Annotated in this window: 52 protein-coding genes and 1 pseudogene (1 of these 53 cut by a window edge); 32 read left to right on the forward strand and 21 right to left on the reverse strand. The window is 73.0% G+C overall.

Annotated features, from left to right (window positions below):
• The 4 genes from ACWC94_RS30395 to ACWC94_RS30410 all read left to right on the forward strand — a co-directional run.
• On the forward strand, positions 1-322 hold a 322-nt coding region (locus tag ACWC94_RS30395), incomplete at its 5' end, for an alpha-glucosidase C-terminal domain-containing protein (RefSeq protein ID WP_450800419.1).
• Positions 323-350: 28 nt separating this feature from the next.
• Positions 351-1,715 (forward strand): maltokinase N-terminal cap-like domain-containing protein, encoded by a 1,365-nt coding sequence (locus ACWC94_RS30400; RefSeq protein WP_450800420.1) that lies wholly within the window; start codon positions 351-353, stop codon positions 1,713-1,715.
• A 4-nt stretch (positions 1,716-1,719) separates the two neighbouring features.
• Positions 1,720-3,960, forward strand: coding sequence for a 1,4-alpha-glucan branching enzyme (gene glgB / locus ACWC94_RS30405; RefSeq protein WP_450800421.1), 2,241 nt, complete (start codon positions 1,720-1,722; stop codon positions 3,958-3,960).
• A gap of 95 nt (positions 3,961-4,055) precedes the next feature.
• Positions 4,056-5,144, forward strand: coding sequence for a glutamate--cysteine ligase 2 (locus ACWC94_RS30410; protein WP_450800422.1), 1,089 nt, complete (start codon positions 4,056-4,058; stop codon positions 5,142-5,144).
• Between the two features lie 9 nt (positions 5,145-5,153).
• Here the strand turns inward: ACWC94_RS30410 and ACWC94_RS30415 are convergent, their stop codons facing one another.
• Entirely contained in the window at positions 5,154-5,387 is a 234-nt protein-coding gene (locus ACWC94_RS30415; protein ID WP_450800423.1) for a DUF6480 family protein, read from the reverse strand.
• Between the two features lie 150 nt (positions 5,388-5,537).
• Between ACWC94_RS30415 and ACWC94_RS30420 the strand changes: the two genes are divergently transcribed.
• The 5 genes from ACWC94_RS30420 to ACWC94_RS30440 all read left to right on the forward strand — a co-directional run bounded on the left by ACWC94_RS30420 (position 5,538) and on the right by ACWC94_RS30440 (position 12,220).
• The gene (locus tag ACWC94_RS30420; protein WP_450800425.1) at positions 5,538-7,436 is read left to right on the forward strand and encodes an AMP-dependent synthetase/ligase; all 1,899 of its coding nucleotides are present in this window, start codon (positions 5,538-5,540) and stop codon (positions 7,434-7,436) included.
• 150 nt (positions 7,437-7,586) lie between these two features.
• The gene (locus ACWC94_RS30425; protein WP_450800426.1) at positions 7,587-8,021 is read left to right on the forward strand and encodes an ATP-binding protein; all 435 of its coding nucleotides are present in this window, start codon (positions 7,587-7,589) and stop codon (positions 8,019-8,021) included.
• A 200-nt stretch (positions 8,022-8,221) separates the two neighbouring features.
• Positions 8,222-9,595 carry an NAD(P)/FAD-dependent oxidoreductase gene (locus tag ACWC94_RS30430; protein WP_450800542.1) on the forward strand — a complete coding sequence of 458 codons (1,374 nt, stop codon included), beginning with the start codon at positions 8,222-8,224 and terminating at the stop codon, positions 9,593-9,595.
• A gap of 96 nt (positions 9,596-9,691) precedes the next feature.
• Complete coding sequence (locus tag ACWC94_RS30435) at positions 9,692-9,901, forward strand: DUF4287 domain-containing protein (protein ID WP_450800543.1); 210 nt, start codon at positions 9,692-9,694, stop codon at positions 9,899-9,901.
• 96 nt (positions 9,902-9,997) lie between these two features.
• Positions 9,998-12,220, forward strand: a complete 2,223-nt coding sequence (locus tag ACWC94_RS30440) for an FUSC family protein (RefSeq protein WP_450800544.1) — start codon at positions 9,998-10,000, stop codon at positions 12,218-12,220.
• A 19-nt stretch (positions 12,221-12,239) separates the two neighbouring features.
• Here the strand turns inward: ACWC94_RS30440 and ACWC94_RS30445 are convergent, their stop codons facing one another.
• Positions 12,240-13,094, reverse strand: a complete 855-nt coding sequence (locus ACWC94_RS30445; RefSeq protein ID WP_450800427.1) for a SigB/SigF/SigG family RNA polymerase sigma factor — start codon at positions 13,092-13,094, stop codon at positions 12,240-12,242.
• A gap of 234 nt (positions 13,095-13,328) precedes the next feature.
• Entirely contained in the window at positions 13,329-13,763 is a 435-nt protein-coding gene (locus tag ACWC94_RS30450) for an ATP-binding protein (RefSeq protein WP_450800428.1), read from the reverse strand.
• Between the two features lie 122 nt (positions 13,764-13,885).
• Here ACWC94_RS30450 and ACWC94_RS30455 point away from each other — a divergent pair, with 122 nt between their 5' ends.
• Complete coding sequence (locus ACWC94_RS30455) at positions 13,886-14,128, forward strand: hypothetical protein (protein ID WP_450800429.1); 243 nt, start codon at positions 13,886-13,888, stop codon at positions 14,126-14,128.
• A 281-nt stretch (positions 14,129-14,409) separates the two neighbouring features.
• Entirely contained in the window at positions 14,410-14,868 is a 459-nt protein-coding gene (locus ACWC94_RS30460) for a cyclic nucleotide-binding domain-containing protein (protein WP_450800430.1), read from the forward strand.
• A 1-nt stretch (position 14,869) separates the two neighbouring features.
• On the opposite strand, the gene ACWC94_RS30465 is transcribed toward ACWC94_RS30460, so the two are convergent.
• A complete protein-coding gene (locus ACWC94_RS30465; RefSeq protein WP_450800432.1) occupies positions 14,870-16,177 on the reverse strand; it encodes an MFS transporter in 1,308 nt (435 codons plus the stop codon).
• 100 nt (positions 16,178-16,277) lie between these two features.
• Positions 16,278-16,895: a LysE/ArgO family amino acid transporter gene (locus ACWC94_RS30470; RefSeq protein ID WP_450800433.1), complete on the reverse strand. Its 618-nt coding sequence runs from the start codon at positions 16,893-16,895 to the stop codon at positions 16,278-16,280.
• A 67-nt stretch (positions 16,896-16,962) separates the two neighbouring features.
• Between ACWC94_RS30470 and ACWC94_RS30475 the strand changes: the two genes are divergently transcribed.
• Both ACWC94_RS30475 and ACWC94_RS30480 read left to right on the forward strand, forming a co-directional pair.
• Entirely contained in the window at positions 16,963-17,850 is an 888-nt protein-coding gene (locus ACWC94_RS30475) for a LysR family transcriptional regulator ArgP (RefSeq protein ID WP_450800434.1), read from the forward strand.
• 332 nt (positions 17,851-18,182) lie between these two features.
• The gene (locus ACWC94_RS30480) at positions 18,183-18,434 is read left to right on the forward strand and encodes a WhiB family transcriptional regulator (RefSeq protein ID WP_450800435.1); all 252 of its coding nucleotides are present in this window, start codon (positions 18,183-18,185) and stop codon (positions 18,432-18,434) included.
• A 57-nt stretch (positions 18,435-18,491) separates the two neighbouring features.
• On the opposite strand, the gene ACWC94_RS30485 is transcribed toward ACWC94_RS30480, so the two are convergent.
• The 5 genes from ACWC94_RS30485 to ACWC94_RS30505 all read right to left on the reverse strand — a co-directional run bounded on the left by ACWC94_RS30485 (position 18,492) and on the right by ACWC94_RS30505 (position 23,702).
• Positions 18,492-18,941: a DUF6098 family protein gene (locus ACWC94_RS30485; RefSeq protein ID WP_450800436.1), complete on the reverse strand. Its 450-nt coding sequence runs from the start codon at positions 18,939-18,941 to the stop codon at positions 18,492-18,494.
• 68 nt (positions 18,942-19,009) lie between these two features.
• A complete protein-coding gene (locus ACWC94_RS30490) occupies positions 19,010-20,872 on the reverse strand; it encodes a sensor histidine kinase (RefSeq protein ID WP_450800437.1) in 1,863 nt (620 codons plus the stop codon).
• Positions 20,869-21,573: a response regulator transcription factor gene (locus ACWC94_RS30495; RefSeq protein WP_450800438.1), complete on the reverse strand. Its 705-nt coding sequence runs from the start codon at positions 21,571-21,573 to the stop codon at positions 20,869-20,871. The genes ACWC94_RS30490 and ACWC94_RS30495 overlap by 4 nt, the downstream gene beginning before the upstream one ends.
• An 11-nt stretch (positions 21,574-21,584) precedes the next feature.
• Positions 21,585-22,235 carry a hypothetical protein gene (locus ACWC94_RS30500; RefSeq protein ID WP_450800439.1) on the reverse strand — a complete coding sequence of 217 codons (651 nt, stop codon included), beginning with the start codon at positions 22,233-22,235 and terminating at the stop codon, positions 21,585-21,587.
• 42 nt (positions 22,236-22,277) lie between these two features.
• Positions 22,278-23,702: a M1 family metallopeptidase gene (locus tag ACWC94_RS30505; RefSeq protein ID WP_450800441.1), complete on the reverse strand. Its 1,425-nt coding sequence runs from the start codon at positions 23,700-23,702 to the stop codon at positions 22,278-22,280.
• A gap of 171 nt (positions 23,703-23,873) precedes the next feature.
• Here ACWC94_RS30505 and ACWC94_RS30510 point away from each other — a divergent pair, with 171 nt between their 5' ends.
• A complete protein-coding gene (locus ACWC94_RS30510; RefSeq protein ID WP_450800442.1) occupies positions 23,874-24,221 on the forward strand; it encodes a DUF488 domain-containing protein in 348 nt (115 codons plus the stop codon).
• 3 nt (positions 24,222-24,224) lie between these two features.
• Here the strand turns inward: ACWC94_RS30510 and ACWC94_RS30515 are convergent, their stop codons facing one another.
• Both ACWC94_RS30515 and ACWC94_RS30520 read right to left on the reverse strand, forming a co-directional pair.
• Complete coding sequence (locus tag ACWC94_RS30515) at positions 24,225-25,898, reverse strand: FAD-binding dehydrogenase (RefSeq protein ID WP_450800443.1); 1,674 nt, start codon at positions 25,896-25,898, stop codon at positions 24,225-24,227.
• 17 nt (positions 25,899-25,915) lie between these two features.
• Positions 25,916-26,542, reverse strand: a complete 627-nt coding sequence (locus ACWC94_RS30520) for a TetR/AcrR family transcriptional regulator (protein WP_450800444.1) — start codon at positions 26,540-26,542, stop codon at positions 25,916-25,918.
• Positions 26,543-26,658: 116 nt separating this feature from the next.
• Between ACWC94_RS30520 and ACWC94_RS30525 the strand changes: the two genes are divergently transcribed.
• The 3 genes from ACWC94_RS30525 to ACWC94_RS30535 all read left to right on the forward strand — a co-directional run bounded on the left by ACWC94_RS30525 (position 26,659) and on the right by ACWC94_RS30535 (position 29,384).
• A complete protein-coding gene (locus ACWC94_RS30525; RefSeq protein ID WP_450800445.1) occupies positions 26,659-27,288 on the forward strand; it encodes an alpha-ketoglutarate-dependent dioxygenase AlkB in 630 nt (209 codons plus the stop codon).
• A gap of 78 nt (positions 27,289-27,366) precedes the next feature.
• Positions 27,367-28,113, forward strand: coding sequence for an MBL fold metallo-hydrolase (locus ACWC94_RS30530; RefSeq protein ID WP_450800447.1), 747 nt, complete (start codon positions 27,367-27,369; stop codon positions 28,111-28,113).
• A 50-nt stretch (positions 28,114-28,163) separates the two neighbouring features.
• Positions 28,164-29,384, forward strand: a complete 1,221-nt coding sequence (locus tag ACWC94_RS30535) for a DUF4032 domain-containing protein (protein WP_450800448.1) — start codon at positions 28,164-28,166, stop codon at positions 29,382-29,384.
• A gap of 1 nt (position 29,385) precedes the next feature.
• Here the strand turns inward: ACWC94_RS30535 and ACWC94_RS30540 are convergent, their stop codons facing one another.
• On the reverse strand, positions 29,386-30,252 hold the full coding sequence (locus ACWC94_RS30540) for a universal stress protein (RefSeq protein ID WP_450800449.1): 867 nt from the start codon (positions 30,250-30,252) through the stop codon (positions 29,386-29,388).
• A 293-nt stretch (positions 30,253-30,545) separates the two neighbouring features.
• On the opposite strand from ACWC94_RS30540, the gene ACWC94_RS30545 reads away from it, so the two are divergent.
• The 3 genes from ACWC94_RS30545 to ACWC94_RS30555 are packed head-to-tail and all read left to right on the forward strand — an operon-like array spanning position 30,546 to position 34,063.
• The gene (locus tag ACWC94_RS30545; protein WP_450800450.1) at positions 30,546-32,222 is read left to right on the forward strand and encodes an FAD-dependent oxidoreductase; all 1,677 of its coding nucleotides are present in this window, start codon (positions 30,546-30,548) and stop codon (positions 32,220-32,222) included.
• Positions 32,223-32,252: 30 nt separating this feature from the next.
• A complete protein-coding gene (locus ACWC94_RS30550) occupies positions 32,253-33,713 on the forward strand; it encodes an ATP-binding protein (RefSeq protein ID WP_450800452.1) in 1,461 nt (486 codons plus the stop codon).
• The gene (locus ACWC94_RS30555; RefSeq protein WP_450800453.1) at positions 33,710-34,063 is read left to right on the forward strand and encodes a UBP-type zinc finger domain-containing protein; all 354 of its coding nucleotides are present in this window, start codon (positions 33,710-33,712) and stop codon (positions 34,061-34,063) included. Before ACWC94_RS30550 ends, ACWC94_RS30555 begins: the two co-directional genes overlap by 4 nt.
• A 70-nt stretch (positions 34,064-34,133) precedes the next feature.
• Here the strand turns inward: ACWC94_RS30555 and ACWC94_RS30560 are convergent, their stop codons facing one another.
• The 3 genes and pseudogenes from ACWC94_RS30560 to ACWC94_RS30570 form a co-directional block, all read right to left on the reverse strand.
• Complete coding sequence (locus ACWC94_RS30560; protein ID WP_450800454.1) at positions 34,134-35,351, reverse strand: SGNH/GDSL hydrolase family protein; 1,218 nt, start codon at positions 35,349-35,351, stop codon at positions 34,134-34,136.
• Positions 35,348-35,891 (reverse strand): annotated as a pseudogene (locus tag ACWC94_RS30565) (glycosyl hydrolase family 95 catalytic domain-containing protein); the annotation flags it as partial. The pseudogene ACWC94_RS30565 and the gene ACWC94_RS30560, both read right to left, overlap by 4 nt.
• Before the next feature lie 259 nt (positions 35,892-36,150).
• Positions 36,151-37,926 (reverse strand): M4 family metallopeptidase, encoded by a 1,776-nt coding sequence (locus tag ACWC94_RS30570; RefSeq protein ID WP_450800455.1) that lies wholly within the window; start codon positions 37,924-37,926, stop codon positions 36,151-36,153.
• A gap of 319 nt (positions 37,927-38,245) precedes the next feature.
• Here ACWC94_RS30570 and ACWC94_RS30575 point away from each other — a divergent pair, with 319 nt between their 5' ends.
• The 10 genes from ACWC94_RS30575 to ACWC94_RS30620 all read left to right on the forward strand — a co-directional run bounded on the left by ACWC94_RS30575 (position 38,246) and on the right by ACWC94_RS30620 (position 49,282).
• Positions 38,246-39,409: a serine hydrolase domain-containing protein gene (locus ACWC94_RS30575; protein ID WP_450800456.1), complete on the forward strand. Its 1,164-nt coding sequence runs from the start codon at positions 38,246-38,248 to the stop codon at positions 39,407-39,409.
• Positions 39,410-39,539: 130 nt separating this feature from the next.
• On the forward strand, positions 39,540-40,886 hold the full coding sequence (locus ACWC94_RS30580; protein ID WP_450800458.1) for a CAP domain-containing protein: 1,347 nt from the start codon (positions 39,540-39,542) through the stop codon (positions 40,884-40,886).
• A 56-nt stretch (positions 40,887-40,942) separates the two neighbouring features.
• A complete protein-coding gene (locus ACWC94_RS30585) occupies positions 40,943-41,620 on the forward strand; it encodes an AIM24 family protein (protein ID WP_450800459.1) in 678 nt (225 codons plus the stop codon).
• Positions 41,621-41,775: 155 nt separating this feature from the next.
• A complete protein-coding gene (locus ACWC94_RS30590) occupies positions 41,776-42,816 on the forward strand; it encodes a tetratricopeptide repeat protein (protein ID WP_450800460.1) in 1,041 nt (346 codons plus the stop codon).
• Positions 42,813-43,832: a polyprenyl synthetase family protein gene (locus ACWC94_RS30595; RefSeq protein WP_450800461.1), complete on the forward strand. Its 1,020-nt coding sequence runs from the start codon at positions 42,813-42,815 to the stop codon at positions 43,830-43,832. Before ACWC94_RS30590 ends, ACWC94_RS30595 begins: the two co-directional genes overlap by 4 nt.
• Before the next feature lie 102 nt (positions 43,833-43,934).
• Positions 43,935-44,903: a pyridoxal-phosphate dependent enzyme gene (locus ACWC94_RS30600; protein ID WP_450800462.1), complete on the forward strand. Its 969-nt coding sequence runs from the start codon at positions 43,935-43,937 to the stop codon at positions 44,901-44,903.
• Between the two features lie 132 nt (positions 44,904-45,035).
• Positions 45,036-46,619 (forward strand): protein kinase domain-containing protein, encoded by a 1,584-nt coding sequence (locus ACWC94_RS30605; protein ID WP_450800463.1) that lies wholly within the window; start codon positions 45,036-45,038, stop codon positions 46,617-46,619.
• A gap of 50 nt (positions 46,620-46,669) precedes the next feature.
• Complete coding sequence (locus tag ACWC94_RS30610; protein ID WP_450800464.1) at positions 46,670-47,641, forward strand: LLM class F420-dependent oxidoreductase; 972 nt, start codon at positions 46,670-46,672, stop codon at positions 47,639-47,641.
• Positions 47,642-47,744: 103 nt separating this feature from the next.
• Positions 47,745-48,794 (forward strand): hypothetical protein, encoded by a 1,050-nt coding sequence (locus tag ACWC94_RS30615; protein WP_450800465.1) that lies wholly within the window; start codon positions 47,745-47,747, stop codon positions 48,792-48,794.
• Positions 48,795-48,856: 62 nt separating this feature from the next.
• Positions 48,857-49,282, forward strand: coding sequence for an SsgA family sporulation/cell division regulator (locus ACWC94_RS30620; RefSeq protein WP_450800466.1), 426 nt, complete (start codon positions 48,857-48,859; stop codon positions 49,280-49,282).
• A gap of 81 nt (positions 49,283-49,363) precedes the next feature.
• Here ACWC94_RS30620 and ACWC94_RS30625 read toward each other — a convergent pair whose 3' ends face one another.
• The 4 genes from ACWC94_RS30625 to ACWC94_RS30640 form a co-directional block, all read right to left on the reverse strand.
• Positions 49,364-49,912: a DUF6328 family protein gene (locus ACWC94_RS30625; RefSeq protein ID WP_450800467.1), complete on the reverse strand. Its 549-nt coding sequence runs from the start codon at positions 49,910-49,912 to the stop codon at positions 49,364-49,366.
• Between the two features lie 52 nt (positions 49,913-49,964).
• Complete coding sequence (locus ACWC94_RS30630; RefSeq protein WP_450800468.1) at positions 49,965-50,948, reverse strand: aldo/keto reductase; 984 nt, start codon at positions 50,946-50,948, stop codon at positions 49,965-49,967.
• A 1,053-nt stretch (positions 50,949-52,001) separates the two neighbouring features.
• Positions 52,002-52,592 carry a TetR/AcrR family transcriptional regulator gene (locus tag ACWC94_RS30635; RefSeq protein ID WP_450800469.1) on the reverse strand — a complete coding sequence of 197 codons (591 nt, stop codon included), beginning with the start codon at positions 52,590-52,592 and terminating at the stop codon, positions 52,002-52,004.
• Complete coding sequence (locus tag ACWC94_RS30640; protein WP_450800470.1) at positions 52,589-54,073, reverse strand: MFS transporter; 1,485 nt, start codon at positions 54,071-54,073, stop codon at positions 52,589-52,591. The genes ACWC94_RS30635 and ACWC94_RS30640 overlap by 4 nt, the downstream gene beginning before the upstream one ends.
• Before the next feature lie 588 nt (positions 54,074-54,661).
• On the opposite strand from ACWC94_RS30640, the gene melC1 reads away from it, so the two are divergent.
• Entirely contained in the window at positions 54,662-55,042 is a 381-nt protein-coding gene (gene melC1 / locus ACWC94_RS30645; RefSeq protein WP_450800472.1) for an apotyrosinase chaperone MelC1, read from the forward strand.
• A 35-nt stretch (positions 55,043-55,077) separates the two neighbouring features.
• Positions 55,078-55,899 carry a tyrosinase MelC2 gene (melC2, locus tag ACWC94_RS30650; protein WP_450800473.1) on the forward strand — a complete coding sequence of 274 codons (822 nt, stop codon included), beginning with the start codon at positions 55,078-55,080 and terminating at the stop codon, positions 55,897-55,899.
• 9 nt (positions 55,900-55,908) lie between these two features.
• Here the strand turns inward: melC2 and ACWC94_RS30655 are convergent, their stop codons facing one another.
• Positions 55,909-56,086, reverse strand: partial view of a ribonuclease H family protein gene (locus ACWC94_RS30655; protein ID WP_450800474.1) — the final stretch only. Its footprint extends 515 nt past the window's final position; the window shows 178 of its 693 coding nt (coding positions 516-693); its start codon lies off the right edge, out of view; the stop codon is at positions 55,909-55,911.

Raw genomic sequence — 56,086 nt, forward strand, 5'->3', positions numbered from 1 at the left:
CAAGCAGAACCCCGCCTTCGGACTGGGGTCCTACAACGAGCTGCAGTCCTCCAACCCGGCCGTCCTCGCCTTCCTGCGGGAGGCCCCCCTGTCAGAGGACGGAGGGGACGACCTGGTGCTGTGCGTCCACAACTTCTCCCGCTTCGCGCAGCCCACCGAACTCGATCTGCGGGCGTACGACGGACGGCACCCCGTCGAACTGATCGGCGGCGTGCGCTTCCCCGCCATCGGTGAGCTTCCCTACCTGCTGACCCTGCAAGGCCACGGCTTCTACTGGTTCCGGCTCACCCGAGTCGCATCCCGCATCGGCCGCCGTCGCTGAACGCCCGGCGCCGAGGAAAGGACGCGTCATGCCGAAGACCATCACCGCTCGACCGAGAAGCGCGGCCGGCCTCGAAGGACCCCTGGTGTCGCTGGGCGAGCTGCTGCGGCAATGGCTGCCGAGGCAACGCTGGTTCGCGGGCAAGGACCGGCCCGTCGCCGATCTGTCGGTGCTGTCCGTGACCGAGCTGTTCCCGGGGTGCATGCACCTGCTGGTGCACGCCTCGCACGCGCCCGTGCCCACGCCGGGCGGCACTCCCCCGCCCGGCGACTGCTACCAGCTGCTGCTCGGCCTGCGCGAGCACCTCGCCCCCCGGCTCGAGCGGGCGTACATCGGGCGGGCCGACCGGGGTCCGTTCGCCGGGCTCGCGGTGTACGACGCGCTGCACGATCCGCGCTCGGCGCATCTGCTCCTGGAGCGGCTGCGGCAGCCCGGTGCGGCCGGCCCGCTGCGGTTCGACGCGGCCCCGGGCGCCGAGCTGCCCGGCGGGCTGCCGCCGCGCCTGCTGGACGCCGAGCAGTCCAATTCGTCGATCGTGTACGGCGACGCGTACATCCTGAAGGTCTTCCGCCGGATCCAGCCGGGCGTCAACCCGGACCTGGAGGTGACGGCCGCGCTGGCCGCACAGGGCTGCACCCGGGTGCCCGCGCCGGTGGCGTGGTTCGGTACGACCGCCCCGCAGCCGGCCACCCTCGGCGTGTTGCAGCCGTTCCTGCCGGACGCCTCCGACGGCTGGACGCTGGCGCTGCGCGCGCTCGCCGCGGGCGACGACTTCACCGCCGAGGCCCATGAGCTGGGCCGGGCCATGGCCGAGGTGCACCTGGCGCTGGCCGAGGCGTTCGGTCCGGCGGGGCCGGGCGAGAACGGCCGTACGGCACAGGCGATGTGCGCACGGCTGGAGGCGGCCGCGCACGCCGTACCGGGGCTCAGGCCCTACGCGCCCGGGCTGCGGGCCGCGTTCGGGGCCCTCGCCACCTGCGACACCGGGCCGCCCGCCCAGCGCATCCACGGCGACATGCACCTCGGGCAGGTGCTGCGGGCCGGCCGCGACTGGTTCGTCATCGACTTCGAGGGCGAGCCGTCCCGGCCGCTCGCCGAGCGGTGCGCCCCGCACTCCCCGGTACGGGACGTGGCGGGGATGCTGCGTTCCTTCGACTACGCGGCCCGGCAGCGCCGCCCCTGGCGACCCGAGTGGGCGCGCCGCTGCCGGGAGGCGTTCTGCGCGGGCTACGCGGTCCGGGCGGGCTGGGATCCACGGAAGAAGCACGCGCTGCTGCGCGCGCACGAGACGGACAGGGCGGTGTACGAGGTGCTGTACGAGGCGAGACATCGGCCGGACTGGCTGCCGGTACCGATGGCGGCGATCAAGCGGCTCGCCGTGTGGGGAGGCTGACGACATGGCCCTGCGCGACACCGCACGCCCCGAGGCGGCCGGCCCCCGACCGGTCGCGGCCGTCCCCGCTCCGGAACCTGTCCGGGGGGACCCCCTTCCCGCTGCGCTCGACCCCGCCGACCGCGCCCGGCTGCTCGGCGGCGCCCACCACGATCCGCACGCCCTGCTGGGTGCCCACCCGGTCCCGGGCGGCGTCCTGTTCCGTGCGCTGCGCCCGAACGCGCGCTCGGTGAGCGTCGTGGTCGACGGGGCTCGGGACGCCCTCCGGTCGGAGGGCGACGGTCTGTTCGCGGCCGTTCTGCCGTACCCGGAGATCCCGTCGTACACGCTGCTGGTGGCGTACGACGACGCCGAACAGGAGGTGCACGATCCGTACCGGTTCCTGCCCGCTCTCGGTGAGCTGGATCTGCATCTGATCCGGGAGGGCCGGCACGAGCAGCTGTGGCAGGCGCTCGGTGCCGAGCCGATGACGCACCAGGGCGTGCCGGGCACCCGCTTCACCGTGTGGGCGCCCAACGCCCAGGGGGTGCGGGTGGCCGGGGACTTCACGTACTGGGACGGCACGCAGTACCCGATGCGGTCGCTGGGCGCGTCCGGGGTGTGGGAGCTGTTCCTGCCCGGGATCGGCGAGGGCGACCGGTACAAGTTCGAGATCACCTCGCGCCACGGCCACCGTTTCCTGAAGGCCGACCCGATGGCGCGGCGCACGGAGGTGCCGCCCGACACGGCGTCGGTCGTCGCGGTGTCGCGGTACGAGTGGGGCGACGCCGAGTGGATGGCCCACCGGGGCGACACGCCCGTGCACCAGGCGCCGTTCTCCGTGTACGAGGTGCATCTGCCGTCCTGGCGGCAGGGGCTGACCTACCGGCAGCTCGCGGCGGAACTGCCCGCCTACGTCAAGGAGATGGGGTTCACGCACGTCGAGCTGATGCCGGTCGCCGGGCATCCGTTCAGCGGCTCCTGGGGGTACCAGGTCACCTCCTACTACGCGCCGACGCCCCGCCTCGGCTCGCCGGACGACTTCAAGTACCTGGTGGACGCGCTGCACCGGGCCGGCATCGGCGTGATCATGGACTGGGTGCCGGCGCACTTCCCCAAGGACGACTGGGCGCTGGCCCGGTTCGACGGGGATCCGCTGTACGAACCCGGGAACGCGGCGCGCGCCGAGCACCCGGACTGGGGGACGTACGAGTTCGACTACGGCCGGACCGAGGTGCGCAACTTCCTCGTCGCCAACGCCGTGTACTGGTGCCAGGAGTTCCACATCGACGGGCTGCGGGTGGACGCCGTCGCCTCGATGCTCTACCTGGACTACTCACGGGACTCCGGCCAGTGGGAGCCGAACGTGTTCGGCGGGCGGGAGGACCTGGACGCGGTGGCCTTCCTGCAGGAGATGAACGCCACCGTCTACCGGCGCTGCCCGGGCGTGGTGACCATCGCCGAGGAGTCCACGGCCTGGGACGGGGTGACCCGGCCGACGGACAGCGGCGGGCTCGGCTTCGGGCTGAAGTGGAACATGGGCTGGATGCACGACTCGCTGCAGTACATCCAGAAGGAGCCGGTGCACCGCAAGTACCACCACCACGAGATGACCTTCTCGATGGTGTACGCCTACAGCGAGAACTACGTCCTGCCGATCTCCCACGACGAGGTGGTGCACGGCAAGCAGGCGCTGGTGTCGAAGATGCCGGGCGACTGGTGGCAGCGGCGGGCCAACCACCGTGCCTATCTTGGCTTCATGTGGGCCCATCCGGGCAAACAGCTGTTGTTCATGGGGCAGGAGTTCGCCCAGGGAGCGGAGTGGTCCGAGGCGCACGGCCCCGAGTGGTGGCTGCTGGACGACGACTACCACTCGGCCGGCGACCACCGGGGCGTCAAGGACCTGGTGCGGGAGCTGAACACCGTGTACCGGGCGACGCCCGCGCTGTGGCAGCGGGACACCGACCCGGGCGGCTTCCGGTGGGTGCTGTGCGACGCGGCGGACGACAACGTCTTCGCGTTCCTGCGGTTCGCCGCCGACGGCTCCCCCCTGCTCGCGGTGTCCCACTTCTCCCCTGTCGTCCGGCAGGACTACCGGCTGTGGGTCCCGGACGGGATCCGTGCATGGCAGGAGACGCTGAACACGGACGACGGCCGCTACGGCGGCAGCGGGGTCGGCACCGCGGAGCCGCTGAAGCCGGACGACGGCTTCCTGAGGCTCACGCTGCCGCCGCTCGCCACGGTCTGGCTGGCACCGGAGCGCTGAAGGGCGCAGGTGTCGGCGGCCCGCCGAGGGGCAGTCGGGGTCGTACAGACCCACGACTGCCCCTCGTGGCAGGGACACAGAAGGGTGGCACCACGTTGCGCACCGTCGGAGTGGAGGAGGAACTCCTTCTGGTCGACCCGGACACGGGCGAGCCGAAGGCGCTGGCGGCGGCCGTCCTCGCCCGTGTCGCTCATGACGATCCCGGGCAGCACGTGTTCGAGAAGGAGCTGTTCGGGCAGATGCTGGAGTTCGCCACGCATCCGCAGGCGGACATGGCGGCCCTCGGCGAGGAGATCGTGCGCTGGCGCAAGGAGGCGGCCCGCCACGCCGGCGAGATCGGCAGCGCGGTCGTCGCCCTCGCCACCTCTCCCCTGCCGGTCAGTCCCGCCCTCAGCGTGAACGAGCGCTACCAGTGGCTGGCCGAGCGGTACGGGATACCCACCTGGGAGCAGCTGGTGTGCGGCTGCCATGTGCATGTGTCGGTGGAGTCCGACGAGGAGGGCGTCGCGGTCCTCGACCGGATCCGCCCCTGGCTGCCGGTACTCCGCGCGATCAGCGCCAACTCCCCGTTCTGGCAGGGAAAGGACACCAGCTACGCCAGCTATCGCAGCCGGGTGTGGAACCGCTGGCCGTCGGCGGGGCCGACGGAGCTGTTCGAGTCGGCCGAGCGCTATCACCGGCGGGTGTCCGAGATGGTGGCCACCGGCGCCATTCTCGACGTGGGGATGGTCTACTTCGACGCGCGGCTGTCCGCCCGCTATCCGACCGTGGAGATCCGTGTCTCGGACGTCTGCCTCAGCGCGGAGACCGCCGCGCTGATCGCGACGCTCAGCCGCGCACTCGTGGAGACGGCCGCCCGGGACTGGCGGGCCGGCCGGCCCGCGTGCGGCCACAGCGTGAGCCTGCTCAGGCTCGCCGACTGGCAGGCCGCCCGGTTCGGTCTGGAGGAGAACCTGCTCGATCCGCCGACCATGCGGCCCGTACCCGCAGCGCAGGTGCTCCGCTCGCTGCTGGAGAACACCGGGGACGCGCTCACCGCCTGCGGCGACGCGGAGCGCGCCGAGCAGGGCGTCGCGGAGCTGCTCCGGCACGGCAACGGGGCCCGCCGGCAGCACCGGCTGCTGGAGCGGACCGGCAGCCTGCGGGACGTCGTCACCGAGTGCGTGCGGCACACCCAGGGCTGAGCGGGCCGGTCACAGGATCAGGGCGAGGGCGTAGGCCAGGAAGAAGGCGGCGATCAGCACGACGAGGACGATGATCAGCGTCATCGGCGCCTTCGCCCACCCTCTGCGCTGGACGTGCGGCTCCCGCGGGCCGGCCTCGGGCAGGCTGCTCTCGGCGGGCGGGGTCTCGCCCGGCGGTACCGAGCCCCCGGGCTCCAGTCCGGTGGTGCGTTCTGGTTCCGGATCGGGGTTCACATGACTCATGTCTGCCGAGTCCCCAGGACACGCCCACATCATCAACCGATCACGACTTCCCCGTTCCCGGTACCGAACACGCTCCGCTGGGCTAGATTCGAGCACCGCCGACACAGAGCCGATCGGCGGTGTGACCCTCCGTACACCCAGGAGCAGCGCATGCGCGACGTGGCCCTCGCTCCCGTCGTTTCCCCGCCGCTCACCGGCGGTCTCGCCGACAGCGTCTTCGCCACCGCGGAGCGCAGTCCGACCCTGCCGGTGCTCGCGTACCGCGTGGACACCGCCGCCACCGTGTGGCAGGAGGTGACGGCCGTCGAGCTGCGGGACGAGGTGGTGGAACTGGCCAAGGGGCTGGTCGCCGCCGGGATCTCGCCGGGCCACCGGGTGGCCCTGATGTCCCGCACCCGCTACGAGTGGACCGTCTTCGCCCACGCGCTGTGGGCCGTCGGCGCCGAGATCGTGCCGATCCATCCGGCCTCCTCACGCGACCAGGTCGAGTGGATCCTGCGGGACGCCGGCTGTGTGGCCATGGTCGTGGAGGACGATCAGGGCGTCATGACCGTCGGCACGGTGTGTGCCGGGCTGCCCCGGCTGCGCCATGTCTGGCAGCTGGACGCGGGCGCGGTGTCCGAACTCGTCCGGCAGGGCGCGGTCGTGCCGTACACCACGGTGGAGTCGCTGCGCCGGATCGTGCTGCCGGACGCCACGGCGGCGGTCGTCTACACCTCCGGTACCACCGCACGCCCCCAGGGCTGTGCGCTGAGCCACCGGGGTCTGGCCCACCCGTGCGACACCTACCTGGCCGGCTGGTTGCACACCGCCGCTCCGCCGGGCGTGCAGCCGTCCGTGCTGGCGTTCCTGCCGTTCTCCCATGTGTACGGCCTCATGATCATGCTGGTGTGCGTGCGCGGCGGTGCCCTGATGGCGCACGAGCCGGAGCTGACCGAGGCGTCACTGTCGTCGGCGCTGACCACCTTCCGGCCGACGTATCTGTACGGCGTGCCGTCGCTGTTCGAGAAGCTCTACAAGAAGTTCCTGCGGGCGGCCGGGCAGGTGGGCCGGGGTGCCCTGTTCGAGCGGGCCGCGCAGACCGCGCGGGACTTCGCCCAGGCCCAGGAGCGCCACCGGCTGGGCACCGGGCCGGGGCCGGGGCTCGAGCTGAGGCTGCAACACGCCCTGTACGAGCGCACGGTGTACCGCAGGCTGCGCGCGGCGCTCGGCGGGCGGGTGGTGCGCGGCACCTCCGGCGGTTCCCCGCTCAGCCGCGACCTGACCCTGTTCTACGAGGGCATCGGGGTGTTCGTGCACGACGGTTACGGCCTCACCGAGACCTCCGGCGGGATCACGATGCAGCCGCTCGGCCGGGAGAAGGCGGGTACGGTCGGCCGGCCGCTGCCGGGCACCGAGGTCCAGGTGGCCGACGACGGGGAGATCCTGGTGCGCGGGCCGTCGGTGTTCCAGGGCTATGTCGGCGACGAGGCGGCGACGCGGGCCGTGCTGCGCGGCGGCTGGCTGGCCACCGGGGACATCGGGCGGCTGGACTCCGAGGGCTATCTGACGATCACCGGGCGCAAGAAGGACGTCATCGTCACCAGCGGCGGCAAGAGTGTCGCCCCGGCCCCGCTGGAGCAGCGGCTGCGCATGCACCCGCTCGTCCACCAGGCCGTCGTGATCGGCGACAACCGGCCCTGCGTCGGCGCCCTGATCACCCTGGACCCGGAGTTCCTGGCCGACTGGCGGGCCACCCTGGCGCTCCAGAGCGACAGTCCGGGCCGGGAGGCCCGCGAGGAGAACGCGCTGCGGGAGGAGATCGCGCGGGCCGTCGCCTCGGCGAACGCCGCGGTGTCCCGCGCGGAGTCGATCAGGGTCTACCGTGTCCTGCAGGAGCCGTTCGCCGCGGACAACGGACTGCTCACGCCGTCGTTGAAGCTGCGCCGGGACGTGATCGTGCGGCACTACGCCGCCGAGATCGACGCGATGTACCTGGCGCGGTCCCGGGCGGCGCGCGGTCCGCAGGAGCCGGCGGACTGGGACGAGCCGGACGACGTCTTCCGCTGAGGGGGTGGAGCACAGGGACCGCGGGCCGGGGCGGACGGATAGCCCGCGCGGGGACGGGAACCCGCAAGCACAGAAGCAGACCAGCACCTACGACCGTCCTGGTCCGGGGATCCGCCAGGGCCCTGACCGGCCGGGACCGGGGAATGCGAGATGGCGACGGAGCCGCGTTGGGACGAGACACCGTCCGCGGAGGACAGGTACGAGCGCACCTTCTCCTTCGCGGGTGAGCTGCGCAATGTCACGGAGGCGCGGCTGGCCGCGGAGGACTTCCTGTGCGCGCTCGCCACACGGTCGCCGCCGGCCGCGCACGAGTACTGGGACGACATCCTGCTGGTGGTGACGGAGCTGGCCGCCAACGTGATCCAGTACGCGCCCGGGCCGTTCGGTCTGCGGATGCGCCGCACCTTCGACGGCGTGCACGTGACGATGCGCGACACGAGCACGACCAGGCCGGAGCCGCGGCCCTTCCACCCGCGCACGGGCGGCGGCGGCATCGGCTGGCATCTGGTGCAGACCCTGTGCACGCAGGTCAGCGTGGTCGTCCACGACGAGGGCAAGGACGTCCACGTGTTCCTGCCCTGGTGACCACATCACGTGTACGACGTGTACCTGTGCGACAACCGGTTACTCCCACCGGAGTGGGGGCATGCTGGTGCCCACGCGTTCGTGTGCCCGTCACGCCCAGCTGGCGGAACGGCTGGGCCACGGTGGGATCGAAGGTGCTGCGCATCGGTCCAGGGCACACCAACGGCGTCGAGTCGGACCGCCTGGAGCCGCAGAGAGGAATGAACACCGTGACACGACCCAGGATCCTGGTGGTTGGCGCAGGCTTCGCCGGCGTCGAGTGCGTCCGCCGCCTCGAACGGAAGCTCGCTCCCGCCGAGGCCGACGTCACCCTGGTGACGCCGTTCTCCTATCAGCTGTATCTGCCGTTGCTGCCCCAGGTCGCCTCCGGGGTGCTCACGCCGCAGTCGATCGCCCTCAGCCTGCGCCGCAGCAAGAAGTACCGCACCCGGATCCTGCCGGGCGGCGCCGTCGGGGTGGACCTGAAGGCGAAGGTGTGTGTCGTCCGCACCATCACCGACAAGATCGTCAACGAGCCGTACGACTACATCGTGCTGGCACCCGGCAGCGTGACCCGTACCTTCGACATCCCGGGGCTGACCGAGCACGCCTTCGGGATGAAGACCCTCGCCGAGGCGGCCTACATCCGCGACCACGTCATCACACAGCTCGACCTCGCGGACGCCAGCGACGATCCGGCCGAGCGGGCCGCGCGACTGCAGTTCGTGGTGGTCGGCGGCGGATACGCGGGCACCGAGACCGCCGCCTGTCTGCAACGGCTGACGCACGCCGCCGTCACCCGCTACCCGCGGCTGGACCCCGGCCTGATCAAGTGGCATCTGATCGACATCGCGCCCAAGCTGATGCCGGAGCTGGGCGACAAGCTCGGCCGCAGCGCCCAGGAGATCCTGGGGCGGCGCGGCATCGACGTGTCGCTCGGCGTGTCGATCGACAAGGCCGGGGCGGAGGAGGTCACCTTCACCGACGGCCGGGTGGTGCCGACGCACACGCTGATCTGGACGGCGGGGGTGGTGGCGAGCCCGCTGATGGCCACGCTCGGCGCGGAGACGGTCCGCGGCCGGCTGGCGGTCACCCCGCAGATGTGCCTGCCCGGCCACGACGGGGTGTTCGCGCTCGGCGACTCGGCCGCCGTACCGGACCTGGCCAAGGGCGACGACGCGGTCTGCCCGCCCACCGCGCAGCACGCCATGCGCCAGGGCAAGAAGGTCGCCGACAACGTCATCGCGACCCTGCGCGGCCAGTCGATGCAGCCGTATGTGCACAAGGACCTGGGTCTCGTCGTCGACCTCGGCGGCAAGGACGCCGTGTCCAAGCCGCTCGGCGTCGAACTGCGCGGGGTACCGGCCCAGGTGGTGGCCCGCGGCTACCACTGGTCGGCGCTGCGCACCAACGTCGCGAAGACCCGGGTGATGACCAACTGGCTGCTGAACTCGCTCGCGGGCGACGATTTCGTCCGCACCGGCTTCCAGGCCCGCAAGCCGGCCCGTCTGAAGGACTTCGAGTTCACCGACGCGTATCTGTCCCCGGAACAGGTGCGGGCACAGGTGGAGGGGGCGGCGGCGGAGAACCTCTGATGTGACGCGGATCACCGAAGGCCGCCGATCACTTCCCGGCGGATCGGCGGTCCTACCCGGTGATCAGCACACGTCACACGGATGGGACACACCACCATGGCCGAGAAGACCGCCAAGGGCCCGGCGAGCTACTTCCCCTCGATCGAGAAGAAGTACGGCCGGCCGGTCGCGGAGTGGCAGGAGCTGATCCGTTCCTCGCCGCTGACGAAGCACATGGCACTGGTGGGCTGGCTGAAGTCCGAGCACGGTCTCGGACACGGACACGCCAATGCCCTGGTGGCCGCCACGCTGGCCGGGGGCAAGTAGCCCGGGCCGTCGTGCGATGCTGGACCGTAGATCCATTTCGGGCACGGGAGAGAGCGCGGCGGCGTGGGCACAGCGGGACGGCCGGGGCGGGTACGGATGTGGGACCGGCTCGCGGCCTCCGATCCCGGTCTGCTCAGACTCACCGCCGGACTGCGCACGGTCACCGCGATCGCGCTCACCCTCGCCGTCCTGGCCGCCCTGCGGGTGCCGGTGCCGCAGCTGGTCGCCGGTGCCATGGCGGCGATGGTGTCGACCTTCGCCATCCGGGAGAAGCAGCGCGCCCCGCAGGCCGTGACGCTCGCGCTGGGGCTGCCGGTGGCGCTGGCCTCGGTGTCGCTGGGCGCGGTGCTGCACCAACTGGTCGTCGTCGGCGACCTGTTCTTCGTCGTCCTGATCTTCTGCGCGGTCTACGGCCGCAGGTTCGGCGACCGCGGTACCGCGCTGGGCCTGATCGGCTTTCAGGTCTACTTCCTGTCCCTGTTCGTGCGCGCGACCGCCACCGCGCTGCCCGCGCTGTACGGGGTCATCTGTGTGGCGTTCGCGTGCAGCGCCACCGCCCGGTTCGTGCTGCTGCCGCAGACCCCGGCGGGCACCCTGGACCGGCTGCGGCGGGCGTTCCGGGCCCGGCTCGCCCAACTGATCTCCGTGCAGGCCGAGCTGCTGGACGCCGGCCCCGACGACGTGGACAAGGTCCTGGACGACCTGCGCGCCGCCACCGCGCGGCTGCACGAGACGGCGCTGATGATCCAGGGACGGCTGGAGGACGGCACCTCCGACACGGCGGTGGCCCGGCTGCTGCAGCGCCGGGTCGCCGACGCCGAGATCGCCGCCGAGCGGCTCGGCCTGCTGCTGCTCACCGCGCGCAGCGCCGAGCGGACCGACACCCTCACCCTGCATCTGCCGGGCGCCGCGCTGCCCTCCGGCGGTGGGCTGCCCGTGCGGGACGAGGCGACGGAGGCGCTGCGCCGGGACCTGCAGGCGCTGCGGCTGCTGATGCTGCGGCCGGTAGGCGAGGCCAGGGGCACCGCGCTCGCCCAGGTGCGCAACCGGCTGCTCGGCTACCGCGACGAGGAGAACCTGCCCAAGGCAGCCCCGGCGGTGCAGGACGTCTTCCGCGGGCTCGGCGAGGCCGCCCGTGCCGCGCTGGGTCTGCGGCTGGCGCTGGACGGGCCGCAGGACGACTCCGACGACAGCCCGGCGACGACCCGCTCGCGCGAGGAGCTGGACGCGGAGGACGCCGCGATCGAGGCGGGCGAGGAGCGGGAGGCGGAGGAGCCGGAGCCGTCGGGGCTCCGGCGGCCCACGACACGGGCCGCGGTCCAGGTGGCCGTCGGCTCCGCGCTGGCCATCGCGGGCGGTGAGCTGCTGTCCAGTCAGCGCTGGTACTGGGCGGTGCTGACCTGCTGGATCGTCTTCATCAACACGGCATCGACCGGCGAGATCCTGGTGAAGGGCTACCGGCGGCTGCTGGGCACGGTCCTCGGCGTGGTGGCCGGAATCGGCCTGGCGGGCCTGGTCGGTCAGCACACCTGGACGGCGTTCGCACTCGTGCTGGTGTTCATCTTCGCGATGTTCTACACGGCGCCGCTGTCGTACACGCTGATGTCGTTCTTCGTCACGGCGATGCTGGGGCTGCTGTACACACTGCTGAACACCTACAGCACGGCGGTGCTGGTGCTGCGGGTGGAGGAGACGGCTCTCGGTGCGGCCTGCGGGGTGGTCGCGGCGGCGGTGGTGCTGCCGGTCCACACCGACCGCCGGACCAACGAACTCCTCGTCACGGTCCTGAACCGGCTCGCGGAGGTCACGCGGGCCGCCGTCGACCAGTTGAGCGGCGGAGCGGGCGCCGATCTGGTGGAGCAGGCGCGCGATCTGGACCAGGCGCTGGCCGATCTGCGGGCGGCCACCCAGCCGCTGACGCATCCGATCACCCCGCTGCGCTCACGCCGCGACACCGCCCGGTACGTGGTGGCACTGCTGGAGACGTGCGCCTACCACGGTCGCTCGCTCGCGGCCACGGCCGAGCTGCTGCCGACGCATCCGTCGATCGCGGCGGACCCCCGGCTGCGCGGGGCGTGCGGGCGGATCGTCCACAACATCGAGGCGATCGCCGCGCATGTGGAGGACTCCAGGGCCACGGCGGAGATGGAGACCGGCCCCAGCATCGCCTCGATGCTGGAGCCGGGAACCCTGCGCACCCCGCGCTACGGCCGGGTCACCGACCGGGTGCTGCGCCATCTGCAGCGGCTGGACGAGGCGGTGTCGGGCCTCGCCCGGCCGCTGGGCCTCGCCACGGGAACGGCCCGGCAGACGCGATGACGCCGCGCCGCCCGCGCGCTCAGACCGGGGTGGTCCCGCCGGGGCGCCGCCCCAGTGCCTCGTCGCGGACACGGGCGCAGCTGCGGCTGATCAGCCGGGAGACGTGCATCTGGGAGATGCCCAGCCGGTCGGCGATGCGGCTCTGCGTCATGTCCTCGAAGAAGCGCATGTAGAGGATGGCCCGCTCCCGCTCCGGCAGCCGGCGCAGCCCCTCCCGGGCCGCCTCGCGGTCCACCACGACGTCGTACGAGGCGTCCGCCGCGCCGAGGGTGTCGGCGAGGCTGTAGCCGTCCTCCCCGGTGGACAGTTCGGCGTCCAGGGACAGCGTGCTGAAGCTCTCCAGCGCCTCCAGGCCCGCGGTGACGTCCTCCTCGCTGAGGCCGGTGTGCCCGGCGATCTCGGCGACGCTGGGTTCGGGGCTGCCGGGGTTCTGGGTGAGTTCCCGGCGGGCCACCCGCACCCGGTTGCGCAGTTCCTGCACCCGGCGGGGCACCCTGAGGGCCCACATCCGGTCCCGGAAGTGCCGCTTGACCTCGCCGGTGATGGTCGGCACGGCGTAGCTCTCGAAGGCCCCCCGGGAGGGGTCGAAGCGGTCGATGGCCTTCACCAGCCCGAGCGCGGCCACCTGCCGCAGATCCTCGACGGACTCGCCCCGGTCGCGGAAGCGCCCGGCGATCCGGTGGGCCATGGGCAGCCAGGCGGTGACGAGTTCGTCGCGTACGGCGTCCCGCTCGGGGCCGTCGTCCAGTTCCGCCAGCCGGGCGAACAGCTTCACGGTGTCCGGGGCGTCGTCATGGGGCCGCCGGGCGGATGTCGCGGCGGCCGCGGTCGTGGTGGGCGTGCCGGGACGGCTTGTCGACATGTCGGTCAGCATGCGGAATCGCTCCTGAACGTGGTTTCAGGGCACACGGCCGGAACGAGGTTCGTGGCCTGGCCCGAACGGTGGTGTCAGGGTTCGCCGCGGGTCGGCCGCCCGGTCCACCAGGAGGGGACCCAGGGCGGTCGTACGGTTCCCGCTGGGCGCGCGCCTCCGGTCCGAAGCACGAAACTCCGCCTGCCCCCGGCGCCAAGGAGCAAACACCGCGGGGGCGGAACTTCCCGCCCGGGTTCAGCGCAGCGGTACGACGGCCGTGATGCGCTTGCCCCCGCAGGGCAGCTCCGCCACCCGCACGTCCCGGGCCAGCCGGCACACGATGGGCCAGCCGCGACCGCCGGGCCGGGCGCGGCCGCGCTCGTCGACGGGCGCGACGGCCACCGGCAGTTCGTCGCTGCCGTCGCTGACCGACACGCGTACGCCGGCGGAGTCGACGTCCACGTCGAAACCGGTGATGCCGCCGCCGTGCAGGATGGCGTTGGTGGTGAGTTCCGAGGTGACGAGCAGGGCGTCCTCCATGGCCTCGGCACCGCAGCGGACGGCGTGGGTCCGGCAGCGTTCGGCGACCACTCGCTGCACCGTTCTGCGGGCGTCGGCCGGCCGGCGCGGCAGCCGGCGGCACGGTTCCCGCAGCGTCGTGGAGGAGCTGGTCCGGTGCTTGTCGAGCATCCCTTCCTCCCTGAACGGTGCCCGGGTGCATGACTCTCCCCTTCCGGCTGACCCCTGGCGGCGCCGTCAAACACGTTCGGTGCCGTTGCCATCACCGCGGACCGGGCGGGTACTCGAGCGGTATGACCGATGTCGTGGACGCGGACGAGTTGTTGCGGCGCATTCAGCGCGGCCGGGAGCGGGCGGCGGAGGAGGAGCGGGCCTGGCGGGAGCGCGCGCACAGCCTGGCGGCGACGGATCCGGACGGGGCGCGGGAGGCCGCGGGGCGGGCGCGGGCGTTCGAGGCGGTGCTGCGGGTCCTGGAGGAGATCGTCAGCCCGGGCCGGCCACCGACTGCGACGGAAGGCGTGAAACAGGTCACGTGACCCGCTTCTGGCTTCCTGAACGCCCACCAGATGGTTTATCTTTCATACATACGTGATGCCGGAGCGGACCGGAGCCGTCCTTCCTCCCTCCCCGCGTCACCGCATACGGCCCTGGCTGGTCTCCCCCGTCCAGCCAGGGCTTTTTCCTGCCCGGAAACCGGCGGCGGACCGGAAGGGCGGCGAGGAAATCCGCGTCCTTCGAGGTGCCCGCGGCGACGGCAGCGGCTGAAATGGGCTGAGAGGAAAGCACCCGAACCGCCTCCGGCGAGGAGCCCCGCGCCATGACCAAAGCGATAAAACTGCTGACCGCCCTGCCGCAGAAGCAGCGCGAGCGCCTGATGGAGCTGGCCAAGGAGATCTCGTTCCCGGAGGACACACGCATCTTCGAGGCGGGCGGCACGGCCGACCGGTTCTGGGTGATCCGGTCGGGCGCGGTCCACCTGGACACCCAGGTCACCTCCCGGCAGCGGGTGACGGTGGCCACGCTCGGCGCGGGCGACCTGCTCGGCTGGTCCTGGCTGTTCCCGCCGTACCAGTGGGACTTCGGCGCGGTGGCCTTCAGCAACGTACGCGCCTACGAGTTCGACGGGCCCTCGGTGCTCGCGCTGTCCGTGGAGGATCCGCTGCTCGGGCTCTCGCTGGTGCGGACGGTGGCCGAGATCCTCGCCCACCGCCTGGAGACGACCCGGGGCAAGCTGATGGACCAGTACGCCATCCAGCGCCGCACCGGTCTGCTGTAGCTCAGATCCGGTACCGGCGCAGCGCCGGCGCCGCGGCGGTCAGGGCCAGCATCACCACGACGACCAGGGCGCCGCCACCCGCGACGGCGGCGCGCGGGCCGAACGCCGAACCCGCCGTACCGTGCAGCACGTCGGCCAGGCGCGGGCCGCCCGCGACGACCACGGTGAACACGCCCTGCATCCGGCCGCGCATCTCGTCGGTCGCCGCCGACAGCAGGATCGCGCCGCGGAACACCATCGAGACCATGTCGGCGACACCGGCCGCGGCGAGGAAGGCCAGGGCCACCCAGAGGTTGCCGCTCAGCCCGAACCCGGCGACGGCCACGCCCCAGCCGACGACCGCCCCGATGACCATCCAGCCGTGCCGGCGGGCCCGTGAGAACGCCCCGGAGAACAGGCCGCCGAGCACCGCGCCGACCGGGATGCCGGCGAACAGCGCGCCGAGCGCGAGCCCTTCGCCCCAGGAGTCGTACGTCTGCGCGGCCAGCTGCGGGAACAGGGCGCGGGGCATGCCGAACACCATGGCGACGATGTCGGCGAGGAAGGACAGCAGCAGCACCTTGTGCCGGGAGAGGTACTGGAACCCGGCCGCTATCTCGCGCACCCCGGCCCGGCGGGCGGCGACCTCGCCGAGCGGCGGCAGCGGGGGCAGCCGGAAGACGGCCCACACGGTCACGCACAGAGCCAGCGCGTCGATCAGGTACAGCTCGGGCAGCCCGATGACGGGGATGAGCACACCCGCGAGCAGCGGGCCCGCCACCAGGCCGGTCTGCATCACCGTGGAGCCGAGCGCGTTGGCTGCCGGCAGTTCCTCGGCCGGGACGAGCCGGGCGATGGAGGCGTTGCGGGCGGGCGCGTTGAGACCGAAGAACGCCTGCTGGAGGGCGAGCAGCAGCATCAGTACGACGACCGAGTCCAGCCCGGTGGCGGCCTGCGCCCAGAACAGCAGCGAGGTCACCGCGATGCCGGAGTTGGTGACCAGCAGCAGCTTGCGGCGGTCCACGGTGTCGGCGACCGCCCCGCCCCACAGCGCGAACGCCACCATGGGCAGGAGGCCGGCCAGGCTCGCGTACCCGACCCACGCCGAGGAGTGCGTGATGTCGTAGATCTGCTTGGGCACGGCGACGGCGGTGAGCTGGCTGCCGACGGCGGTGACGATGGTCGACGTCCACAGGCGCCGGTAGGCGGGGATGCGCAGGGGACGGGTGTCCATCGCCCAGCGGCGCCAGCCGCGCCGGGGCGGGGCCGGCGCGTCCGACGCATCCGTCGCGGGGGCGGGTTCGGTGGTACTGCTCTCGCTCGTGTCCACGGGTGTCCTGGTGATGTCCTGTTGCCGACAGAGGTTGCTCGCTACATCTTTTCAATTCGAGAGCCTAACTATCTCGGCGACCCGTGTGCACACGGTTTGTTCAGGATCCGGCGACGAGCGTGACCCCCAGCGCCAGCATGGTGACCGCGACCAGGCAGTCCAGGGCCCGCCAGGCCGCCGGCCGGGCCAGGAAGCCGCCGAGCAACCGGGCACCGAAGCCGAGCGCGGCGAACCAGCACAGGCTGGCGAGCGCCGCGCCGAGCCCGAAGGTCCAGCGCAGGGCACCCCGGTCGGCGGCGAGGGAACCGAGCAGGAACACGGTGTCCAGGTAGACGTGCGGGTTGAGCCAGGTCATCGCCAGACAGGTGAGCACCGCCCGGCGCCGGGATCCGGCGGCCTCCCCCTCGGCGCTCAGTCCGGCCGTACCCGGCCTGAGGACCCGGCGGGCGGCGAGGGCTCCGTAGCAGACCAGGAAGACACCGCCGACGATCCCGACCGCACGGACCGCGCCCGGCCACGCCACCACGACGGCCCCGACCCCGCCGACGCCGAGAGCGATCAGCACCGCGTCGGACAGGGCGCAGATGCCCACCACCGCGAGAACCGCGTCCCGGCGCACCCCCTGCCGCAGGACGAAGGCGTTCTGGGCGCCGATGGCGACGATCAGGGACAGGCCGGCGCCGAATCCGGCGACCGCGGCGGTCAGGGCGTGGTTCATGCCCCCGAACCTAGGAAACCGGCCCCTCCCAAGTCCAGCTAATGATCCTTACGTATCCTTAGCAGACGTGATGACGGATATCCCCCTGGACCAGGTGCGCACCCTGCTCGCCGTGGTGGACGAGGGCACCTTCGACGCCGCCGCGGCGGCCCTCCACGTGACCCCGTCGGCGGTCAGCCAGCGGGTCAAGGCCCTGGAACAGCGCACCGGCCGGGTGCTGCTGCAGCGCACCAAGCCGGTGCGGCCCACGGAGTCGGGCGCGGTGCTGGTGCGGTACGCGCGGCAGCTCGCCCGGCTGGAGCGGGACGCCCGGGGCGAGCTGGGGCTGAGCGGTGCCGGAGAGCCGACGCGGGTCTCGGTGGCGGTGAACGCGGACTCGCTGGCGACCTGGTTCCTGCCGGCGCTGACCCGGGTGGCGGGGCTCTGCTTCGAACTGCACCGGGAGGACGAGGACCACACGGCGGCCCTGCTGCGCGAGGGCCTGGTCATGGCGGCGGTGACCACCGCCCCCGACCCGGTGCCGGGCTGCACCGTGCGGCCGCTCGGACGGATGCGCTATCTGCCCGTCGCCACACCGGAGTTGAGCCGCACCCGGATCGGCGAACGGCCCCTCGCGGACGCCCTGCCCGAGGCGCCCGTCGTGGTCTTCGACCGCAAGGACGACTTCCAGGACGCCTTCGTACGGCGGCTGGGCAGCGGGTCCGCGAGCCGGCTCAGGCACCATGTGCCCACCTCCGAGGGCTTCCTGGACGCGGTGGCCGCGGGACTCGGCTGGGGCATGGTGCCGGAGGTCCAGGCGCAACCGCTGCTGGCCGACGGGCGGCTGGTGCTGCTCGCGCCCGGCACCTGGATGGACGTCACGCTGCACTGGCAGCAGTGGAAGCTCGACTCCCCCGCGCTGGCGGCGCTGGCCGATGCGGTGACGGCGACGGCGGCCGAGGCGCTGCGCCGCTGACCGGAGCGTCACGTTCCAGCCGTTTCGCACCACCGCGAGCGCCCCGCGCCGTACGGTGGTCGCGCGGTGGCGCGGCGCTCGGCGGTCCACCCGGCCCTCGCTCCCGACTCCGCGCCACCGGTGCCCGGTCTGGCACGGGTCTTCTCGGCCCGGTGGCCCGCCTGTTGAGCGCGTGCGGCTCGAGACGGGCCGTACGCGCGCCCGTGACCGGATCGCGCCGTCACACGATCCCCTGCCGGCTGCGCCGTTTCACACCGTCCCGTCCGGTCACCCGAGTCCGACGTACGCATTCGACAGGCACGGACGACTTCGATCCGATCCAGGAGACTTCCATGGACAACTGGCGCGACCATGCCGCGTGCCGTCACGAGGATCCCGACCTGTTCTTCCCCATCGGCACGACGGGGCCGGCGCAGGTGCAGGCGCAGCACGCCAAGGCGGTCTGCGGGCACTGCCCCGTCCGGGAGCAGTGTCTGGACTGGGCGCTGGAGACGGGGCAGGGAATCGGCATCTGGGGCGGGACGACCGAGCCGGAGCGCCGGGCGCTGCGCCGTCGCGCCCGCACCCGTCCGCGCTCCGGCTGACCGGGAACCCCAGGTGCCCGTACGCCCGGCCGGCCGGGACACCCGCGGGCCCCGGCCTCAGCGGCTCCCGCGGCGCAGGGTCCCCCACTCCCGCTCCTGCCGGGTCACCTCGGTCCTCGCCGCGTCGATCACCTCGTCGGCGATCCAGCACAACGGCTCGGCGTCGGTCACGAGCGGCTCGTTGTCGGGGCCCCGGGCCGTCTCCCTGCCCCGCAGGACCCAGGGACGTACGCCGGGTCCCTTGTCGTGCGGCAGGTGCGCGTAGTCGTACAACCGGCGCGCCACCCACAGCTCCACCGGGCGGTCCTCCCACCACTGCTCCACGTCGAGCGGACTGGCGGACAGCCCGGGCATGGGTACGCCGGTGAGGTCGTCGGTGCTGGAGACGTCGGCGAGGTCGGTGCCCGGCCCCCGGGACCAGCGCACGTACAGGCCCCGGTGCCTCTCCACCAGGCGGGCCACCTCGGCGAGCGTGGACAGGACCGGCAGGTCCTCCTCTGCTCCCATGCCACGACCTCCCTCGACTGCGCCGCGGGACCGGAGTACCCCTGGCGGGCGCGGGGAATCGGAAGCGATCAGGTGTCGTCGGCGGGCGGCCCCGCCGCGGGCAGCCGCAGCGTGAAGACCGCGCCCCCGCCGGGCGCGCTCGCGGCCTCGGCCGTGCCGCCGTGGGCGGCGACCAGGTGCCGCACGATCGGCAGACCGAGGCCGCTGCCACCGGTGCGCCGGCTGCGGGACTTCTCGGCGCGCCAGAACCGGTCGAAGACGTGCGGCAGGTCCTCGGGCGCGATGCCCGTGCCGGTGTCGGCGACGGTGAGAACGGCATCCGGGCCGTCCCGGCGGGCGGTGAGGGTGACCGTGCCGTCGGCCGGGGTGTGCCGCAGCGCGTTGGAGACCAGGTTGCCGAGGGCCTGCCGCATCCGTACCGGGTCGGCGTCCATCCAGGCGGCGGCGTCGGCCTCGGTGCGCAGGGCGACCCCGGCGGCGTCGGCTGCGACCCGGTGGGCGGCGGCGACCTGGTCCAGCAGATCACCGGCGGGCAGCGGCTCGCGGTGCAGCCGCAGGGTGCCGGCGTCGGCGGCGGCGAGGTCCTGCAGGTCGTCGATGATCCGCTGCAGCACGAGCGCCTCCTCGTGCAGCGAGTCCAGCAGGGGCGGGTCGGGTTCGACGACCCCGTCGCGGACGACCTCCAGCCAGCCGCGGATGTTGGTGAGCGGGCTGCGCAGCTCGTGCGCGATGTCGCTGACCATCGCCTTGCGCTGGGCCTCCAGGCGTTCGCGGCGCTCGGCCAGGTCGTTGAAGGCCTCGGCGAGGATGCCGGTCTCGTCCCGGGTGGTCACCGGCACCCGTACGTGCAGTTCGGGCGGCTGCTGCGCGGCCTCGGTCAGCGCGCGCAACGGCCGTACCAGCCGGATCGCGACGACGGCGGTCACGGCGACGGTGACGGCGAGGACCAGGCCGGCCGCACCGATCACCTTGGCCTTGTTCGCCGGCGACATGTCGAAGCGGGAGGGGCTCTGGTCGCCGATACCGAGGAACAACTCGGCCATCGGGGCGGTGTAGGGCTCCAGTTGGGTACGCCGGGCGGTCAGGACGCAGTGCTGGGCGGCCCGCGCCGTGGCCTCCTTGCCCGCCTTGGCGTACTTGGCGATGAGATAGCCGCCGCCGAAGGGGTCCTTGCCGCTGGGGTCGAAGGTGAGGAACATCGGCCCGCTGAGGTCCAGGCCGGCCTGCCTCAGGCAGGGCCGTGCCAGGTCCGACAACTCCTCCAGGGCCTTCCGCTCGGTCGGCGTGGGCGTGTTCAGCTGTCCGTCCTCGCACACCGACGCGCCGACGGCGGCGGGATCGGTGCCGTCCGCGGTGGCGACCACCGGCCGCCCGCTCGCGGTCCGTGCGACGGTGGGCCGCAGGCCGTAGCGCTCGTAGCACTGCTTGCGCCGGGCGGCCAGCGCGTCCAGTCGCGCTCGTTCCTTCGCCGGGAGCCGGTAGGGGCCGACCACGCGCGGGTCGATGCCGCTGAGCTGGGCGCCGGTCTCGCTGTAGGTGTCGGTGCGCAGCGGGTCGACGGTGGCGGCGGGCCGGGGCGGCAGCGGGGTGCCGCGGGGCGCGGAGTCGGCGACGAGGGTGCGGTCGGCGGTGGTGAGCGCGATCCGGCGTCCGGTCACGGCCGCCAGGTCCCGCACGGTGCGCCGCACGTCCCTCCAGTCGGCGTGGGTGGCGGCGTACCCGCTGAGCCGGGCGAGGATGCTGTTGTCCGCCGCGAGGTCCTGGCCCTGTTCCTCCTTCAGGGCGCTGGTGGTGGTGGTCACCGCGAGCCAGGCGGTGGCGGCCACGGAGCAGACGGCGATCAGGGCGGAGACGGACAGCAGCCGGACGAGCAGCCGTTTGCGCAGCGGGATCCGGCGTTTCGTCCGGTCCGCCGGTGGCCGGCGCTTCACGGCCGCGCGCCGCTCAGCTTGTAGCCGACCCCGAACACGGTCAGCAGCCGTGCCGGGCGGCGCGGGTCGGTCTCGACCTTGCGGCGCAGGTTCATGATGTGCACGTCGACGGCCCGCTCGGTGGAGGCCCGGTCGAAGCCGCGGGTGCAGTGCAGCAACTGCCGCCGGGTGAAGACCCGTTCCGGTTCCCCGGCCATGGCCAGCAGGATCTGGAACTCGGCGGGCGTGCACTCCACCGGTACGCCGTCGCAGCGGACCTCGTGCCGCACGGGGTCGACGCTGATCCCGGCCGCCCGTACGACGGGGTCGTCGTCCCGGGTGCCGACGCCGCGCCCGCTGCGTCTGAGGACCGTGCGGATGCGGGCCATCAGCTCGCGCGGGCTGTACGGCTTGGTCATGTAGTCGTCGGCGCCCAGTTCCAGGCCGCGCAGCAGGTCGTCCTCCGCGGAGCGGGCGGTGAGCATGACCACCGGGATGTCCGGGGCGTCGCCGCCGCGCAGCGCCCGGCACACGCCGAAGCCGTCGACGACCGGCAGCATCAGGTCCAGGACGACGAGGTCGGGCCGGAGCCGGCGGGCGGCGTCGAGCGCGGCGGCGCCGTCGTGCACCACCGTGGCGGTGTGCCCCTCGGCCAGCAGGGAGCGGCGGATCAGTTCGGCCTGCTTCTCGTCGTCCTCGGCGACCAGTACATGTGCGCACACGAGTTCGGATCCTAGGCGGCTCGGCCGGCGAGCCAGTCGGCGTACCCCATGACGGCGACCGGATGCCGGGCCGGGCCGAGGGCGCGCAGCAGTTCCTTCACGACGGTCCTGGCGACGCTGACGCAGCCGTGCGTGGGTCCGCCGTGGTCGGCGTGCGGCCAGACCCCGCCGCCGTGCTCCGGGCCGAGGGGCCGGGTCCGGTCCGGGGGCGAGGTGCCGGGCCCGCGGTTGTGGTCGACGGCGACGACGTGGTCGAAACAGCCGTCGAGCGGTTCGCGGGTGTGGCCGCCGAGTGGGGAGCGCGGGCCGCCGAGCACGTGAGGGGCGCTCCAGCCGTCGCGCGCGTTGCGGGCGGGCCGTGCGGTGCCCGCCTGCCGGCCCGTGGCGGTGCGTTCGTGCAGGACGACCGTGGAGAGCGGGGAGTTCTTCCCGCGCCCGGTGACGACGACGGCCCGCGCGCACCGCCCGGGTGTCGCCGCCGGCCTTCCGGGACCGAGGCCGGGTATGCCCCGGGGCGCCTGCTCGGCCTGGACCTCGGGGGTGGCGGTCCGGGCCTCAGCGGTGGGGGGTGTCCGGCGCCCGGTCGCCCCGGCTCCGCCGCCGCAACCGGTGAGCAGCAGCGGGGAGGTCGGGACAGCGACGGCGGTTCTGCGACGGACCATGGTGCCGACCCTGGCCGACAGATGTGTGGAACCGGTCAGGGTTCAGGCGTTGTCCGGCTTGCCTGTGGTGTACAGCCAGGTGTGGAAGAGCGTGTCCAGCGACGTCCCGGAGATCCGCTCCGCCAGCCGCACGAACTGGGCCGTCGTCCCGTGGCCTCCCCGGTGTTCGCTCGCCCAGGCGCGCAGGATCCGGAAGAAGTGCCGGTCGCCGACGGCCTTGCGCAGTTCGTGCAGCGTCATCGCGCCGCGGGCGTAGACGGGCGTGTCGAAGATGTTCTCACCGCTGCCCGGGTCGCCGGGCGGGAAGGCCCACAGGTGGTCGCTCGCGGGGTGGGCGTAGAGGGCGTCGAAGGTCTCCTGGGCGCTGTCGCCGCCGTGCTGCTCGTCGTACAGCCACTCGGCGTAGGTGGCGAAACCCTCGTTGAGCCAGACGTCCTTCCAGGCGGTCAGCGAGACGGAGTCGCCGAACCACTGGTGGGCGCTCTCGTGGACGAGGGTGTCGATGTCGGGCGCGGAGTCGTAGAGCGGCCTGCTCTGGGTCTCCAGGGCGTAGCCGACGTCCGGGGCGTGGTCGACGATCGCGCCGGCGGAGCGGAACGGGTACGGCCCGAACAGGCTGCTCTCCCATTCCAGGACGGACGGCAGCTTCTTCAGCACCGGCGCGGCCCCGCTCGCCTCGCGCGGGTCGACGGCGTTGTACACGCGGATGCCGTCGTGGGTGGTGTACTGCTCGACCTTGAACGTTCCGACGGTGGCGGTGGCCAGGTAGGCGGCCATCGGCTGGGTCTCGCGCCAGTGGAAGGTCGTCCGCCCGTGTGCGGTGTGCTGTGCGAGCAGGACGCCGTTCGCGACGGCCGTGCGCCCCTGCGGGACGGTGATCGTGATGTCGTACGACGACTTGTCCTTGGGGTGGCTGTTCGCCGGGAACCAGGTCATCGCGCCCTGCGGCTCGCCCGCGACGAAGGCGCCGTCGTCGGTGGGGATCCAGCCGTCGGCGGAGTCGTCGGGGTCGGTGACCGGCTTCGGGGTGCCGCGGTAGGCGACAGCGACCCGGAAGTCCCTTCCCGCGCGCAGGGTGTGGCGCGGGGTGACGACGAGTTCCTGGCCGTCGCGCCGGAAGGCCGCGGGCAGGCCGTCGACGGTGACCGCGGTGACCTTCAGACCGGTGAGGTCGAGGTCGAAGCGGCTGAGGCTCCGGGTGGCGCGGGCCGCGAGCACGGCCCTGCCGTCGAGGTACTGGGCGTCGCTCTGGTAACGGAGCGTCAGGTCGTAGTGCCGGACGTGGTAGCCGCCGTTGCCGCTGAGCGGGAAGTAGGGGTCGCCTGCCCCGGCCGCGCCGGCCGTGCCCGCCGCGGGTCCGGTGGCGCCGACGAGTGCGGCCACGGCGACGGGGACGGTGGCGAGCACCGCCTCACGGCGCAGGACGGCGGTACGGCGCCGGGCGGGCTGTCTGCGCGGTGGCGTCACGGGCGCTCCTCGGGGGGTTGCGGGTGATCGGCTGGCCCACAGACTAGGGGCACCGGTGTCCGGGCCTCGCTCTTCTCACGGTCAAGTCTCCTGGCGTGGCCGTCCGGCGGACCGGGGGCCACCGGGTTACGCTCGCGTCACCGTCCGCCGTCCCGGGAGGGAGTGACGACCGTGAGTGTGCGTGTGCGCCGGATCTACGACGCACCCGAGTCCGACGACGGGCTGCGTGTGCTGGTCGACCGGTTGTGGCCGCGCGGCCTCGCCAAGGACGAGGCGCGTGTCGACGAGTGGCCCAAGGGCATCACGCCCTCCACCGAGCTGCGCAAGTGGTACCACGGCGGCGGCTCGTACGAGGAGTTCCGCCACCGCTACGAGGCGGAACTCGACGCTCCAGGGGCCGCCGAAGTCCTCGACGGCCTGCGCAGGGCGGCCCGCGGGAAGCGCGTGACCCTGCTGACCGCGTCCAAGAGACCGGAGCAGAGCCACGCGCAGGTGCTGCTGGAGCTGCTGAAGGGCTGAGCCTCAGCCCGTGTGCCGGGCCGCGTGCCGGCCCGCGGCCCGCCCCGAGAACAGGCAGCCGCCGAGGAACGTACCCTCCAGCGCGTTGTAGCCGTGCACCCCGCCGCCGCCGAAGCCGGCCACCTCGCCCGCCGCGTACAGCGCCTCGATCGGCGTGCCGTCGACGCCCAGGGCTCGGGAGTCGAGGTCGGTCTGGATGCCGCCGAGGGTCTTGCGGGTCAGCACGTGCAGCCGGACGCCGATGAGGGGGCCCGCGGCCGGGTCGAGGATGCGGTGCGGCGCGGCCACCCGGCCGAGCCGGTCGCCGATGTAGCGACGCGCGTTGTGGATGCCCTGGACCTGGGAGTCCTTGCTGTAGGGGTGGGTGATCTGCAGGTCGCGGGCCTCGATCTGGCGGCGCACCTCGGCCGCGTCCAGCAGCGGCTTGTCGGTGAGGGCGTTCATCTTCGCGACCAGTTGCTCCAGGTTGCCCGCGGTCACGAAGTCGGCGCCCTTGTCGAGGAAGGCCTGCACCGGCGCGGGCGCGCCCTTGCCGAGCAGTCGGTCGCGCAGTACGGCGCCCCGGTCCTTGGCGGTGATGTCGGGGTTCTGCTCGGAGCCGGAGAGCGCGAACTCCTTCTCGATGATCTTCCGGGTGAGGATGAACCAGGAGTGGTCGTATCCGGCGATGTCCTCGGTGGTGCGCAGGTACTTGAGGGTGTTCAGGGTGTCGTATCCGGGCAGGCAGGGGTCGGGCAGCCGACGGCCGAGGGCGTCCAGCCAGACGGACGACGGGCCGGGCAGGATGCGGATGCCGTGGCCGGGCCAGATCGGGTCCCAGTTCTGCAGGCCCTCGGTGTAGTGCCACATGCGGTCCCGGTTGACCAGCCGGACACCGGCCTCGGCGCTGATGTCGAGCATGCGGCCGTCGACGTAGGCCGGGACGCCGGTGACCATCTCGGCCGGCGGGGTGCCGAGCCGCGCGGGCCAGTAGCGGCGCACGATGTCGTGGTCGGCGCCGATACCGCCGGTGGTGACGACGACGGCCTGGGCGGTGAGTTCGAAGTCGCCGATCCGCTCCCGGTTGGAGGCGGCACCGCGCGGCGAGCGGTCTTCGGCGAGTACGGTGCCGCGCACCCCGTGTGCCGTGCCGTTCTCGATGACCAGCTCGTCGACCCGGTGGCGGTGGTGGAAGGTCAGCAGTCCGTCCCGGGCGGCCTGGCGGGCGTACCGGACGAAGGGTTCGACCACGCCGGTGCCGGTGCCCCAGGCGACGTGGAAGCGGGGTACGGAGTTGCCGTGCCCGCCCGCCCGGAGGTCGCCGCGCTCGGCCCAGCCGACGGTCGGCAGCAGCTCGATGCCGTGTCCGCGCAGCCAGGACCGTTTCTCGCCGGCCGCGAACTCGACGTAGGAGCGGGCCCAGCGCGCCGCCCAGGAGTCCTCGTCGTCGAGCCGGTCGAACCCCGCGCTGCCCTGCCAGTCGTTCCAGGCGAGGTCGAAGGAGTCCCTGATGCCGAGGCGGCGCTGCTCGGGGGAGCCCACGAGGAAGAGCCCGCCGAACGACCAGAACGCCTGTCCGCCGAGGTTGGCGGCGTTCTCCTGGTCGACCAGGGCCACCCGGCGGCCCCGGCTGGTGAGCTCGTGCGCCGCGACCAGGCCGGCGAGGCCCGCTCCGACGACGATGACGTCCGCGTCCATGGCGACTGTGTCCTTCCTCAGATCCTCGATGGGCAACTGCTGCCGTCCGTGAGAAGCGCGGTGAGCAACTGTTTCAGCCAGGCCCGGGCCGCTTCGACGTCCTTGTCCAGCAGCAGCTGGACGGTGACGCCGTCGTAGGCGGCGACCACGGCGTGCGCGGCGCCGTCCACGTCGTTGAGGACGGCGGGCAGGCCGGTGTGGCCGCGCGCCCGGAACAGCCGGTCGGCGATCGCCTCCCGGAGCCGGGTGCGGTGGTCCAGCAGGGCCCGGGCGACCTCCGGGTCGCGGGCGGCGTGCACCAGGAAGTCGGTCTTGACCAGGAGCCAGTCCACGTCGAGCAGCAGCACCTCGGCGACCCGGTCCACGGCGGCCGGCACGTCGAGTCCGGGCCCGTCCTGGGCGAGCGCCTCGGCCACCTGGGCGGCGATGAGGTCGGCGCGGTCCTGGTACAGCGCGAAGAACAGCTCGTCCAGCGTGGCGAAGTTCGAGTAGAAGGCCCCGCGGCTGAAGCCGGCCGCTTCGCAGACCTCCTCGATGGACACGCGCCCGAAGCCCTTGGCCGCGAACACCTGGAACGCGGCGCCGAGCAGCCGGGCCCGGGTCTGCACCCGGCGCCGGGTGACGCGCTTGGGGGTGTCGTCCATCGGCTGCCGCCTCCCTGGGTTCGATACGCGAATGTATCCGATACACCGATGTATCGAAAGGCCTCGCACGGTGATCCCATGGGAACACGTTTTCGATTCAGGAGTACTCTGGGCTCATGTCCACGCACCTGCAGGGCTCCCTCTTCGACCAGACCGACGAGCTGCGGCTCGGCACCCTCGAAGGGCTGCACCGGACCGAGCTGGGCGCCGGCGCCTGGATCGACGTGCTGCCCGGCTGGCTGAGCGGCGCCGACGCCCTGTTCGAGAAGCTGGCGGCGGACGTCCCGTGGCGCGCGGAGCGCCGGAAGATGTACGACAACGTGGTGGCCGTACCGCGCCTGCTCGCCTTCTACGGGGCACGCGACCCGCTCCCCCACCCCGTGCTCGCCGAGGCACGCGACGCCCTGTCCCGGCACTACGCCGAGGAGCTGGGCGAGCCGTTCACCACCGCCGGGCTGTGCTTCTACCGCGACGGCCGGGACAGCGTGGCCTGGCACGGGGACCGGATCGGGCGGGGTGCCCGCGAGGACACGATGGTGGCGATCCTGTCCGTCGGCACACCCCGGGACCTGCTGCTGCGCCCGGCGGGAGGAGGCGGTACGACGCTGCGGCGGCCGCTCGGCCACGGCGACCTGATCGTGATGGGCGGCTCCTGCCAGCGGACCTGGGAACACTGCGTACCGAAGACGACCAGGGCCGCAGGGCCGCGGATCAGCATCCAGTTCCGGCCGCACGGCGTGCACTGACGCGACCCACGGGTGCGGGGCACCGCCACATCTGGTTGGCTGTCCCCGACGATCGGCCGCACAGGGCTCGGGGAGATCATGCGGGCAGAGGTACACCACGTCGCCGACGGCACCTATCTGGTGCACGGCAACAACGTCAACTGGGTCATCCTCAAGGACGGGGACGCCGTCACACTGGTGGACACCGGGTACCCCGGGGACCGGCAGGGGCTGCTGGAATCCCTCGCCGAAGTGGGCAGTTCACCGGAGGCGGTGGCCGCCGTGCTGATCACCCACGCGCACAACGACCACCTGGGCTCGGCCGAGTACCTGCGCGCCACCCACGGCACCCCGGTCTATCTGCACCCCGCCGAAGTCCCGCACGCCCGGCGGGACTTCCTCCAGCAGGCCACCATCGGTGACGTGGTGCGCAACGCCTGGCGGCCGGGTGTCGTGCCCTGGGCGGTGCACGTGATCCGCGCGGGCGGCACCGACCACAACCCCGTCACCGCGCCCGAGCCGTTCCCGGACGAGGGCCCGCTGGACCTGCCCGGCCGCCCCGTCCCCGTGCACACCCCCGGTCACACCGACGGCCACTGCGTCTACCACCTGCCCCGGGCGGGGATCGTCATCTCCGGGGACGCACTGGTCAGCGGGCACGCGACCTCGCGGGTCAAGGGCCCGCAGATCCTGCACGACTTCTTCCACCACGAGCGTCCCGGGGTCGTGGCCTCCCTGGAGCTGATCGGCGCGCTCGACGGCGACACCCTGCTGCCGGGACACGGGCCGGTGCACCGGGGCTCGGTGCGTGCCGCGGCCGAGCTGGCCCGGGAGCGGGCCGCCTAGAACACACCGGGGCTCCTGGAACACCCGGGCGCGGCCTTAGGGTTCGTGCCATGGCCTTGCAGATCAACGCCACGAACCCGGAGCACCCCGCGCTCCTGCTCGCCCTGCCCTGGGACGTGCCCCTGGAGGAGTGGCCCGAGGAGTACCTCGTGCCGCTGCCGAGGGGCATCTCCCGGCACGTGGTGCGGTACGCGCACGCCGGGGACGAGGTGGTCGCCGTCAAGGAGCTGGCCGAACGGCCCGCGCTGCGCGAGTACCAGCTGCTGCGCGACCTCGACCGGCTCGGCATCCCCGCCGTCGACCCCCTCGCGGTGGTCACCGGCCGAACCGATCGCGCCGGTTCCCCGCTGGAACCGGTCCTGATCACCCGGCACCTGCGCGGCTCGATGCCCTACCGCTCGATGTTCGAGACGACCATGCGCCCGGCGACCATGCACCGTCTGATGGACGCCCTCGCCGTGCTGCTGGTCCGCCTCCACCTGGCCGGGTTCGCCTGGGGCGACTGCTCGCTGTCCAACACCCTCTTCCGGCGCGACGCGGGCGCCTACGCCGCTTATCTGGTCGACGCCGAGACCGGCGACCTGCACCCCCGGCTGAGCCCCGGGCAGCGGGAGTACGACCTCGATCTGGCCCGGGTGAACATCAGCGGCGAGCTGCTCGACCTGGAGGCGTCCGGGGCGCTGCACCCGTCCGTCGACCCGGTGGAGTTCGGGCACGAGATCTGCACCCGCTACCAGGGTCTGTGGCAGGAGCTGACCCGCACCTCGGTGTACCCGGCGGGCAAGTACCACTACATCGAACGCCGGATCCGCCGCCTGAACGACCTCGGCTTCGACGTGGCCGAGATGCAGATCGAGCACTCCCCGAACGGCGACGCGGTCACCTTCGTGCCGAAAGTCGTCGACGCCGGCCACCACCAGCGCCAGCTGCTGCGGCTGACCGGCCTGGACGCCGAGGAGAACCAGGCGCGGCGGCTGCTGAACGACCTGGAGAGCTGGATGGCCACGCAGGAGGACCACACGCCCGGCGACCCCCTCGCCGCCCGCCCGGAGGTGCTCGCCCACCGCTGGGTGCGGGACGTGTTCCGGCCCACCGTGCGGGCCGTGCCACCTCGGCTGCGCGGCTCCATGGACCCCGCCGAGATCTACCACGAACTCCTCGAACACCGCTGGTACCTGTCCGAGCACGCCCAGCACGACATAGGCCTCGACACCGCCGTCGCGGACTACATCGAGAACGTCCTGCCCAAGGCACGGGCCGCCCTGGAGTAGCTCAGCCGTGCGGGACGACGGCCACCGGGCAGTCGGCGTGGTGCAGCATCCCGTGCGCGACCGAGCCGATCCGGGCGCCCACGGCCGTACGGTGCGACCGGCGCCCGACGACCATCAGCTGGGCCCGGCCGGCCGCCGCCAGCAGCACCTGGCCCGCGCTGCCCATCTCGACGTGCTCGGCGACGGGGACGTCGGGGAACCGCTGCCGCCACGGCCGCAGCGCCTCGGCCAGGGCCTCCCTCTCGTAGGGCTCCAGACCGCCCGCGTCGTCGAGGAGCCTGAGCGAGCCGGGGCTGTAGGCGAAGACCGGGGGCAGCGTCCACGCCCGTACGGCCCGCACGGTCGCGCCGCGGGCGGCCGCCGTCTCGAAGGCGAACCGCAGTGTGGCCGCGCTGTCCTCGGGGTCGCCGTGCTGGCCGACGACGACGTCCCGCCCGGCGGCCTCGGCCGTCGGCTGGTCCCCGGCGCGCACCAGGACCACCGGACGGGTCGCCTCGGCGATCACCTGCTGGCCGACCGAGCCCAGCAGGAACCCGAGCACGGGCCCGTGCCCGCCCGAGCCCAGCACCAGCATCTCGGCCTCCGCCCCCACGCCGGCCAGCGCGTGCGCGGGCTCGCCCTCGACGACGTCCACGCTCACCCGGAGGTCCGGGTGCCGCCCGGAGACGGCGCGCACGGCCTGCGTCACGCCCTCCGAGACCCATCCGTGCTGGGTGTCCCGGTCGGCGGTGGCGAGCGTCTCGGCGTAGCGCCAGGCGTGCACCACGCGCAGGGACAGCCCCCGGCGTACGGCCTCCCGGCCGGCCCAGTCCAGCGCGGCCAGGCTCTCCTCCGTACCGTCCACCCCAGCCGTGATCGGGCGTGTCATGCGTGGGCCTCCTCGTCCTCGCCGCTCCCTCGTGGTGCTGCTGCCCACTATCGGGCACCGGCGCGCACGGGCACCTGGTCTCTCCCCCGAGCCGTCGGCGAGCAGCCGTGGACCACGCTCGCGGACCCCGGGGCGCCATGCGTTCCGCCCGCTCGGTCAGCGGCGCGCGGGCTGATCGCGGACCTGCCGTATCCCAGGGCGGACCGGGGCGATCGAACATACGATGGCTGGGAACCGGTGCGGTGCACTCCACGCCACCGGCCCGTGGAACCAACGCTCGGGGTGGGAGACGTATGGCACAGGCCGCGGACGCAACGCGGACCGTCATCCTGACCGTGGACGACGACCCGGGAGTCTCCCGCGCCGTCGCCCGCGACCTGCGGCGGCGCTACGGCGAGTCGTACCGGATCGTGCGCGCGGAGTCCGGTCGGTCCGCGCTCGAGGCGCTGCGCGAGCTGAAGCTGCGCGGGGACCTGGTGGCCGTGATCCTGGCCGACTACCGCATGCCGCAGATGAACGGCATCGAGTTCCTGGAGCAGGCGCTCGACGTCTATCCGGGGGCGCGGCGGGTGCTGCTGACCGCGTACGCGGACACCAACGCGGCGATCGACGCGATCAACGTGGTCGACCTGGACCACTATCTGCTCAAGCCCTGGGACCCGCCGGAGGAGAAGCTCTACCCGGTCCTGGACGACCTGCTCCAGGCCTGGCGCACCAGCGCCTACCGGCCCGTGCCCAGCACCAAGGTCGTCGGGCACCGCTGGTCGGCGCGGTCCTCGGACGTGCGCGAGTTCCTGGCCCGCAACCAGGTGCCCTACCGCTGGTACTCGGTGGACGACCCCGAGGGGCAGCGGCTGCTGGCGGCGGCCGGGCAGGACGGGCAGCGGCTGCCGCTGGTGATCACACCGGACGGCACCGCGCTGGTCGAGCCCGAGGCACCCGAACTGGCGGCGCGGGTCGGCCTGGCGACGACCCCGACGGCCGACTTCTACGACCTCATCGTGATCGGCGGCGGGCCCGCCGGGCTCGGCGCGGCCGTCTACGGGGCGTCCGAAGGGCTTCGGACCGTACTGGTGGAGCGGTCGGCGACCGGCGGGCAGGCCGGGCAGAGCTCCCGGATCGAGAACTACCTGGGTTTCCCCGACGGGGTCTCCGGTGCCCAGCTCACCGACCGGGCGCGGCGGCAGGCGGCCAAGTTCGGCGCCGAGATACTCACCGCCCGTGAGGTGACGGCTCTGGAGGTGAACGGTGCCGCCCGGGTCGTACGGTTCGCGGACGGCTCGGCGATCGCCGCGCACAGCGTGATCCTCGCGACCGGCGTGCAGTACCGGCAGCTGGAGGCCGCCGGCTGCGCCGACCTGACCGGCTGCGGGGTGTTCTACGGCTCCGCGCTGACCGAGGCGGCCTCCTGCCAGGGACAGGACATCTACGTCGTCGGCGGCGCCAACTCGGCGGGCCAGGCCGCGATGTACCTGTCGCGGGGCGCGAAGTCGGTGACGCTGCTGGTGCGCGGCCCCGACCTGTCGGCCTCGATGTCGCACTACCTGATCCAGCAGATCGACGAGGCGCCGAACATCTCGGTGCGCCCGCACACGGTCGTGGACGCGGCGCACGGCACGGACCACCTGGAGCAGCTGACGCTGCGTCACACCGTGTCCGGGGAGAGCGAACGGGTCGAAGCGCAGTGGGTGTTCGTGTTCATCGGTGCCGCGCCGCTGACCGACTGGCTCGGGGACGCGGTGCTGCGCGACGAGCGCGGGTTCATCCTGGCCGGGCCCGACCTGACCGCCGACGGGCGGGCGCCGGCCGGCTGGGAGCTGGACCGGGCGCCATACCACCTGGAGACGAGTGTCCCCGGGGTGTTCGTGGCGGGCGACGCGCGCGCCGAGTCCGCCAAGCGTGTCGCGTCCGCCGTGGGCGAGGGAGCCATGGCCGTGATGCTCGTCCACCGGTATCTGGAGCAGTCATGAACGGGGAGACGTCATGAGCGGGGAGCAGCCATGAGCGGTCGGATCATGCCGTGCAGCCCGCGGGAGATCAGCTCGCTCTTCCTCTTCGAGAAGCTGAACCCCGAGCAGCTCGGGCGTTTGTGCAGCGAAGGACGGGTGGAGCTGTTCGAGCCGGGCCCGGTGTACACCGAGGGCGACCCCGCCACCTGCTTCTTCGTGATGGTCGAGGGCACCGTGGTGCTGTCGCGCCGGGTCGCCGGCGACGACGTGGAGGTCACCCGCACCTCGCAGCGCGGCGTGTACGCGGGCGCGATGCAGGCCTACCTTGGCGACCGGGTGCGGCAGGTCTACAACAACTCGATGCGGGTGACGGAGCCGACACGGTTCTTCGTACTGCCGGCGGACATCTTCGCGGATGTCATGACCGAGTGGTTCCCCATGGCCACGCACCTGCTGGAGGGTCTGTTCTTCGGGTCGAAGAACACCCAGGCGGCGATCGGGCAGCGGGAGCGGCTGCTGGCGCTCGGCTCGCTGTCGGCGGGGCTCACGCACGAGCTGAACAACCCCGCGGCAGCAGCGGTCCGGGCCACCGCCACCCTGCGCGAGCGGGTCGCGAAGATGCGGCACAAACTCGCGGTGATCGCTGAAGGGCCCTTCTCCCGTGACGCGTTGGCGAGCCTGATCGAGATCCAGGAGCGCACCGCGGAGCGGGTCGCGAAGGCGCCCGTGCTCAGCCCGCTGGAGGCCAGCGACCGGGAGGACACGCTCACGGACTGGCTGGAGGACCACGGGATCGACCACGGCTGGCAGCTGGCACCCACCTTCGTGCAGGCCGGACTCGACGTCGACTGGCTGGAGCAGGTCGCGGCGACGGTGGACGAGGAGATCCTGCCGGGCGCGGTGGGCTGGCTCAACTACACCATCGAGACCGAGCTGTTGATGACCGAGATCGAGGACTCCACCACCCGTATCTCGCATCTCGTCGACGCGGCCAAGCAGTACTCGCAGCTGGACCGTGCGCCCTACCGCGTGGTGGACGTGCACGAACTCCTCGAAAGCACCCTGCTGATGCTGTCGGGCAAGATCGGCGCCGGTATCGAGGTCGTCAAGGAGTACGACCGCACCCTCCCCGCCGTGCCCGCGTATCCGGCGGAGCTGAACCAGGTGTGGACGAACCTGATCGACAACGCGGTGTCGGCGATGAACGGCGCGGGCGGCACGGGCACCCTGACCGTGCGGACCGCGCTCGACCACGAGCGGCTGCTGGTGGAGTTCCGGGACACCGGGCCCGGTGTCCCGCCCGAGATCAAGGACCGGATCTTCGACCCGTTCTTCACCACGAAGCCGGTCGGCGAGGGCACCGGACTCGGCCTGGACATCTCCTGGCGGATCGTCGTCAACAAGCACCACGGCACCCTGCGGGTGGAGTCGGTGCCCGGCGACACCCGCTTCCAGGTGCTGCTGCCGCTGACCGCCGAGACGCCGGCGGAGGAAGTGGAGGAAGCCGTATGAGCACTGTCGACGGAGTCGACCCGGGTGTCCCGCCGAGCGGTCCGGGATGCGTGGAGTGCGAGGAGGCCGGGGGCTGGTGGTTCCATCTGCGGCGGTGCGCGCAGTGCGGGCACATCGGCTGCTGCGACGACTCCCCCGCGAAGCACGCCACCGCGCACTACCACGCCACCAAGCACCCGGTGATCCGGAGTTTCGAGCCGGGTGAGGAGTGGTTCTGGAACTACGCGACCGACGAGTTGTACGCCGCGGGGCCTGAACTGGCGCCCCCCGTCAGTCATCCCGCCGACCAGCCGGTGCCGGGTCCTGCCGGGCGGGTGCCGGTGAACTGGGCGGAGACGTTGCGGGGTTAGTGCCTCGGTTCCCCGCGCCCCTTCAGGTCGGACCAGTGGTCGCCGTGACACCCCCGCGAGGAGCCGTTCATCAGCGGGTGCAGTCGAGGTTGCCGGGGTCGACGGTGTCGGCCAGCGCGTGCATGCCCTTGTCGTTGGGGTGGAGGTGGTCGCCGCCGTCGAGGAGCGGCAGCAGCCGCGCGGAGTCGTAGGGGCTGCGCAGGGTCCGGTCGAAGTCGGTCACCGCGTCGAAGTCCCCGCCGGTGCGGAGGCGGCGGTTCACCTCCCGGCGTACGGCATCGGCGGCCGGGTCCCATTCGGGCCAGCCCTCGAACGGGCCGACCGTGGCGGCGACCACGCACTTCCCCGCCGCGTGCACCCGCTGGGCGATCTGCCGGTACCCGGCGATCAGGTCCTGCGCGGTGACGCCGGTGTGCGCCTTGATGTCGTTGACCCCCTCGAAGAGGAAGACGGTACGGACGCCGGGCAGGGACAGCACGTCCCGGTCCAGCCGGTTCAGGGCGCTCTGTCCGGCGCCGTCCGCGAGCACCTTGTTGCCCGAGATGCCCTCGTCGGCGACGCCCTGGACGGGGGCGTGGGCGGTGTTCAGGCGCCGGGCGAGGTAGTCGGGCCAGCGGTGGTTCGCGTCGCTGGTGGACGCCCAGCCGTCGGTGAGGGAGTCGCCGAGCGCGACGACGGCCCCGGTGGCCGCGCGGGACGGCCGTACGGACACCGCGTCGAGGTACCACCAGGAGCCGGTGGTCTGCCCCCAGGCGCGGGCGCTGTCCTCGGCGGTGTGGTCGCCCGGGCCGGTGTACGAGGTCTGCAGCGCCATCCAGTGGCCGGTCGCGGGGCCGGCCGCGTCCGGGGTGTGCAGGCTGACGGCCAGGTCGCTGCCGGCCGGCCAGCTGCCGGGCAGCGGGTCGCTCCAGGCGACGGTGCCCGCGGGCACGGTGACCGTGCGGGCACCGCCGAAGGTGAGCCGCCGGTTGCTGCCGGGGCGCAGTGCGGCACCCTGGCCGCGCAGGCCCGCGTAGGCGCTGTCCAGGGTCAGCGGCCGGTCGCCGAAGGCGTTGGTGACGCGGACCCGCAGGCCGGTCCCGCCGACGCTGGTGTGCACGATCAGCCGGTACCCCTGGCCGGCGGTGCCCTCGCCCATGCGGTCGGCGCTCGCCGCCCAGGTGACGACGCCGGAGGCCCGTTCGGTGGACGGCGGCGGGGTGGCCGCCCGGGCGGGCGCGGACTGGCAGGAGGCGGCCGTGAGCAGCGCGGCGGCGACGCGGCAGACGCGTCCGAGCCGGCCGGTCACCGGGCGAGGTCCCGGAGCGTGACGGATCCGCCGGGTCGCATACGGACCGTCCGGGACATGCCTGCGTATCCCACGGAGGTCATGGTCCCGCCGACGCCGCGGATGCGCACCTCGGTGGGTTTCCCGTCCCGGTCGGGAGTACCGCGGCATCGCGGCCACGGCGGCCGGGGTACCGAGGTCGGCGTCGATCTGGAGGATGCCGCGGCCCTGCCCGGCCTGGTGGACGTCGAAGGGGTGGGGGGCCGTGCCGTCGCTGCCGTTCTCGCGGGGGCGCAGGTTGTTCACGACGAGCTGGTGGGCCTGGCCGGCGTTCTTCAGCCGGGCCCAGCCGGAGCTGTCCATGCCGCGGGCGGTGAGCGGGCCGGTGGCGCCGGTGACGGTGTCGTCGGGGGTGGAGCCGTCGGGGCGGATGCGGTCGCCGGGGAAGTGTCCGACGAGCGGGGAGAGGTGACGGTGGGTGATCTCGCCGAGGTCGTCCGGGGACATTCACTCCTCCAGTCGGCCGGTCTTCGGACTCACCAACGCCCGCATCAGCTCCTCAGCATAGGACGGTGCCCGGGGCCCGGTCCGGCAGGGGGCGTGGCGGGCGAGACGGATCCGGTCAGCGCAGGTCGGTCAGGACGGCGATCAGCTCGTCTCGGCGTGCGGGGTCGAGCGCATGGCCGGGAACGCAGGGCCGCTGTTTTCCGCTGTCAGTATAAGAAACGGGGCTGTTGCGGAGCCGGTTGGGGTGATCCGCGCCGGCCCCGACATGCGGATGCCCCGCGCGGGGCGGGGCATCCGGTGGTGCGGCTGTCCGTCAGTGGGACGGCGTGTTGGCGGCGGTGACGTTGACCGCGGCCCACGCCTTGTCCACCGTCTTGTACTCGGTGCTGTTCGCCCCGTACAGGTCCTTGGCCGCCTTCAGCGTCGCGATGCGCGCGTCGTGGAAGTCGGTCGTGGAGACCATGTAGCGGGTGAGCGCCCGGTAGAAGATGGCGGTGGCCTTGGTGCGGCCGATGCCCTTGACCGTGGCGTGGTGGTAGGTCGGCGAGTCGTAGTTGACGCCGTTGATCGTCTTCTTGCCGCTGCCCTCGGCGAGGAGGTAGTAGGCGTGCGAGGAGACACCGGAACCGGCGTGCACCTCGGCGTCGTACACGTTCGGCGACCAGTAGTCGATCGTGCCCTCGAGCTTGTCGAGCGAGGGGTGGTCGAGGCGGCGCAGGAACTTCTGCGCGAGGCCCAGCTTCTCGCCGATCAGGTAGTCCGGGGTGTCCTTGGCGTTCTTGGCGTAGAACTCGACGTTGGAGCCGAAGATGTCCGCGAGGGACTCGTTCAGCGCGCCGGGCTCACCGAACTGGTTGCCGTCGGCGTCGACGCGGGTCGGCTCCAGCTTGGCGGTGGCGTCCACCACGCCGTGGGTCAGCTCGTGACCGGTGACGTCGAGGACGACGAGCGGCTTCTTGAACATCCGGCCGTCGCCGTCACCGTAGAGCATGCAGTTGCAGGTCGGGTCCCAGAAGGCGTTCGCGACCTTGTTGCCCCAGTGGACCATGCCCTGGGCGGCCTTGCTGTTGTTGGCTATGCCCTTGCGCCCGAAGGTGGACTTGTAGAAGTCCAGCGTCTTGGTGATGCCGTACTGGGCGTCCGCGGCGGCGCTGGCACGGTTGGCGGTCGTGCCGTTGCCCCACACGTTGGTCGTGCCGGTGAACTTCGCGCCCGAGCTGAACTTCTCCGTGGTCGAGCCCTTGGCGTCGCGCGTCTCGGTGCCGTACCGGTTCGGGTCCTTGAGCTGGTAGTGACCGCGCGAGGTCTGCGTGGTGGTCAGGCCGACGCTGCCCACGAAGAGGGTCTTGCCGGTGCCGTTGGCAGCCGACGGGTAGCGCGTGGCGCCGGAGACACCGGAGCCGAGCAGGCCGGCCTCGCCGGTGGCGGAGCCGGTGGCCGGGTCGGCGGTCTCACCGTGCTTGCGCAGGCTGTCGAGCAGCTTCGGCGACAGGAACTCGTCACTGTCGGGCGTGTTGCTGCGCACCTTGCCGGTGACGGCGTCGACGACGACGGTGTTGGAGCCGTCCTGGCCGGTCACGGTCACCTGGTAGGCCAGGGCGGAAGCGCCGTCGCGGGCGTCGACGACGAGCTCGGGGGTGCCCGCGTCGCCCTGGGCGGCCTGGGCGGCCTTGGCGGCGGCCTGGTCCGCGGTCAGCTTGGCCTGCGTGGTGGCCGGCTTGACGGCGTGTCCGGCCGCGCGGGTCACGCCGTCGTAGGCCAGCTGGTGGTCGAGGTGGACGATGAGGTCACCGCCGAGCACGGGCATGCCGTCGTGCGTGCGGACGAACCGGACGTGCCGGGCGCCCTCGGGGTCGATCATCACGTCCTGGGCGTGCAGTTCGTCGCCCTGGGAGACGCCGGTCGCCGAGGCGTGGGCGAAGGCCGCGGTGCGCGCCGCCTCCACCACCGCCGTGGCGTTCGTGGCGGCGGAGGCGGTGGACCGCTCCGCACCCGTGGAGGGACCCGCGAAGGCCGTACCGGCCAGGCCCGTGGCAGCGGTGGTCACCGCGATGGCGACGGCGACGCTGCGTATGTGCGGTCTACGCACTGATCAGGGTTCCTTCGTTCGAAGGCAGCCGGGATCACCAACCGCCTTGCTGCGCGACGTGGTTGGGCGTCACGGGGGCTGGTCGGGCCCCGAGGCGCAACCCTTGCGGATCAGTCATGTGCACGTAAAGGCGGAATGATCGATTTCGCGACCTTCTAGGGCAATCCTTTACAAATGCACGCCACAGAGTGATCAGGAGCTGACCAACTGTGTGTCGGCTGTGGAGACGTCGTCCCCATCCCCTAGGTTCCAGGGCCGGAATGTGACCGAAGTCGCATCAAGCGCCGTGTGGATTCGTATCGCTGAAAGAGGGTGCCGGATGGTCTCAGCAACGGTGGGGCGGGGCGTACTCCTCGGGGCGGTCGCGCTGTCGCTCCTGACGGTCCCGGCGCGAGCCGCGACCACGGAGGCGGACACCCCGTCGGCAGCGGCGCTCCCGGCTCCCGACACCGTCGCGGTCGCCGCGGCGCTGCGGTCGGCGGTGGACCGGGGGGCGCCGGGTGCGCTGGCCCGGATCGACGACCCGGGCCGGGCGTACGAGGTGGCGCGCGGAGTCGCCGACCGGAGCACCCGGCGGGCCCTCACCGCCGACGACCGTTTCCGCGTCGGCAGCGTCACCAAGACCTTCTCGGCCGTCGTCCTGCTGCAGCTCGCCGACGAGGACCGGCTGGCGCTCGACGCGCCGGTCAACCGCTACCTGCCCGCGCTGCTGCCGGACGACCGGATCACGGTCCGCGACGTGCTGAGCCACCGCAGCGGCCTCTACGACTACACCAACGACCTGTTCGCCGACAGCGTGTCCGGCTTCGAGGCGGTGCGGAACAAGGTCTTCACCTATCGCCAGCTGGTCGGCCTCTCCCTGAAGAAGCCGCTCACCAACGAGCCCGGCGCCGCGTACTCCTACTCCAACACCAACTTCGTCGTGGCGGGCATGCTCATCGAGAAGCTCACCGGGCACTCCGTGCGGACCGAGTACGAGAACCGCATCTTCAAGCCGCTGCAGCTGCGGGACACGTTCTACGTCCATCCCTCGACCGCCATTCCGGGCCGGTACGCGCGGGGATACCTCACCCCGGACCGGGGCGGTGAGCCGTTGGTCGACGCCACCGACCAGACGGTGTCGTGGGCGCAGAGCGCCGGGGCGATCATCTCCAGCGCGCGGGATCTCGACGTCTTCTACGGTGCGCTGCTCGGCGGCCGGCTGCTGTCCGCCGCGCGGCTCGGCGAGATGGAGCGGTTCACACCGGTCGACGGTACGACGGCGTACGGGCTGGGGCTGCGGCGGCGTGATCTGTCGTGCGGGGTGTCGGTGTACGGGCACACGGGGGTGGTGCAGGGGTACTACACCTATGCCTTCGCCACGGAGGACGGTTCGCGGAGGGTTACGGCTGTCGCCAACACCTCCAACAACGGGAAGGTGTCGGACGCGTTGGCGGCGGCTCTGGAAGCCGGGTTCTGCGGGGGTGGGGCGGCCAGGGGGTAGGGGGCGCTCGCTGCCGGGTGCGGGTGCGCTCGGGCTGGTTCGCGCCCGCGCGGCGGAGCCGCATGCCGGTACGGCCCCGCACCCGCTCGGGGGTGGAACCATCTGCCAGGTGCCGGGCGTTGTCCCTGGCGTGACGAGCGAGCTGGTGTCCGGGGGCAATCTGGCGCTGCCCGGTGGGACGGTACGGCTTCGGGTGGCCGGAGACTTCGACGTGTCCGCTCTCGTCACCGGGGCGGACGGAAGAGTCGGGTCCGACGCCGACTTCGTGTTCTACAACCAGGCTCAGGCGCCCGGTGTCCGGCTGAGCGGTGACACCCTGGCCGTCGAGCCCGGCCGGCTGCGCGGTGGCGCCTGTCGGGTCACGGTGGTGGTGAGCGCGGCCGAGCCCGGTACACCGCTCGGGCGACTGCCCGCTCCCCGGCTCGAGGTCACGGACGGCGCCGGGCGCACGGTGGCCCGGTTCGCGCCGCCGCGCCCCGGTCCGGAGACGGTGCTGCTGCTCGCCGAGCTGTATGTGCGGCCGGGTACCGGATGGAAGCTGCGGGCGATCGGGCAGGGGTACGCGGACGGGCTGGCCGGGCTCGCGCGGGACTTCGGGGTGCAGGTCACGGACGACGGCGGGCCGGCGGCGTCCGCCGCACCGGATGCGCGCGGCCGCACCGCCCGGCCCGCCATGACCGGCACCCGCGCGCCGCGGCACGCGGAGGGCTCCGCCGACGACTTCCTCCACCTGGTCAACTCGGCCCGCGCGCAGGCCGGTTCCCCGGCCGTCGCCCTCGATCCGCGCCTCGTCTCCGCCGCGCGGTCACACGCCCGGGCCATGGCGGACGCCGGACGGCTCGGCGGCGAGGGGCGGGACGGTGTCTCGGTGCACCAGCGGATCACCGCCGCCGGATACGCGTACGTCACCGTCGGCGAGCACCTCGTCTCCGGCCCGCGCACCCCGGCCGGGTTCGTGGACCACTGCCTGCGGTCGGCGCGTTCCCGGCGCACCCTGCTCGACCCGGCCTTCCGGCACGCCGCCCTGGCCCACGCCGACAGCGGCGACCGGTACTGGACCGCGCTGTGGGCCGCTCCCCTCACCCCGGGCGCGCTGGCGGGCACGGCGGCCGAGGTCGTCGCGCTCACCAACGCCGAGCGCGGCCGGGCCGGCCTGCCCCCGCTGGCCATGGACCCGCTGCTCACGGCCGCCGCCCAGGCGCACTGCGCGGACATGGTGGCCCGCGACTTCTACGACCACACCTGTCCCGACGGCTCCCAGCCCTGGGACCGGGCCCGTGCCGCCGGCTCCCGCAGTCGCACGATCGGCGAGAACATCGCCTGCGGCCAGCGCTCCCCCGCCGAGGTCGTGGACGGCTGGATGAACAGCCCCGGTCACCGCGCCAACATCCTCAAGCGGGACTTCGGCCACCTGGGCGTCGGCTTCGCGGGCGGCGGCCGGGCCGGCACCTACTGGGCCCAGCTGTTCGGTGGCTGACCGGACACGTTCCGCGATCTTGGCGGAACGACATCCTCCGGGACACCATGCCCCGCATGAAGGGTGATCTCTTTTCCAGTGAGCACATGGTGCAGCCGGCCGTGGAGCCGGGTATGTCCGTCGAGAACGCCAAGTGCATCAAGTACGCGGTGCACAGCGAGATGTACGCCCGCCAGGGCGCGATGGTCGCCTATCGCGGGGACCTGAGGTTCGAGCGCAAGGGGCAGGGCGTCGGCGGCATGCTGAAGCGCGCGGTCACCGGCGAGGGGCTGCCCCTCATGGCCGTGCGCGGGCAGGGCGAGGCCTGGTTCGCACACGAGGCGCAGAACTGTTTCATCGTCGAGGTCGAGGCCGGCGACCAGTTCACGGTCAACGGCCGTAACGTGCTGTGTTTCGACGCTTCGTTGTCGTACGAGATCAAGACGGTCAAGGGGTCGGGCATCGCCGGCGGCGGTCTGTTCAACAGCGTGTTCACCGGGCAGGGCCGGCTCGGTCTGGTCTGTGAGGGCAATCCGCTGGTCATACCGGTCTCCGCGCAGTCCCCGGTGTACGTCGACACGGACGCGGTGGTCGGCTGGACGGCGCAGCTGCAGACCTCGCTGCACCGCTCCCAGTCCATCGGCTCCATGCTGCGCGGCGGCTCCGGCGAGGCCGTGCAGCTGATGCTCCAGGGCGAGGGCTTCGTCGTGGTGCGCCCGAGCGAGCTGATCCCGCAGAAGGCCCAGCAACACTGAACCTTCACAGGGTGACCCGCGCCGCACGAGCAACCTCCTGCGCTGCACCTGCGTCTTGATCGACAACAGACCGACACGCCCCGGTCCTTCGGCCGGGGCGAATTTCCGACTCGCTATACACGCAATGTATACACTGCGTGTATAGAAAGGTACGCATGTACGGCAAGGCTTTCGCCCCGGAGTACCAGGGCACCCTGACCACCCTGTCCGTGAACTCCTCGCTGGTCGATGTACTGGCTGAGGGCACCGAGAAGCTGCGCGAGGCCGAGCGGTCCGGGCGCCCGGCCGAGGCGGCCCGCTGCGGGCTCGCCGTCGCCGAGGCGCACCGGCGGCTCGGTCATGTGGGGGACGCCGACCGGGCCTGGAAGGCGAGTTACCGCGCCGCCCGGGAGGCGGGCGACACGGCCGCGATGGCGTGGGCGCTGTGGAGCGGCGGCACCCTCGCCCGGCAGCGCGGGGCCTTCCCGCTGGCCTGGCGGCTGCTCGGACTCGCGGCCGAGCTCGGGGAGCGGGGCGGTGACATCGTCTGCCGGGGATACTCGCTGGCCGGTCTCGCGGAGACCGGGCGCATCCAGGGCGACTACGACGCGGTCGGCCGGCTGCACGAGCAGTTGCTGGCCGAGGCCCGCAAACGCGGTGAGGCCCGGCACACGGTGTGGGCCCTGGAGGGCATCGCGCAGATGCACCGCAACACCGGCGACCACGACCGGGCCTACGCGCTGTTCGAGGAGGCGGCGGAGATAGCCGAGCGCGCGGAGGACCGGCGCGGGCACGCCTGGGCGCTGCGCGGACTCGCCGACATCCTCTCGGTGCGCGACAAGGACACCGAGCGGGCGCTGGAGCTGCTGTCCCGCGCGGAGGCCGGCTGCCGGGCCATGAACCTCTCCAGCGCGCTCGCCTACAACCACAAGATGCGCGGCAACGTCCTGTACCGGGCGGAACGTTACGCCGAGGCGCGGGACCTGTACGAGCTGGCGCTGGAGGAGTTCCGGGCGATGAGCGAGCCGCGCGGTGCGGCGCTGGCCCGGCTGGGGCTGGCCAAGTCGCTGGCGCGGCTGGGCCGCGACCGCGCGGAGACGGCAGCCGAACTCGCCGACCTGGCCCGGACGTTGGAGCGGAGCGGGCTGAAGCACGCCCGGGAGATGGTGGCCCGGGCCCAGGAGGAGTTCGGTCTCGACGCGGAGGTCGCCCGGTGACCGCCGTACAGGCTCCGCCCGCCGCCGTCGACGTCCTCGCCCGCTGCCGGGACGTGGTGCAGCCGGCGCTGCGGGAGGCGGTGGGGCGGCTGCATCCCTGGGTGGCCGAGATGGCCGCGTACTCCTTCGGCTGGTGCGAGGTCGGCGGTGCGCCGGCCGCCGCACCGGGCGGCAAGGGCGTCCGGCAGGCGCTGGCGGTGCTCGGCGCCGAGGCCGCGGGCGCCGACGGGCGGGCCGGCATCCCGGCCGCGGTCGCGGTGGAGCTGGTGCACGCCTTCTCGCTGCTGCACGACGACATCATGGACGGCGACGCGACCCGGCGACGCCGCCCCGCCGTGTGGAAGGCGTACGGCACCGGCCCCGCGGTGCTCGCCGGGGACGCCCTGTTCGCGCTGGCGGTGGAGACCCTCGCCGCCGCACCACAGGGCGCGGGCGCCGTACGGCTGCTCTCCGGAGCGCTCGCCGACCTGGTGCGCGGGCAGGCGGACGACCTGCTGTTCGCCGCCCGGCCCTGCACCGGCCCGGAGCGGGTGACGCCCGAGGAGTACCGGGCCATGGCGGAGGGCAAGACCGGTGCGCTGCTGGGCTGCGCCGCCGCGCTGGGCGCGGCGCTCGGCGGGGCGCCCGAGGCCACGGTGGCCGCGCTGGACCGGGCCGGACGGCACCTCGGCGTCGCCTTCCAGCTGGTCGACGACGTGCTCGGCATCTGGGGCGACCCGGCCGTCACGGGCAAGCCCGTCGGCGGCGATCTGCGCGAGCGCAAGAAGACGTATCCGGTGCTGGCCGCGCTCGGCTCCCCGGCGGCCCACGGGCTTGCCGAGCTGCTCGACACCCCGGGGCGGGCCGCGGAGGCCGCCGTGCTGATCGAGGCGGCGGGCGGCCGTACGGCGACACTGGCCGGGGCCCGTGCGCACACGGACGCGGCCCGGGCGCTGCTGACGGGCGTGCCGCTGGCGGCCGAGGCCGCCGGGGACCTGTTCCGGCTGCTGGATTGCCTGGCGGACCGCGAGCTGTGAGCCCCGGCGAGGGCATGCTGAAACCGTGTTGACCTCGCCGGTCGCCGCGGGTCAGGGTGCGAGGGGCGCGGCCCCACCCCCGCGCCGGAAGGGTGAGGCACCTTGATCGGCATCACGGAGATCGAAGCCGCGGCGGAACGGATCGCCGGGCATGTCGTGCGGACGCCGACCGTACCGAGCCCGGGCCTGACCGCGCTGCTCGGCGTCCCGGTCACCGCCAAGCTCGAACTGCTCCAGCGCACCGGTTCGTTCAAGGCACGCGGGGCGACGGCGAAGCTGCTGTCGCTGAGCGAGGCCGAGCGGGCGGCGGGCGTGGTCGCGGTCAGCGGAGGCAACCACGGGATCGCCCTCGCCGTGATGGCCGCGGCCCTGGACGTGAAGGCGACCGTGGTGATGCCCCGTACCGCGCCGGCGCGTTCCCTCGGGATCGTGCAGCAGGCAGGGGCGTCGGTGCGGCTGACCGACGGCATGGACAGCGCTTTCGAGCTGGTGACGCGGCTGCGGGACGAGGGGCTGACCCTGGTCCACCCGTTCGACGACCCGGTGGTGATCGCCGGACAGGGCACGGTCGGGCTGGAGCTGGCCGAAGACGTCGAGGACACCGCCGCACCGACGGACGTCGTCGTCAGCGTCGGCGGCGGCGGGCTGATCGCCGGGATCGCGGCCGCACTCGCCGCCCGGCGCCCCGGCGTACGGGTGTGGGGCGTGGAGACCGAGGGCGCCGAGGCCGTGTCCGCGGCGCTGAAGGCGGGCGGGCCGGTGCCGGTGCCCCTGTCGTCCCTGGTCACCACGCTCAGCGCGCCCGCCGTGTCGCAGCTGACGTACGACCATGTGTCCGCGCTGGTCCAGGAGGTGCTGGTGGTCTCCGACCGGGACGCCGTGCGGGGCTCGCTGGACCTCGCCGACCACGCCAAGGTGTGGGCCGAGCCGGCCGCCGGCTGTCTGCTGCCGGCGGCCCGCGAGGTCCTGGCACGGGTCGGCGACGGCGCCCGGATCGGACTCGTGGTGTGCGGCGGCAACACGACACCTCGCGAACTCATCGGCTGGGCCGAGCGTTTCGGACTGCTCTGAGATCGTGAACGAGTCGGCGTCCCGACGAGTTGAACAAAAGACAGAAACATACCCGCGTCACGGATTCCTTGAACGCAGCCCCGCGCGTCCCGCGTACCTCTGTGAGACACACAACAGGGGTTCCAGCGAGGGATGACCATGGTCGAGGCGCACGTGTCCGCACACGAGTCGGTCGCCGGACGCTACCGGCTCCTGGAGGTCTTCGCCCGGGAGACGAACCGCCTGTGGTGGTACGCCGAGGACGTGGCGGCGGAGCAGCCCCGGCTGGTGGCCCAGACCGCCCTGCCGGAGCCCTCCGCCGACGACACCGCGCGCCGGGTCACGGCCCGGGTCGTCCGGACCTGCGAGACCATGCGGCTGCTGTGCCCCGGCCAGGTCGCGTCCGTCGTCGACGCCGTGGTGGAGGCCGGCACCCTGTGGACGGTCATCGAATGGATCGACGGCACGCCGCTCTCCGAACTCCTGGACCGCGAGGGCGCGTTCAACACGGCGCGGGCGGCCCGGATCGGCCTGGAGCTGCTCGATGTCCTCCAGGCCGCGCACGACGAGGGGATCACCCACGGCGAGCTGAGCCCCGGCCAGGTCTTCGTACGGGACAGCGGCCCCGTCGTCGTCACCGGGTTCGGGCTGGCGGGCGCGACGCTGGTGCCCCGGCTCACGGCACCGTCGTACGCCTCGCCCGAGCAGGCCCGCGACGAGCGCATCGGGCCGGCCGCCGACCTGTGGGCGCTGGGCGCGCTCCTGTACACGATGGTGGAGGGCCGGCCGCCGTTCCGGGACCGCGGCCGGCCCGACGCCACCCTGAAGGCGGTGGACCGGCTGCCGCTGCGCACCCCGCTGCGCGCGGGCCCGCTCACCCAGTCCGTGCAGGGGCTGCTGCGGAAGAACTCGCGGGAACGGCTGACCCGGCCGGTGGTCCGCGAGGCCCTGATCCGGACCCTCGGCGAGGACGCCGACGCCGACCGGCAGCCGGTCCCCGTCCCCCGGCTGCGCGGCGCGTACGCGGGTGTGCGCCTCGCCGGGCGGGAGCACGGCAGACGGGCCCTGGCGGCGGGTACCGCGCTGGCCGTGCTCACCGTCGCCGCCGCCGTCCTGGCCGCCACCCACCAGCTCCCGGGGACCGGCACCGCGCAGGCACCGGGCCGCCCCTCCGCCTCGGCCGCTCCCGCCGACGGACACACCGGCGGCGGACACACCGGCGGCGGCAGCGCGACGCCCTCCGCGAGTCCCACCCCGAGCGGCCCGCCCGCCCTCCCGGCGGGCTACCGCCCCTACACCGCCCCGGAGGGCTTCTCCGTGGCCCTGCCCGACGGCTGGAAACGGCTGATCACCAACCGGGCCGCCGGCGCCTACCGCATCACCTTCGGCCGGAACGGCGCCTCCCCCACCCTGGCCGTCACCCACAGCCCGCACGTGGGTGACGACCCGGTCGCCGTCTGGCGGGACGACGTCGAACCGGATCTGCGGCAGCTGCCCGGCTACCACCGCGTCGGCGCCGTCCGGGCCGTCACGTACCAGGGCCACGAGGCCGCCGACCTGGAGTGGCTGGCCGGTACGGGGGACGGGCGGGTGCACACCTTCGGGCGCGGCTTCCTGACGGGCGGCGGCGACGGCTTCTCCCTGCGCTTCACCACCCCGGCCGCGACCTGGGACGACACCGCCAACCGGCTGGCGCTGAAGACGTTCCTGCGGACGTTCCGTACGCCGGCGGGCTGACCGGCGCCCGTGGTCCGTTTTCGGGCCGCCACCCCGGGGACTCACCTCTTATGGTGCAAATCGGATACACGATGATGACCGAGCAGGCAGGCCCCCGGGACCTGGTGGACCACGTGGTGCGGGCCGAGGAGACCGGGTTCGACTTCTCGGTCATCTCCGACCACTACTTTCCGTGGCTGCGCTCGCAGGGCCACTCCTCGTACGCGTGGAGCGTGCTGGGCGCCGCCGCCCAGGCCACCTCGCGGATTCCGCTGATGACCTACGTGACCTGCCCCATCCTGCGCTACCACCCGGCGATCGTGGCGCAGAAGGCGGCCACCGTGCAGCTGCTGTCCGAGGGCAGGTTCCGGCTCGGGCTGGGCGCGGGCGAGAACCTGAACGAGCATGTGGTGGGCGGCGGCTGGCCGCCGGTGGACGTGCGGCACGAGATGCTCGAAGAGGCCGTGGGGATCATCCGCGCGCTGTTCGAGGGCGGCCACGTCACCCACCACGGACCGCACTACGACGTGGAGTCGGCCCGGCTGTGGGACCTGCCGGACCAGCCGCCGCCGATCGGCATCGCCGTCTCCGGAGAGCAGTCCTGCAAGCTCGCCGGGCACCTCGCCGACCTGGTCATCGCGACCGAGCCGAAGCCGGGGCTGCTGGAGGCCTTCGACCGGCACGGCGGCAGCGGAAAGCCCCGGGTCGGCCAGCTGCCGGTGTGCTACGACCCCGACCGGGACACGGCGGTCAAGCGCGCCCACTCCCAGTTCCGCTGGTTCGGGCTCGGCTGGAAGGTGAACGCCGAACTGCCGCACCCGGACTCCTTCGAGGCCGCGACCCAGTTCGTGGACGAGGACGACATCGCCTCCGCGATCCCGTGCGGAGACGACCCGGACGCCTTCGTGGAGGCCGTACGCCCCTACGCCGAGGCCGGGTTCGGGGAAATCGCGCTCGTGCAGATCGGCGGCGACGCGCAGCCGGAGTTCCTGGACTGGTCGGCGAAGACCCTGCTGCCCGCGCTGCGGGAGGCCTTCGGCTGACAACCGGCGGCCGCCGCCACCCGCCCACGGGTCCCGATAGGCTTTCCTGTCCGCGTCCGCCCCCGGGTGCGGTCCCTTGAGCATCCTCGCAGGAGAGTCATCCGTGACCCTGGTCATCGACCCGTCCGAGACGTCCGCCCCGGCCGCGCCGCCGCTGTCCGACCTCGTGGCGCGCGACGCCCGCGAATTCGGCGTCTACGCGCGCACCGGAGGGTGGGCCTTCGCGCTGATGGTGGCCCGCAGCGTGCGCCCGGGCGGGCAGGCGGCGGGCGAGACGCCGAAGGTGTCCGCGAAGGAGTTCGCGCAGCTGGCGGGCTGCTCCCCGGAGCGGGTCATGCGCTACTACAAGGCCTGGGACCGGGCCGCCGACGACGGGCTCGTCCCGCACTTCGAGGCACTTCAGCCGGGTCAGGAGGTGGAGTTGCCGCACGCGGACGTGTGGCTCGGCTACTACGTCTCCCGCAGCAGCGCGACCTCCGAGCGCGGCACCGCGATCGCCGAGGCCGCCGAGGCCGAGGGCATCCGCCCGACCAAGGCACTGGAGGTCGCCGAGAACCCGACCGCGCTGCGCGCCGCGATCCTCGCCGACCCCTCCACCGCCCGCGCGGCCCGCTCCGCCCTGCTGGACCGGCTGCGGGAGGACCCCGAACTGCAGGCGGACCTGGCGCGTGACGTCGTACGCACCGACGACCTGAAGAAGGCCGTCGCGACCGAGAGCCGGGCCGCCGACCGGATCGGGTACGTCCGGCAGATCGCCGAGTCCGGGCAGATCAGGACCCCGGCCGGGCAGACCGTCGAGGCCCCGGCCGAGCTGCGCGAGGAGGCCGAGCGGCATCTGTCGCTGATCGACGAGCTGGAGGACGGCGAGGACACCGGGGAGTGGGCCACCGAGGCCTACGACACCATGAAGTCGCTGGTGGCCGAGGCGGTCGAGGCCGACCCCGGCCTGCGCGTCCAGGAGCGCCGGACGAAGTTCTACAGCAGCCTGCAGAAGGCGACCAGGGCGTTCGAGGAGCTGACGTTCGACGACGCCCAGGACTTCTACGAGGACGACATGGTCCGGCGGCTGGAGGAACTCCAGCAGGCCATCGGCGGCTGCCTGGCCGCGCTGCGCGGAGCCGGCGGGAATCCGGGGAATCAGTCGCACGGGTGAGCATCCCGGGCGGCACGGGGGTACTAGAGGGCTCTACGCCGATTGTTGCCGGAGGCCCTCGCATGAACGCGTTCGTGCACAAGACCCTGGTGGTGCAGCTGCGCGCGGAAGGCACCGGCCGGTGCCCCGTGCTGGCCCATCTCAGTTACGACGCCGACGACCCGTTCGCCGTCACCGCCGTCTTCGGCCACGACGGCCGGGTACTGGCCTGCTGGCGGCTGGACCGGGAGATGCTCTCCGACGGTCTGGTCCGGCCGGTCGGCGCCGGGGACGTGCGGCTGCGGCCGGCCGCGACCGGTGCGTGGCAGGAGCTGTGCATGGAGTTCCTCGGGGACGTCCGGCCGGACGGGAGCCGGCACCGCGCGGTGGTGTTCGCCTGGGCACCCGCGGTCGCCGCGTTCCTGCGCGAGACCCACCGGATCGTCCCGCCGGGCCGGGAACGCGTCCCGGTCGACGAACTGGTGGCCGAGATCCTCTCCGCGGGCTGAGCAACCGTACGCCTGCGGCGGCGAGGTGCGACCGCGGGGTCGTGGCGGCCCACTCCCTCACGAGGCGCTGGCCCTCCGGTCCTACGTCCGTTCCCGGCCGGGCGGCGTGCCGCCGTCCGGCCCAGGGTGCGCGGTGCCGTCGGACGAGCGGGTCGTGTGCCGGTGGCGGGCCCACAGCGGCAGGCCGTACCAGCAGACCAGGTACCAGACCACGACGGCCGCCACCAGATACGGCACATAGCCGTCGTGGGTGGCCACCCGCAGGATCAGCAGCAGGGAGGACGTCATCGTCACCAGGAGCATGACCAGGCCGACGAACGTCATCCGGGACGCGAGCCGTACCGCCTGCGGCTTCACACGGCGGCCGGACACCAGGCGGTGCAGGGACACCGGTCCGATGAGGGCGCCGGTCGCGCAGGCGCCGAGGACGACGGTCACGATGTAGATGACCTGGTCGGCGCGGGGCAGCGTGGCGTACTTCGGCTGGAAGACGACGGTCAGCAGGAAACCGAACAGGATCTGCACACCCGTCTGGGCGACACGGACCTCCTGGATGAGTTCGACCCACATCCGGTCGGCCCGCTCCTCCTCGGTCTCGTTGCGCCCCCTGCGCCGTCCTTCCTGCGTCATGCGGTGCGTGTAACCGCCGTGCCGCTCGTTCAAACGACGCGTGTCCCGGCGACTACCAACGGTGCTCGACCTGGTCCTTGATCCGCCGCTCGTACAGCTCGCGGATCGCGGTGACCGTCTCCTCGGGCAGCGGGGGCAGCTTGGCGGCGGCGGCGTTCGCGCGGGCCTGCTCCGGGTTGCGGGCGCCGGGGATCACCGTGGTCACACCGTCCTGCTCGGTGATCCAGCGCAGGGCCAGCTGGGCCGGGGTGTACCCCTCGGGGGCGAGCGCGGCGAACTCGGCGGCGGCCTCCACCCCGGTGCCGTAGTCGACGCCGGAGAAGGTCTCGCCCTGGTCGAACTGCTCGCCGTGCCGGTTGAAGGTGCGGTGGTCGTTGGCCGCGAACACCGTGTCCTTGGTGTACTTGCCGGACAGCAGGCCGGAGGCGAGCGGGACCCGCGCGATGATGCCGACGCCGGCCTCGCGGGCCGCGGGCAGCACCTCGTACAGGGGCTTCATGCGGAAGGGGTTGAGGATGATCTGCACGCTCGCCACGTGCGGCCGGGCGATCGCGGTGAGCGCCTCGGCGCAGGTCTCCACGCTCACCCCGTAGGCCGCGACGCGCTCCTCCTCGACCAGGGTGTCCAGGGCGTCGAACACCGCGTCGCGGGAGTAGACGGGCGTCGGCGGGCAGTGCAGCTGGACCAGGTCGAGGCGGTCGACGCCGAGGTTGCGGCGCGAGCGGTCGTTCCAGGCCCGGAAGTTGTCCAGGACGTAGTTCTCGGGGATCTGCTCGACCCGGCGGCCCATCTTGGTCGCCACCAGCACATGCAGGTCGGGCCGACCGCGCAGGAAGGAGGCGATGGTCTCCTCGCTGCGTCCGTCGCCGTACACGTCGGCCGTGTCGAAGAAGGTGACCCCGGCCTCGGCCGCCGCCTCCAGGACGGACAGGGCCGCCTTGTCGTCCACGTCCCCCCAGTCGGCGCCCAGCTGCCATGTGCCGAGACCGACCACCGATGCCCACTGACCCGACCTGCGGAATGCGCGTTCGTCCATGGCGCCAGTCTGTCATCCGGCGCCAGGAGCACGCGGAACGGATCTCTCCGGTGGGCAAGCCGTGTCTCCCTCACCCATGTGGGCGGCAGGGGCCGGCGGAGCGCGGGGAGCCCTGCAGCGGCGCCTGGCGTGAGCGGTGATCGACCGTGCGGCGGGCAACTTGTCTTCTTCTGGGGGAGGTTCGGGCCCCTTCGGCCGACGCGGTCCGCTGCGCCCCGCCGCAGCGCCGGCCGCCGTTACGGTGCTGATCGCGCCGACCCGGCGGTGTCGGCCACCTCGAACGCGCGGCGCGATGAAGTCGGCCTCCATGTCGCGCAGGCGCTTCACGTCCTGGTCCCTGCGGTCGCCACTGCCGAACTCCCTCGCGCTCGGGCGCGGCACGAAGCCCTGGTCGCCGCGACCGTGCACGCCCGGCGCGAGCCGGACCGGTGCGGTCCGCACGCCGCGGCCGGCCGGCGCGACGGCGGCCTCCCCTGGTGCGGTCCGGAGGCCGCCCGCGGCCGACCCGTCCCCCCTCCGCCCCGAGACGCTCCCCTGCGGACCCACCCTGCCGAGCCAGTCACCGACCAGCGGCACGCGGTCCGGACAGAGGCCGCCCGCGACCGACCCGTCCCCCCTCCGCCCCGAGACGCTCCCCTGCGGACCCACCCTGCCGAGCCAGTCACCGACCAGCGGCACGCAGTCCGGACAGAGGCCGCCCGCGACCAGCCCGGCCTCCCCTCCACCGCGAGGCGGTACGCGGCTGACCCACCCTGCCGAGCCAGTCACCAACGAGCGGTGCGCGGTCCGGGCAGAGGCTGCCCGCGACCGGCCCGGCCTCCCCTCCGCGGCGAGGCGGTACGCGGCGGTCTCGTCGCGCCGGGCCAGTCGCCGGCGGTCGCGGGCGGGCGGTCCGGACTCCGTGTCCGTCCCGGCCCGGCCATGGTCCGCCGCACGGTGCCGAGCCGGGCCGGGTCGCCCCGGCCGCCCGCGCGGGCGACGACGAGCGGCCGGCCGTGTCCTTCCGCAGGGCCGCGCAGGCCCCGCTCACGGGGCCGGACGGGGCACTCCGACTCAGCCGCCCGGCGTCAACTGGGTCTGCACGAGCGGCCCGTAGTGGTCGGCGATGGTGTCGACGTCGGTCTCCCGCAGGTGCGGGCCGCGTGCGATGCCGTACATCACGCCGAGGCCGACGAGCGCGGCGACGGCGAGTTCGGCGCGCAGGCCCGGGTCGGGGCCGGTGAGCCGGGCGGCGAGGCGTTCGGTGACCTGGGTACGGAAGTTGGTGCGCAGGATGTCGCCGTGGTCGCCGTGCAGGGGGGCGAAGGCGATGCGCAGCAGCGGGTCGGCGCCGCGCTCGCGCTGGCTGGACAGCACATGCCGGGCCATGTGCCGGCCGAGGTCGGCGAGCGGCGCGTCCAGCAGGGCGTCCGCATCGGTGTCGAAGGACATCACGCGGGCGAACAGGGCGTCCTTGTTGCCGAAGTACTTCACGATCAGCGGCGGGCTGACACCGGCCCGTTCGGCGACGGCCCTGAGGGTGATGTCGGCGTGCGCGTGCCGGGCGAGGAGGTGGCGGGCCGCTTTGAGGATGGCCGCCTTGGTGGCCTCGGCGTCACGGCGGGCGGAGACGCCCGGTACGGGTGGAGTGCTCACGCCCCTCATGCTCCCTCCATGGCCTGGTCGCGGGCGCCGCGCGGGGTGCCCTCGGCGCGGCGGGGGCGGCCGGAGGGGCCGTCGCCGGGGATGGACAGGGCGGCGGCGCAGGCCGCGAGGGCGACGGCGCCCGCCATCGCGAACGCGAGCAGATAGCCGTGCAGGGTGGGGACCGGTACGCCGCCGACCTGGCCGCTGTGATGCACGAGCACGGCCGCGACGGCCGCGCTGGAGGTGGCCTGGCCGATGGTGCGCATCAGGACGTTGACGCCGTTGGCGGAGGCGGTCTGCGCGGCGGGGACGGCCCGCAGGATGAGGGTCGGCAGCGCGGAGTAGGCGAGCGTGGTCCCGGTCGCCACGACGGTGGCGCCCACGATGATCATCCACAGGTGGCGGCTGTCGGCGATGCGGACCCCGTAACCGCAGGCGATGACGGCGGCGCCCAGCGCGAGGGTGATCCGGGGGCCGCGCGCGGCCGAGATCCGGGCCGACAGCGGGGAGAACAGCAGCATGGTCACACCGCCGGGGAGCAGGCACAGACCGGTGGCGACGATCGACAGGCCGAGGCCGTAGCCGGTGGCTTCGGGCGCCTGCACCAGCTGGGCGGTGACCAGTGAGTTGGCGTAGAAGGCGAACCCGGTCAGCAGGGCGGCCACATGCGACAGGCCCACGCGCGGCCGGCCGGCCAACCGCAGGTCGACCAGCGGCCGTTCGGTGCGCAGCTGCTGGCGGCACCACAGGGCGAGGACGACGGCGGCCCCGAGGAACAGTCCGAGGACCCGGGCGCTCCCCCAGCCCCAGGTGCCGCCCTGCGAGACGCCCAGCAGCAGGCAGACCAGGCCGACGGCGAGACCGAGCGCGCCCACCACGTCGAACCGGCCGGATTCCCGCACGGGCGACTCCCCGACCGCCCACCAGGTCGCCGCGACGCCGAGCGCGCCGAGGGCGCTGGTGAGCCAGAACATGGTGTGCCAGTCGGCGTACTGCACGACGAGTGCGGCGAGCGGCAGGCCGAGCGCGGCGCCGATGCCGACCGTGGAACTCATCAGCGCCACGGCCGAGCCCCGGCGCTCCGGCGGGAGTTCGTCCCGCAGGATGCTGATCGACAGCGGTACGACGGAGGCGGCGGCACCCTGCAGGGCGCGGGCGGTGATGAGCACGCCGATGTCGGAGGACAGCGCGCACAGGACCGATCCGACGGTCATCAGGGCGAGTGCACCGATCAGCACCCGGCGCTTGCCGTACATGTCGCCGGCCCGGCCGAGCACCGGGGTCAGGACGGCGCCGGAGAGCAGGGTCGCGGTGACCGTCCAGGAGACCGCCGCGGCCGAGGCACCGGTGAGCCGGGGCAGGTCCGGCAGCAGGGGGACGACGACGGTCTGCATGACCGCCATGAGGATGCCGCCCGACGCCAGCACCGGGATGGTGAGCCGGCTGCGCAGCGGGGCCGGTCCGGCCGGGGGTGCGGATATCGGGGCGGGCTGGTCCATCGGCGCTCCTGCGGGCGGCGTGCGCGGCGGGGTGAATGACAATTCACCTTAGTGGGTGAATGGCTGTTCACCCCGTGCGCGGAGTCGGGGCGAGAGCTCTCGAGCCGTCCGCGGGAGTCGATCCGGCGCGGCGCGCGGACATCGGCGAGGGCCGGCTCGGGCGGCAGCCGGGAGGCGACGCGGTCGTCGACGCAGCGGTGCGTACGGCCGCCGAATCCCCAGCGCGACGCCTCGGCGAGCAGCCGGCCGTGGGTGTACACGCCGTCCGCGGCGAGGGTGCGGTTCCTCCGGCGAGTGGCGGTCGGCCAGGTCGCCCGATCGCGTCAGTCTGACGTGGTGAGCCGGGCCACTCGGACGGACGGCGGGCGGGAAGGATCGGCGGAATCGCGGTCGGCCCGGCAAGGAATTCCCCGTTCCGGAGGAGATCGCCACCCGAACACGACAAGATCATCTTTGTTCAATGCGATACGACATGTAACCACTTGTCCGGATCCCAGCGAACCGCTTCCGGGCGATTTCTCCCCGTCACCCAGCCCCCGATAGGCATGCGTCGTCACCACCGGAACAACACCCTCCAGGAGGACCCGCATGCCCGACCTCACCCGGCGCCGCGCGCTCACCGCGACGGCGGCCCTCGCCGCGACGGCCACCGTCACCACCCTCGCGGCACCGGCGGCCCCGGCCGCCGGACACGACCACACCATGCCGATGCCGGACACCTTCAGCGAGGTCTACAAGGGCCGCCGGATACAGGGCCGTCCGATGACGGGAGGCGGCCACCACCACGAACACGGCGGCGGCTACGAGGTGTTGATCGACGGCGTGCAGCTGCACCTGATGCGCAACGCCGACAGCAGCTGGATCAGCGTCGTCAGCCACTACGACCCGGTACCCACCCCGCATGCCGCCGCCCGCGCCGCGGTCGACGAGCTGCAGGGCGCCCCGCTCCTGCCCTTCCCCGCCAACTGACCGCCCTCGCAAGGACCCCGGGAGCATCGCGCACCATGACCGTACGCAAGAACCAGGCCACCCTGACCGCCGACGAGAAGCGCCGGTTCGTAGGCGCCGTCCTCGAACTCAAGCGCAACGGACGCTACGACGAGTTCGTCCGCACGCACAACGCGTTCATCATGTCGGACACCGACACCGGCGAGCGGACCGGCCACCGCTCGCCGTCCTTCCTGCCCTGGCACCGCAGATTCCTGCTCGACTTCGAACAGGCGCTGCAGTCGGTGGACTCCTCGGTCGCGCTGCCCTACTGGGACTGGAGTACCGACCGCACGGTGCGGGCCGCGCTGTGGGCGCCCGACTTCCTGGGCGGCACCGGGCGCAGCAGCGACGGCCGGGTGATGGACGGCCCGTTCGCAGATTCCGCCGGCAACTGGCCGATGAACATACGCGTCGACGGCCGTGGCTTCCTGCGCCGCTCCCTCGGCACCGGTGTGCGCGAGCTGCCGACGCGCGCGGAGGTGGAGTCGGTGCTGTCCCTGCCGACCTACGACATGGCGCCGTACAACAGCGCCTCGGACGGGTTCCGCAACCACCTGGAGGGGTGGCGCGGGGTCAATCTGCACAACCGGGTCCACGTCTGGGTCGGCGGCCAGATGGCCACCGGGGTCTCCCCCAACGACCCGGTGTTCTGGCTGCACCACGCCTTCGTCGACAAGCTGTGGGCAGAGTGGCAGCGCCGGCACCCGGGCGCGGCGTACGTGCCGGCCGGCGGCACGCCGGACGTCGTGGACCTGAACGAGACGATGAAGCCGTGGAACGACATGCGCCCGGCGGATCTGCTGGACCACACGAAGTTCTACACCTTCGACAGCTGAGACGGCCGGTCAGGCCTCAGCGGTCCGGCAGTCCGGGTGGCCCCAGCCCTGTGCGTTCTTGGCGATGGACTCACCGGCCGCGTAGGAGCGGCCGCACAGACAGCGGCCGGGGAACTTCGCCTTGATCGTGCGGGAGGACGCCCCGGCGCCGGCGCGGCGGGGTGCCTTCTTGCGCGGGGCCGTCGCC

The organism is Streptomyces sp. NPDC001135, assembly GCF_053598395.1.

Excerpts from the sequence above, each read along its gene's own strand:
- ACWC94_RS30425 (WP_450800426.1), top strand. The coding sequence starts at position 7,587 with ATGGCGACGGAGCCGCGTTGGGACGAGACACCGTCCGCGGAGGACAGG.
- ACWC94_RS30625 (WP_450800467.1), bottom strand. The coding sequence starts at position 49,912 with ATGACGCAGGAAGGACGGCGCAGGGGGCGCAACGAGACCGAGGAGGAG.
- ACWC94_RS30535 (WP_450800448.1), top strand. The coding sequence starts at position 28,164 with ATGGCCTTGCAGATCAACGCCACGAACCCGGAGCACCCCGCGCTCCTG.
- melC1 (WP_450800472.1), top strand. The coding sequence starts at position 54,662 with ATGCCCGACCTCACCCGGCGCCGCGCGCTCACCGCGACGGCGGCCCTC.
- ACWC94_RS30470 (WP_450800433.1), bottom strand. The coding sequence starts at position 16,895 with ATGAACCACGCCCTGACCGCCGCGGTCGCCGGATTCGGCGCCGGCCTG.
- ACWC94_RS30420 (WP_450800425.1), top strand. The coding sequence starts at position 5,538 with ATGCGCGACGTGGCCCTCGCTCCCGTCGTTTCCCCGCCGCTCACCGGC.
- ACWC94_RS30415 (WP_450800423.1), bottom strand. The coding sequence starts at position 5,387 with ATGAGTCATGTGAACCCCGATCCGGAACCAGAACGCACCACCGGACTG.
- ACWC94_RS30525 (WP_450800445.1), top strand. The coding sequence starts at position 26,659 with ATGTCCACGCACCTGCAGGGCTCCCTCTTCGACCAGACCGACGAGCTG.
- ACWC94_RS30640 (WP_450800470.1), bottom strand. The coding sequence starts at position 54,073 with ATGGACCAGCCCGCCCCGATATCCGCACCCCCGGCCGGACCGGCCCCG.
- ACWC94_RS30500 (WP_450800439.1), bottom strand. The coding sequence starts at position 22,235 with ATGGTCCGTCGCAGAACCGCCGTCGCTGTCCCGACCTCCCCGCTGCTG.
- ACWC94_RS30620 (WP_450800466.1), top strand. The coding sequence starts at position 48,857 with ATGAACGCGTTCGTGCACAAGACCCTGGTGGTGCAGCTGCGCGCGGAA.
- ACWC94_RS30605 (WP_450800463.1), top strand. The coding sequence starts at position 45,036 with ATGACCATGGTCGAGGCGCACGTGTCCGCACACGAGTCGGTCGCCGGA.
- glgB (WP_450800421.1), top strand. The coding sequence starts at position 1,720 with ATGGCCCTGCGCGACACCGCACGCCCCGAGGCGGCCGGCCCCCGACCG.
- ACWC94_RS30400 (WP_450800420.1), top strand. The coding sequence starts at position 351 with ATGCCGAAGACCATCACCGCTCGACCGAGAAGCGCGGCCGGCCTCGAA.
- ACWC94_RS30575 (WP_450800456.1), top strand. The coding sequence starts at position 38,246 with ATGGTCTCAGCAACGGTGGGGCGGGGCGTACTCCTCGGGGCGGTCGCG.
- ACWC94_RS30455 (WP_450800429.1), top strand. The coding sequence starts at position 13,886 with ATGACCGATGTCGTGGACGCGGACGAGTTGTTGCGGCGCATTCAGCGC.
- ACWC94_RS30430 (WP_450800542.1), top strand. The coding sequence starts at position 8,222 with ATGAACACCGTGACACGACCCAGGATCCTGGTGGTTGGCGCAGGCTTC.
- ACWC94_RS30610 (WP_450800464.1), top strand. The coding sequence starts at position 46,670 with ATGGTGCAAATCGGATACACGATGATGACCGAGCAGGCAGGCCCCCGG.
- ACWC94_RS30485 (WP_450800436.1), bottom strand. The coding sequence starts at position 18,941 with ATGGGAGCAGAGGAGGACCTGCCGGTCCTGTCCACGCTCGCCGAGGTG.
- melC2 (WP_450800473.1), top strand. The coding sequence starts at position 55,078 with ATGACCGTACGCAAGAACCAGGCCACCCTGACCGCCGACGAGAAGCGC.
- ACWC94_RS30545 (WP_450800450.1), top strand. The coding sequence starts at position 30,546 with ATGGCACAGGCCGCGGACGCAACGCGGACCGTCATCCTGACCGTGGAC.
- ACWC94_RS30435 (WP_450800543.1), top strand. The coding sequence starts at position 9,692 with ATGGCCGAGAAGACCGCCAAGGGCCCGGCGAGCTACTTCCCCTCGATC.
- ACWC94_RS30635 (WP_450800469.1), bottom strand. The coding sequence starts at position 52,592 with ATGAGGGGCGTGAGCACTCCACCCGTACCGGGCGTCTCCGCCCGCCGT.
- ACWC94_RS30555 (WP_450800453.1), top strand. The coding sequence starts at position 33,710 with ATGAGCACTGTCGACGGAGTCGACCCGGGTGTCCCGCCGAGCGGTCCG.
- ACWC94_RS30550 (WP_450800452.1), top strand. The coding sequence starts at position 32,253 with ATGAGCGGTCGGATCATGCCGTGCAGCCCGCGGGAGATCAGCTCGCTC.
- ACWC94_RS30460 (WP_450800430.1), top strand. The coding sequence starts at position 14,410 with ATGACCAAAGCGATAAAACTGCTGACCGCCCTGCCGCAGAAGCAGCGC.
- ACWC94_RS30520 (WP_450800444.1), bottom strand. The coding sequence starts at position 26,542 with ATGGACGACACCCCCAAGCGCGTCACCCGGCGCCGGGTGCAGACCCGG.
- ACWC94_RS30585 (WP_450800459.1), top strand. The coding sequence starts at position 40,943 with ATGAAGGGTGATCTCTTTTCCAGTGAGCACATGGTGCAGCCGGCCGTG.
- ACWC94_RS30540 (WP_450800449.1), bottom strand. The coding sequence starts at position 30,252 with ATGACACGCCCGATCACGGCTGGGGTGGACGGTACGGAGGAGAGCCTG.
- ACWC94_RS30445 (WP_450800427.1), bottom strand. The coding sequence starts at position 13,094 with ATGCTGACCGACATGTCGACAAGCCGTCCCGGCACGCCCACCACGACC.
- ACWC94_RS30480 (WP_450800435.1), top strand. The coding sequence starts at position 18,183 with ATGGACAACTGGCGCGACCATGCCGCGTGCCGTCACGAGGATCCCGAC.
- ACWC94_RS30530 (WP_450800447.1), top strand. The coding sequence starts at position 27,367 with ATGCGGGCAGAGGTACACCACGTCGCCGACGGCACCTATCTGGTGCAC.
- ACWC94_RS30515 (WP_450800443.1), bottom strand. The coding sequence starts at position 25,898 with ATGGACGCGGACGTCATCGTCGTCGGAGCGGGCCTCGCCGGCCTGGTC.
- ACWC94_RS30450 (WP_450800428.1), bottom strand. The coding sequence starts at position 13,763 with ATGCTCGACAAGCACCGGACCAGCTCCTCCACGACGCTGCGGGAACCG.
- ACWC94_RS30590 (WP_450800460.1), top strand. The coding sequence starts at position 41,776 with ATGTACGGCAAGGCTTTCGCCCCGGAGTACCAGGGCACCCTGACCACC.
- ACWC94_RS30630 (WP_450800468.1), bottom strand. The coding sequence starts at position 50,948 with ATGGACGAACGCGCATTCCGCAGGTCGGGTCAGTGGGCATCGGTGGTC.
- ACWC94_RS30440 (WP_450800544.1), top strand. The coding sequence starts at position 9,998 with ATGTGGGACCGGCTCGCGGCCTCCGATCCCGGTCTGCTCAGACTCACC.